This is a genomic window from Pseudonocardia sp. TRM90224 (assembly GCF_021245725.1).
GTDB lineage: Bacteria > Actinomycetota > Actinomycetes > Mycobacteriales > Pseudonocardiaceae > Pseudonocardia.
This window is the reverse complement of the sequence record NZ_JAJGSX010000013.1, coordinates 1-56,632: the sequence shown is the minus strand read 5'-3', so window position 1 is coordinate 56,632 and position 56,632 is coordinate 1. Positions and strand designations below refer to the sequence as shown.

Here is a 56,632-nt window from a genome sequence, read left to right as displayed (position 1 = left end):
CGTGCGGGAGTTGTCGATCAGTTCGCCGACGTGGCGGCGGGTGCCGCGCAGCGGCTCGAGCGTGGGGATGCGGACGAGCGACTCGCGGCCTATGTCGAAGATCACCGAGTCCCACGACGCCGCCGCGACCTCCGCGGGGTAGCGCTCGAGGCAGCGGCCGCGGAAGTAGGCACGGGTGTCCTCCGGGGGCGTGCGCATCGCGGCGACCACGTCGTCCTCGTCGACCATCCGCTTCATCGAGCCGCGCGCCACGAGCCGGTTGTAGAGGCCCTTCGCCATGCGGACGTCGGTGTACTGCAGGTCGACCAGCGCGAGCCGGCCCGAGTTCCACGCCAGCCCGTCGCGCTCGCGGTAGCCCTCCAGCAGCCGCAGCTTCGCCGTCCAGTCGAGCCGGTCGGCGGTCTCCATCGGGTCGCGGGCGAGCGCGTCGAGCACGTCGCCCCAGACCTGCAGGACCTCAGCGGTGTCGTCGTCGACGTCGGCGCCCATCGTGTTCTCGACGTGCTTGCGCGCCTTCTCGAAGTAGGCCTGCTGGACGTCGAGGGCGGTCATGCGGCGCCCGTCGGCGAGGTCGATCGTGAGCTTCAGGGTCGGGTCGTGGCTGATCCGGTGCACCGAGCGGACGGGCTCGGCGAGGCGCAGCTCGTCGAACCGCACGCCCTTCTCGATCATGTCCAGCACCAGCGCGGTGGTGCCCACCTTGAGGAAGGTGGAGTACTCGCTCATGTTGGCGTCGCCGATGATGACGTGCAGCCTGCGGTACTTGTCGGCGTCGGCGTGCGGCTCGTCGCGGGTGTTGATGATGCCGCGCTTGAGCGTCGTCTCCAGCCCGACCTCGACCTCGATGTAGTCGGCGCGCTGCGAGAGCTGGTAGCCCGACTCGTCGCCGGACGCGCCGATCCCGACCCGGCCGGCGCCGCAGACGACCTGGCGCGTGGTGAAGAACGGCGTGAGGCCCGCGACGATCGACGGGAACGTCGTCGAGCGCGCCATCAGGTAGTTCTCGTGGCTGCCGTAGCTGGCACCCTTGCCGTCGACGTTGTTCTTGTAGAGCTGGATGCGTGGGGCGCCGGGCACGCTCGCCGAGCGCATCGCCGCCTCCTCCATCACCCGCTCCCCCGCCTTGTCCCAGATCACGAGGCTGCGCGGGGTGGTGACCTCCGGCGTCGCGAACTCCGGGTGGGCGTGGTCGACGTAGAGCCGGGCGCCGTTGGTGAGGATCACGTTGGCGGCGCCGAGGTCGTCGAGCTCGGAGTCGTTCGGGGCGTGCAGCGTGGGCGCGGACAGGTCGAAGCCCCGGGCGTCGCGCAGCGGCGACTCCACCTCGTAGTCCCAGCGGGCGCGGCGCGAGCGGGGGATCTCCGCCGCAGCGGCGTAGGCGAGCACCACCTGGGTGGAGGTGATCACCGGGTTCGCCGTGGAATCGCCCGGCACCGAGATGCCGTACTCGACCTCGGTGCCCATGATCCGTCGAGTGGTCATGGCCGGGTCTCCTGCACGCTCATGGCACGAGCCTATCCGCGTGTCCCCGGCGGAGGGGCAGGATGGGGGCCGTGCAGCTTCCTGCCAGGCCGGGGGACGAGCCGGTTGCCGTGTTCGACGCCGCCGGTGCGGTGACCGGTGTGGCGCCGCGCGGGGTCGTCTACCGCGAGGGCATCTGGCACGGCGCCACCGGTGTCCTGCTGCGCAGCGGCGACGGCGAGCGCGTCTACGTCCACCGGCGCACGCCGGGCAAGCTGATCTGGCCGAGCCGGTACGACTGCTGGGCGGGTGGGGTCATCGGCCCCGGCGAGCCACCCGACACCGCGGCGGTCCGCGAGCTGTCCGAGGAGCTGGGCGTCGAGGTGCCGCTCACCCCGATCGAGCGCTTCGCGTTCGAGGGCGACGGCGTGCGCTGCCACATGTTCACCTACGAGGCCCGCTGGGACGGGCCGGTGCGCCACCAGCCGGAGGAGATCGCGTGGGGCGGCTGGGTGACGCTCGACGACCTGCGCGGATGGCTCGACGACCCGGAGGGTCACCCGTTCGTCCCCGACGGAAGGGCCGGGATCGAGCGCTGGTTCAGCGCACGTCGAGCGCGATGAACTGGGTGACCTGCGTCTCGCTGAAGTTGTCGTCGCTGACCAGCACGAGCGTCTGCGTGCCGTCGGGCCGGTCCGGGCCCCAGGCCATCCCCTCGATGTTGTCGACGGACGCGACGGGCAGGTCGCCGATGTCGGCGACGAGGTGCTTGCGCACCGGCTTCGCTCCCTCGAGCGTCCCGGTCGCGCTCACGTCGGTAGCGCCGAAGGTGTCGATCTCGTAGAGGCGCACCTTGTTGCCGACACCCGTGACGAACGAGCGCTCCAGCACCAGGAACCGCGACGGGTCGTCCGCGTCGATCGCGAGGATCGCGGTGACCCCGGTGCTGGCGAGCTTGTCGGCGGGCACGGGGTCGGCGAACAGCGGTTCCTGCTGGTAGACGTACTGCGCCCGGACGTCCCCGGCCCGCGACTGCAAGACGATCCGCGAGAGCGCGCCGGCGGTGCGCGTCGGCACCGGGCCGTCCTGCAGCAACGGACCCTCAACGGCCGTCACGACGAGGTCGCCGCCCTCGGCGAACGTGAGGCCCTCGGGCCCGAGATTCTGCCGGATGCCGTGCTCCTGCGCGCTCGGCTTCTGCTCGGGGGCGAGCGGCAGGTCGCGGACGAACGCGCCGTCGCGCGTCGCGAACCGCACGCCCGGGTCGATCAGGGTCGGGGGCGTGCCGTCGGTCGGGACGATCCGCTCGCCCTCCTGGCTCCAGGCGAGCTCGTGGGTCTGCGGGTCGACGCGGATGTCCTCGGGGTCGGGCGTCGTGCCGTCGCCGCCCTTCAGCGCCGGGTACGTGGAGCCGTCGGCGCGCCGGAACGGGTGCGTGCCGGTCAGCTCCACCCCGCTCAGGTGCCCGGCGGGGCCGTCGAAGCGCAGCGCCGCGGTGTAGAAGCGGGCCGGCTGCAGCGCGGAGCGGTCGTCGCTCACGACGAACCAGGTGTCGCCGTCGCGGTCGAGGCCGGAGAAGCCGCCGACGGTCGTGCCGTTGAACGTCGTCCCCGGCGGGATGCGGTGCTCGCCCAGGAAGCCCACGGTGATGTGGTGCTCGCCCGCGGCCGCGGGCTGGGCGGTCAGCAGGATGAGCCCGAGTGCGGCGGCGGCCGCGAGCCTGGCGCGTGCGTGCATGGGCGCATCCCACCCGGCCGGGGTGACGGCGAGGTGACCGTGCGGTGTCCGCAGTAAGGCGATCATGACTGCGGCGATCAGGCTCCGGCGTTGGTCTCCGCCGGCGTCATGTGGGGCCCAGCTGTGCGAGAGGGCGCCATATGGGACAGCGCCATATGAGCCAGCACTGTGTCGTAGATCTCCCCCAGCGCCGCCACCTGCTCTGCGCTCAGCGCGTCGAACAGCTGCGCGCGCACCTCCTCGACGTGCCCGGGCGCGGCCGCGACCAGCGCGGCCATCCCCTCGTCTGTGAGCTCGGCCAGCGCGCCGCGCCGATCGGACGCGCACGGCTTGCGGCGCACCCAGCCCATCTCCTCCAGGCGGGCCACGGCGTGGCTCAACCTGCTGCGCGAGGAGTGCGCGTTGGTCGCCAGCTCGCTCATCCGCAGCGTCCGGCCGGGCGTCTCGGAGAGGCGAACGAGGATCTCGTAGTAGGCGTGCGGCATACCGGCGCCGGTCTGCAGCTGGCGCTCCAGCCGCTCGAACAGCATCCGGTTCACGGCGAGGAAGCCGCGCCACGTGTGTTGCTCGTCATCGTCGAGCCATCGGGTCATGGACGTGCCCCTAGGAATAGTTGAGCCCTCAACACGTTTGAGGTAGCGTCACTCTCAACAACTGAGAGTTCAAATAACTCCCCCTCACGGAGGCTCACATGACCACGGCGACCAAGATCCCCGGATACGTTGCAGGTACCTGGGACATCGACCCGGTGCACTCCGACGTCTCCTTCACGGTGCGCCACATGATGGTCAGCAAGGTACGCGGCCGGTTCGCCACGTTCACCGGCTCGATCGTCACCGGCGAGGACATCACCGGATCCGAGGTCAGCGCCGAGATCGACGCCACCTCGATCACCACCGGCAACGACCAGCGCGACAACCACATCCGCTCGGCCGACTTCTTCGAGGTCGAGACGCACCCGACGTGGACGTTCCGCTCCTCGGCCGTCCGCGAGGACGGCGGCGACCTCTTCCTCGACGGCGACCTGACCATCAAGGGCGTCACCCGCCCCGTCTCGCTGGAGCTCGAGGTCAACGGCTTCGGCCCGGACGCCTACGGCGGCACCCGCGCCGGCTTCTCCGCCGCGACCTCGATCAACCGCAACGACTACGGCGTCGACATCGCGATGCCGCTCGACGGCGGCGGTGTGGTGGTCGGTGAGAAGATCCAGATCAACCTGGAGATCGAAGGCGTGCTGCGCCAGTCCTGAGCGCCCCTCCCCACGCCTCCGGCGTGGGGTCAGGAAAGCCACTTTCATGCAACCACGTTGCATGAAAGTGGCTGTCAGGTGAATCGCCGCTAGCCCTGGGTCGACGTTGCACACCGTCGACACACCTTGCTCATGGCCGGCCATGTGCAACGCACACCCACGGTATGCAACGTCGACCCCACCCGGTCCCACGACGAGCGGTCGGCCACCTGCCCCGGGATGCAGGTGGAGGGCAGGAAAGCCACTTTCCTGCCCTCACAGGGCCTGAAAGTGGCTTTCCTGCCCTCGCGTGCGCAACGCACACACCCCAACCCCAGCACGTCCCCGCGGATGCGTGCGCAAGGCACTCCCGACCGCCCGGCGGGCCGGGCCGCGCCCAGCACGGATTCACATCCCTCGTGGCGGCCCGGAGGGTCATGGCGGACTTTCCTGACGTCCGGGCCCAGCGGGCTGTCGGTACCCGGCGTTACGGTCGACGCATGTCCTACCGCGAGCTCCCACCGCCGGCGCCGTTGCGCGGGCTGGTCGAGTGCGGTTGGCGGGCGGAGGTCGCCGCGGCGGCATCACCCGTGGTGAAGGACGTCCTTCCCGACGCCTGCATGGATCTCGTGTGGAACGGGCGCGACCTGCTGGTCGCGGGGCCCGACACCGCGCCGCACCCGGTCCTTCGCGAGCCGGGCGTGCGCAGCGCCGGGCTGCGGTTCGCGCCGGGGCGGCTGCCGGCGCTGCTGGGCGTCCCGGCCGCCGAGCTGCGCAACGCGCGGGCCCCGCTCGCCGAGCTGCACCCGCGGCTCGCGGCGGAGGTCGTCGCACGCATCGAGGGCGGCGCAGAGCCGCTCGGGGCGCTGGCCGCGCTCACGCGGGCGCTGCCGGGGTCGTTCCCCGAACCCGCGCTGAAGATCGTGCTCGCCGGCACGGCCGCCGGCCGCTCGGCCGCGGGCATCGCCGACGACCTCGGCTGGACCACCCGCTCCCTGCACCGCCGCTGCCTGGCGGCGTTCGGCTACGGACCCGCCGTGCTGCGCAGGGTGCTGCGCTTCCGCACCGCGCTGCAGCTCCTGCAGGCCGGCGTGCCGGCCGCCGAGGTGGCAGCCGGCGCCGGCTACGCCGACCAGCCGCACCTCTCCCGCGAGGTGCGGCAGCTCGCCGGTGTCGCGCCCGGCCAGCTGGGTGCTCAGCTGGGCAGGGGCGCGAACAGGTCGACGCCGTTGCCGTCGGGATCGAGCAGCGTCGCGTAGCGCTGGCCCCAGGGCGCGTCGAACGGGTCCAGCTCGCTCCGGTAGCCGTCCGCGGTCGCCTCGGCGTGCAGCGCGTCGACGTCGGCCGGCGAGTCGACCGCGAACGCCAGCCCCAGCCGGCCCGCACCCGTCGGCGGCTCCCAGCCGGCGTGGAACGACCGGACCACCGCCTCCGTGTCGAAGAGCAGCCGCATCCCGCTCGGGAACACGACCTCGACGTGCGGCGCGTGCTCCGCACCGGCGGGCACCGGCGCCCCGAGCAGGCGGTAGAAGGCCAGCGCCTTCCCCATGTCCGCCACGATGATCCCTACCGCGTCCAAACGTGCCTCGATAGCCATGCCGGCAACGCTAGGACCGCGGGCGGAGCGTGTCGTGAACGGATCGGACACCCGCTTAGGGTGATCCCCATGCCCGCTCTCCCACCCGACGGACGGCCGCTGATCGGCTCGACGGTCCGGCTCGACCCGCTCGTCCCCGCCGACGCCGAGGCGCTCTTCCCGCTGTTCGCCGACCCGGCCGTCTACGAGCAGGGCTACGTCATGCACGGCCCGCCCGCCGACGTCGAGGAGACGCTCGTGCACCACGTCGAGCGGCTGCGGGCGCCCGGCCGGATCCCGTACACCATCCGGTTGGTGTCCGACGGGACCGTGGTCGGGACGTCGTCGCTCATGGACGTCGACGTGACGAACGAGCGCACCCACATCGGCTCGACCCTCTACGGCTCACGCTGGTGGGGCACCGCGGTGAACCCGGAGTCGAAGCTCCTGCTGCTCGCCCACGCGTTCGACGACTGCGGCATGGGTCGCGTCAAGATCCAGACCGACGCGCTCAACCTCCGCTCGCAGGCCGCCATCGCCAAGCTCGGCGCGCAGCGCGAGGGGGTGCTTCGCCGGCACGTGCGGCGCGCCGACGGCACGTTCCGCGACTCGGTCGTCTTCAGCATCCTGCGTGACGAGTGGCCGGCCGTCCGCGACGGCCTGCGCGCCCGGCTTGCTTCCGACCAGCGCTGACCTGCCGGCACCGGCGGCGAGACGAGCTCAGGGACGGACGACCCCGCCGGCCAGCATCGGCGACAGGATGTGCCGGCGGAGGGTCTCGGAGTCCTCCTCGGCGAAGGTGCGCATCCCGTCGATCGTGAGCATCGCGACGCCGTGCACGGTCGCCCAGCACAGCCGCATCGCGGTGTCCAGCGAGACCCGGAGCCGGCCCGCGGCTTCGAGCCGACCCAGCGTCTCCCCGAGCACGGCCAGCGCCGCCGGACCGACGGTGCTCTGCGGGTCCCGCCCGCGGGAGTCGAACACGACGCGGAACAGCGCCGGCTTCTCCACAGCGAAACGGACATAGGCCAGGCCCTGCTCGAGCAGCAGCCCCACCTCGTCGCCACCATCTGCGCGCACGGCGCGCAGCCGCTCGCCGAGCTCGGCGAATCCGCGTTGGGCCACGGCGTTGAGCAGCTCCCGCCGGTTGGCGAAGTGCCGGTAGGGGGCCGCGACGCTGACACCGGCGCGTCGCGAGGCCGCAGCCAAGCTGAAGCCGTCGACGCCTTCCTCCTCGATGAGCACGAGCGCGGCATCGATCAGCGCTGACTCAAGCGCTCCGTGGTGATACGAGGACTTCGCCATCGCGGCCATCGTTCACCCTCTTCGCCGATCGGGCCAATCCCCATGGGTTCGGCCCTCGCGCAGCGAGGACGATGGCGTAGACCGGGGCCAGCGTGGCCGACGCGGCGGCGAACGTGAGCTTGGCCACCGAGAACCCGGCGTGCAGTGGCGCGAGGACCTCGGGGAATCCGAACGGGTCCGACAGCATCACCAGCGAGACGCTGTTCTCGACGACGTCGCACGCGGGCGCGAGCGCCATCAACGGCGCCATCCGCCGCAGCCGGCGCGATCCGGCCGGGTTCCGGTGGCGCAGCAGCGCGGCTGCGGTCAACACGATCATGGTCAGGCTCGCTGCGAGTCCGACCGACCAGATGACGTCGACCAGCTCCGTGGCGACCATCCGGTCGAGCGTGCCCTGCGCAGCGAGCACTCGGTAGTGGCCGCGGACGGTCTCGGCGTCGAAGCCGAGGTTCGCCTCGGCGAGCGTGACCGGATGCCGCACGCCGGCGAAGGTGCGCTGCACCAGGATCTGCCCCAACACCGCGAGCCCCACCGAACCGGTGAGCAGCGCGAGCAGCTCGACGCGACCGAGCACACGACGCAACCATGTCTGCTGCCACAGTGTCACACCCGTCACGACCAGCAACGGGACCCCGATCGTCGCCAACGCCAACCGCAACGCCTCCGTCCAACCGGCCGGGACATAGATCACCACGGCAAGAGCCGCGCCGAGGAACAGATGCACGATCCTCGCGGTCCTACGCACCACCACACCGCTCACCCCGACAATGTTAGAGGCATTAACATTGTCGGAGCAAGCGCGCCGTACGACCTCTGCTTGACCTTCGGGTAGCCCGAGGGTCCATCGTGTGCCTGTGGACGAGGCACAGTTGAGCATCGGGCACTTCGCCCGGATCTCCGGGCTGTCGGTGCACACGTTGCGGCACTACGACGAGGTGGGCCTGCTGCGCCCGGACACCGTCGACGACGTGTCGCGGTACCGCCGCTACCGGCGCGAGCAGGTCGCGACGGCACGGCTCATCCGGTCCCTGCGCTGTCTCGGCCTCGCGATCGACGACATCGTGGACGTGCTCGCCGCCACCGCGGACGACGCGCGTGCCGTGCTGGAGCGGCACCGCCACCGGCTGGAGATCCAGCGCACCGAGCTGGACGTGCAGCTCGGCAACGTGGCCCGCTACATCGAGAAGGGAGTCTCCGTGGAGAGCGTCGTGCAGGTCGGCTGCAGGCCGGTGCAGATCAAGCTCGCGGTCAAGGACGCGGCGAGCGCCGCGCGCTTCTACCAGGACGCCTTCGGCTGCCGGTACGAGGTGACCCGGCGCGCCGAGGACACCGAGTACCACGGCCTCATCTTCGGCACCTACGGCCGCGACGACTTCTTCCTGATGCACTTCATCGACGATCCCGCCGACATGGACCAGCCGGGCAGCTCGACGTTCGGCCTGCTCGTCGACGACCTCGACGCCGTGCACGCCCGCGCGGTGCAGGCGGGCGGGTCGGAGCTGTTCGAGCCGCACGAGCCCGAGGGCATGCCCCGCTGCTCCGCCGTCCGCGACCCCAGCGGCAACTGGGTGTGGCTCTACCAGGCCTGACCCACCGGTGACACCCAGCCCGCAGGGGCCCCGCCGGGGTGCCAGGAAAGCCACTTTCCTGTCCTGTGGCGCCAGGAAAGCCACTTTCCTGGCAACCCCCGTGACCAACCTGGACTACCCAGGAAGGTGGCACCCCCGGAGGGCCGGAAAGTGGCTTTCCTGCCCTCCACACGCACCCGGGGCAGGTGGCCGACCGTGCGCCCGTCCGCCACATGGAACCGTGGTCGTCACGCAGCCCTGTTGATCAACCACAGGGTTCCATGAGGCGACCCCGGCCAGCCCGTGCGACCGGGTGGGGTCGACGTTGCACACCGTGGGTGTGCGTTGCACATGGCCGGCCATGTGCAACGTGTGTCGACGCTGTGCAACGTCGAACCAGAGGTGGTGCCAGAAAAGTGGCTTTCCTGGCACTCCGCGGCCACGCGTGCCCGGCAGCGCTGTCCTGCAACTCACGTCGCAGGACAGCGGCTCCGGGATCTGCCGGCTACAGGTACTGGCCCGTGTTGGACGCTGTGTCGATCGCCCGGCCCGGCTCGGCGTTCTTGCCGGTGACGAGCGTGCGGATGTAGACGATCCGCTCGCCCTTCTTGCCGGAGATGCGCGCCCAGTCGTCGGGGTTGGTGGTGTTGGGCAGGTCCTCGTTCTCGGCGAACTCGTCGACGATCGCGTCGAGGAGGTGCTGCACGCGCAGGCCCGGCTGGCCCGTCTCGAGCACCGCCTTGATCGCGGTCTTCTTCGACCTGTCGACGATGTTCTGGATCATCGCGCCGGAGTTGAAGTCCTTGAAGTAAAGCGTCTCCTTGTCGCCGTTGGCGTAGGTGACCTCCAGGAACCGGTTCTCCTCCGTCTCGTCGTACATCCGCTCGACGACCCGCTGGATCATCGCGTCGATGCAGGCGCTGCGGTTGCCGGCGAACTCCGCGATGTCGTCGGTGTGGATCGGCAGGGTCGGCGTGAGGTACTTCGAGAAGATGTCCTGCGCCGCCTCGGCGTCGGGACGCTCGATCTTGATCTTCACGTCGAGCCGGCCCGGACGCAGGATCGCCGGGTCGATCATGTCCTCGCGGTTGGAGGCGCCGATGACGATGACGTTCTCCAGGCCCTCGACACCATCGATCTCGGCGAGGAGCTGCGGCACGATCGTGGTCTCGACGTCGGACGAGACGCCCGACCCGCGGGTGCGGAAGATCGAGTCCATCTCGTCGAAGAACACGATGACCGGAGTGCCGGCCGAGGCCTTCTCCCGGGCCCGCTGGAAGATCAACCGGATGTGCCGCTCGGTCTCGCCGACGAACTTGTTGAGCAGCTCCGGGCCCTTGATGTTGAGGAAGAACGCGCGGCCCTCGTCGGGGTTGTCCCCCCGGACCGCGGCGACCTTCTTCGCCAGCGAGTTGGCGACCGCCTTCGCGATGAGCGTCTTGCCGCAGCCGGGCGGGCCGTAGAGCAGCACACCCTTCGGCGGGCGCAGCTCGTACTCCTTGAACAGCTCGGCGTGCAGGAACGGCAGCTCCACGGCATCGCGGATCTGCTCGATCTGCCGGAACAGGCCGCCGATGTCGGAGTAGTCGACATCGGGCACCTCCTCCAGCACGAGGTCCTCGACCTCCGCCTTCGGGACGCGCTCGTAGGCGTAACCGGCCTTGGTGTCGACGAGCAGCGAATCGCCCGGCTTGAGCGGCACGACGTCGGGCTTCTCCGGGCCGGCGATGAGCGGCTCGGCGAGCCACACCACCCGCTCCTCGTCGGCGTGCCCGACGACGAGCGCACGGCCGGCCAGACCGTCCAACGGGTCGGAGAGCACCTCTCGCAAGGCGCAGACCTCGCCGACCCGCTCGTAGTCGCCCGCCTCGACGACCGTGAGCGCCTCGTTGAGGCGCACCGTCTGGCCGCTGTTGAGCTCCGCGATCTCCACCGCCGGCGAGACGGCGACCCGCATGCGCCGACCCGAGGTGAAGACGTCGACGGTCTCGTCGGGGAAGCTCGCCAGGAACACGCCGTAGCCGCTGGGCGGCTGGGCGAGCCGGTCGACCTCCTCGCGGAGCGCGACCAGCTGGCCGCGGGCCTCCTTGAGCGTCTCGGTGAGCTTCTCGTTGCGGGCGGAGAGCTGCGCGAGCCGGCTGGCCGACTCGGCGAGACGCTGCTCCAGTACACGTGCATGCCGCGGCGACTCGGTGAGCTTGCGGCGGAGAAGGGCAACCTCTTCCTCGAGGAAGCGGATCTGCGCTGCGGCCTCCGCGGGGGTCAGCTCCCCGCGATCACCTGGTTCACGCCTGCCGGGACCGTCGTAGGGGTTCACGGCAACCTCCCTCCGTGTTCCGTTTCCATACGGTACCTGGCCGGTCCGACAGTGGCCGTGCGGCGAACCGGTGATCCACCACTCAACCGGACGGCACCTTGACGCTCCACCGAGTTCGGTGCTGCGTCACAGTTGACCACGCGGACGCGATGCGGTGCTGGGCCGGACGACGTCACCGGCTCGTCGGTCGGCGCTGCGGACGTGGCGGAACAACACCCTCTGCTAGGCGTCTCGCGGTCACCAGGAAGGCCGTGTGGCCCTGCATCCGGTGATCCGGCCGCACCGCCAAACCGACCACGTGCCACGGCCTGACCAGGCATTCCCATGCTTGCGGCTCGGTCCAGCACTGCTGCTCGCGCAGATCCTCGACGAGCCGCGACAGCTGTGTCGTCGTCGCGACGTAGCCCACGAAGATCCCGCCCGGGATGAGCGCGGCAGCCACCGTCGCGAGGTGCTCCCACGGCGCGAGCATATCGAGGACGACCCTGTCGACCTGCTCGGCGGCCGGATCGTGAGTATGGAGATCGGCGACTTTCAAGGTCCAGTTGGGTGGCGTGTCGCCGTAGAAAAGTCGGACGTTGCGCTCGGCGTGTTCGGCGTGGTCGTCGCGCACCTCGTAGGACAGGACGCTCCCGGTGGGCCCGACGGCCTGCAGCAGCGAGCACGTCAGCGCCCCCGAACCGGCGCCCGCCTCCAGCACCCGCGCCCCGGGGAAGATGTCACCCCACATCAGGATCTGCGCGGCGTCCTTCGGGTAGATCACCTGCGCCCCGCGCGGCATCGACAGGACGTAGTCGGCCAGCCGCGGGCGCAGCGCGAGGTACGGCGTGCCCGTCGGGGATACGACGAGGCTGCCCTCCGGCTTGCCGATCAGGTCGTCGTGACGCAGCCCGCCGCGGTGGGTGTGGTACTCGGCGCCCGCCTGCAGGGTCACCGTGTAATGGCGGCCCTTGGGGTCGGTCAGCTGTACGCGGTCGCCCGCCCGGAACGGGCCGCCACGGGCACGCATCGAGCTGCTTGCGGGGTCTTTCTGTTCCACCAGCTCTTCCACTGCCTGTTCCGTCACTGCTTGGTCCGTCACTGCTGCACCGGGAGCATCCGCCACTGGCCGTCGACCTTGCGCAGGCCGGCGACGTTGGTCTTCGTCTGCCCTTGGGTGGACGCGGTGAACGTCACGAACGCCTGGTCGCCCTCGACCCTCACCGCGGAGATCTTCGTCGTGCGGGCGATCTCGTCGATGGTCTCGGGGGTGCCGGGCACGGCGAAGATCGCCTGGAACGCCTCGACGCAGGACGTCACCTGGACGCCTCGCGCCTTCAGTGTGTTGATCAGGCCCTCGTTGGTCTCGGGCGCGTTGAGCGTGCACGCCTTCGGGAAGTCCCTGGCCAGCAGCGAGGCGTTGTACTCGGTGACGGTCGTGCGCACGACGTCCTGGTCGCCGGCGGCACCGGTGGCGGACGGGCCGGTCGGGGCCGCCGCGGTGGTCGCCGCCGCGCTCGGGGCCGGCGCGGGAGCGGGCGCCTGCGGTGGCGCTTCTCCCCCGCAGCCGGCGAGCGCGAGCGCGATCCCGGCGGCCAGCGCGCAGGCGAGCACCCGGGGTGCCGCCAGCACGCGGAAGGTCCGTGTCATGGCGAGAACCTACGGGGGCGCCGGGTTCCGTCGGTGCCCACCCCTACGCTCGAAGGTGTGAACGAGGCACGGGTGGCGGAGAAGATCGACGAGCTCGACGAGGAGCCGCGCCGCCGCCGTCCCGCGCTCTCGCCGTCGCGGGCCGGCGACTTCAAGCAGTGCCCGCTGCTCTACCGGTTCCGCGCGATCGACAAGCTGCCCGAACGGCCGGGCCGCGCCCAGATCCGCGGCACCCTGGTGCACGCCGTGCTGGAGCGGCTGTTCGACCTCCCGGCGGCCGAGCGGGTGCCGGCCGCCGCCAAGGCGATGGTCGATCCGACGTGGGCGCAGCTGTGCGAGCAGGATCCCGAGCTGGTCGAGGCGCTGTTCAGCGGCGCCGACGACCCGGAGCTGCCGGCGTGGCTGGAGTCGGCGGGTTCGCTGCTCGAGACGTACTTCGCGCTGGAGGACCCGCGCCGGCTCGAGCCGGAGGCCCGCGAGCTGCTCGTCGAGACGGAGCTGGCCTCGGGCCTGCTGCTGCGCGGCTACATCGACCGGGTCGACGTCGCGCCCACCGGCGAGCTGCGGATCGTCGATTACAAGACCGGGGCCGCGCCGCGGCCGGTCGCGGAGACCAGGGCGCTGTTCCAGATGAAGTTCTACGCGCTCGCGATGCTGCAGCTGCGCGGGGTCGTACCCGCCCAGCTGCGGCTGCTCTACCTCGCAGATTCCGAGTCGCTCACCTACGAGCCGGAGGAGGCGGAGCTGCGCCGCTTCGAGCGCACGCTCGAGGCGATCTGGGCCGCCATCCGCACGGCGGGCGAGACCGGCGACTTCCGGTCCAACCCGAGCCGCATGTGCGAGTTCTGCAGCCACAAGGCGTTCTGCCCGTCGTGGGAAGGCACCCCACCGCCCTACCCGGGATGGCCGCAGGAGCCGACCGGTGACGAGACACCGGTCGACCGCGCCGGCTGAGGGCCAGGATGCGTGCGTTCCGCACGCAAGGGCAGGAAAGCCACTTTCCTGCCCTGTGAGGGCCGGAAAGTGGCTTTCCTGCCCTCCCCCGGCTCTACCGGGGACACCCCGTCAGGAGGCGAAGGAGCCGTCGACGGCGCGGCAGGAGCGGATCTCGGAGATCAGGATGGCGCGGGCGCCGAGCCCGGCGAGGTCGTCCATGACCTTGTTGGCGGTCTGCTTGCGCACCATCGACCGGACGCCGAACCAGCCCTTCTCCGACAGCGGCGCGACGGTGGGCGCCTGCATGCCGGGGGTGATCCGCTTCGCCTCGTCGAGCACGTCCTCGGGGCAGTCGTAGTCGACCATGACGTACTGGCGGGCGTAGACCACACCCTGCAGCCGCGCGGTGAACACCTTCATCTCGGCCTTGATCTCGGCCGGGACGAGCCGGTCGGGACGCTCCTCGCGCTCGATGAGCGTGGCCTGCGACTCGGCGATCGCGTCGCCGAACGGCGCGAGGCTGTGCTGGCGCAGCGTGCGGCCCGACGAGACGACGTCGGCGATGGCGTCGGCGAGCCCGAGCTGCACCGAGATCTCGACGGCGCCGTCGAGCTTGATGATGTCGGCCTTCACGCGGCTGCGCGCGAGGTGCGCGCGGACCAGCCGCGGGTAGGACGTCGCGATCTTCTTGCCCTCGAGGTCCTCGAGCTTCCACTCCCGGCCGTCGATCCCGGCCGCGGGCGCCGCGAAGCGGAACTTCGACGCGCCGAACCCGAGCTCGATCACCCGCTTGACCTGGCTGCCCGACTCGTCCATGAGGTCGGCGCCCGTGATGCCCAGGTGCAGGTCGCCGGAACCGACGTAGGTCGCGATGTCCTTGGGCCGAAGGTAGAAGAACTCGATCTCGTTCTCCTCGTCGAGCATGCTCAGGTCACGGGAGTCGGAACGCTGCCGATAGCCCGCCTCCCGCATCATCGTCGCGGCCGGGTCGGCCAGCGTGCCCTTGTTGGGAAGTGCGATGCGGAGCATGGGAGCTCTCTCCTCGGTCTTTCGGGTGTCTCAGAGGTACTTGTACACGTTGTCGAGCGTGATGCCGCGACCCAGCATGAGCACCTGGACGCGGTAGAGCAGCTGGGAGATCTCCTCGGCGAGTGCGTCGTCGCCCTCGTGCTCGGCCGCCAGCCACACCTCACCGGCCTCTTCGAGCACCTTCTTGCCCTGCGCGTGCACCCCTGCGTCGAGCGCCGCGACGGTGCCGGAGCCCTCCGGCCGCGTGGTGGCGCGTTCGGTCAGCTCCTCGAACAGCTGATCGAAAGTCTTCACGTGCACGTCTCCCTCACCAGCAAGGTGTCTTCCTTCGAGCGTCGCCGCTCGCGTCATCTCTCAGTGTCATATGGCGTGCACGCTGCGGCACAACGACGTGCCGCTGCTGCTGCGCCCGGTGCCTGAGCTGCGCCGGATGGCGTCCCGCGGCGTACGGCACACGGCTGGAGTACGCCGTGAACCGCCGCGAGAGGCCGTCCAGCCGGGACGAAAGGTCCCACACCCGAGCACCGGCAACCCAACCCGTTTCGCACGACGGCGGTGTGGCAATGATCACTCCATGAAGATCATTCCCATGGGATCAAGCCGCCCGCTCCCCCGTAACCAGCCGGTAGGCCTGCCGGATGTCGGTGGGGGTCAGCCCCACGAGCGACTCCCGCAGCACCCGACCGGGCCCGGCCGGCACGGGGATGTCGCACGGCACGACGAGCACGGCGGCGCCGGCCCGCTGCGCCGCGAGCGACCCCGTCGGCGAGTCCTCGACGGCCAAGCACTCCGCCGCGTCGACGCCGAGCAGCGCGGCCGCCCGCAGGTACGGGTCGGCGGCCGGCTTCGGGTGCTCCACCTCGTCGCCGCAGACGGTCACGGCGAAGTGCTCGCGCCCGATCCCGTCGAGCGCCATCTCGGTGAGGAACCGCTCCGTGTTGGTGACCAACGCGTTGCGCCAGCCCGCCGCGCGCACCATCCGCAACGCCTCCAACGCACCCGGCCGCCACTCCAGCCCCTGCGCGAAGAGCCGCTCCGTGCGCTCGTTCATGAAGCGCTCGGCGCCCGCCATCCGGTCGGGGTCGTGCGGCAGCCCCAGATCGTCGAACATGATCGTCAACGTCCTGGACATGTTCGAACCGATCATGTCCTCGCGCGCCGCGACGCTCAGCTCACCACCCAGCCACGCGGCCGTCTCGTGCAGCGAGACCGTCCAGACCTTCTCCGAGTCGACGAGCGTGCCGTCCATGTCCCAAAGCACCGCGGCAGGAGGTGCCGCATCAAGATCAGCGTCGATGTTCGGAACCGACAAGCGTTCCTCAGCCGGCATTGAAGTACTTCGCCTCCGGGTGGTGGGCCACCATCGCGTCGGTGGACTGCTCGGGGTGCAGCTGCAACTCCTCCGACAGCTCGACACCGATGCGGCCCGGCTGCAGCAGGTCGATCAGCTTCGTGCGGTCCTCCAGGTTCGGGCAGGCGCCGTAACCCAGCGAGTAGCGAGCACCGCGGTAGCCGAGCTTGAAGAACTCCTCGACGTCGGCCGGGTCCTCCTCCGCGAGGGTGGCACCGCTCGACCAGGTCAGCTCCTCGCGGATCCGCCGGTGCCAGTACTCCGCGAGCGCCTCGGTCAGCTGCACACCGAGCCCGTGCACCTCGAGGTAGTCGCGGTAGGCGTCCTTCGCGAACAGCTCGTTCGCGTAGTCGGCGATCGGCTGCCCCATCGTGACCAGGTGCAGCGGCAGCACGTCCACCTCGCCGCGCTCCACCGCGACCTTGCGCGGCCGCCAGAAGTCGGCCAGGCACAAGTGCCGGTCGCGACGCTGGCGCGGGAACTCCAGCCGGTAGCGCTCCAGCGCGTCGGGCCGCACGTCGTCCAGCACCACCAGCGCGTCGCCCTCCGACACCGCGGGGAAGTAGCCGTAGACGACGGCGGCGTGCGCGAGGATGCCGTCGGTCGCGAGGCGCTCCAACCAGTACCGCAGCCGCGGCCGGCCCTCGGTCTCCAGCAGCTCCTCGTAGGTCGGGCCGCTGCCACCCTTCGCGCCCCGCAGCCCCCACTGCCCGAGGAACAGCGCCCGCTCGTCGATCATGCCGGAGTACTCCGCCAGCGCCACACCCTTGACCACCCGGGTGCCCCAGAACGGCGGCGTCGGCAGCGGGTTGTCGATCGTGACGTCCGAACGGTCCGGGATCGGCCCCGCGACCTCGGCCTCGGCCGCCTTGCGCTTCGCGGCCACCCGCTGCGAGCGTTCGTGGCGGGCCTTGCGCTCGGCCTTCTTCGCCTCCTCCTCGGGGTCGACCTCCGGTGCCTCGCCGCGGACGCGCGCCATGGTCGCGTCCATCAGCCGCAAGCCCTCGAAGGCGTCACGCGCGTACGCGACCCGGCCCTCGTAGACCTCCGAGAGGTCGTTCTCGACGTAGGAGCGGGTGAGCGCGGCGCCACCGAGCAGGACGGGGACGCGCTGCGCGACCCCGCGGGCGTTCATCTCCTGCAGGTTCTCCTTCATGATCACCGTGGACTTGACCAGCAGCCCGGACATCCCGACGGCGTGCGCGTTGTGCTCCTCCACCGCCGAGAGGATCGTCGAGATGGGCTGCTTGATGCCCAGGTTGACCACCGTGTAGCCGTTGTTGGTCAGGATGATGTCGACGAGGTTCTTGCCGATGTCGTGGACGTCGCCCTTCACCGTGGCCAGCACGATCGTGCCCTTGCCCTCGGTGTCGGCCTTCTCCATATGCGGTTCGAGGTGCGCCACCGCGGTCTTCATCACCTCAGCGCTGGCCAGCACGAACGGCAGCTGCATCTGGCCGGAGCCGAAGAGCTCGCCGACGGTCTTCATGCCCGAGAGCAGCGTGTCGTTGATGATCTCCAGGGCGGGTCGGGACTCCAACGCCTCGTCGAGGTCGGCGCCCAGGCCCTCGCGCTCGCCGTCGATGATCCGCCGCTCCAGCCGCTCGAACAACGGGAGCCCGGCCAGCTCCTCCGCGCGGGTCGCGCGCGCCGACGACGCCGAGACGCCCTCGAAGAGCTCCATGAACTTGTTGAGCGGGTCGTAGCCCTCGCGGCGGCGGTCGTAGACCAGGTCGAGCGCGACCGAGCGCTGCTCGTCGGGGATCTTCGACATCGGGAGGATCTTCGCGGCGCTCACGATCGCGGTGTCGAGCCCCGCGTTCACGCACTCGTGCAGGAACACCGAGTTCAGCACCTGCCGCGCGGCGGCGTTGAGGCCGAACGAGATGTTGGAGACGCCGAGCGTGGTCTGCACGTCGGGGAAGCGGCGCTTCAGCTCGCGGATCGCCTCGATCGTCTCGATCGCGTCGCGACGCACCTCCTCCTGCCCGGTGGTGATCGGGAATGTCAGGGTGTCGACGACGATGTCCTCGATGTGCATGCCGTGGTTGGTGGTGAGGTCGCGGATGAGCCGGTCGGCCACCCGCACCTTCCACTCGGCGGTGCGGGCCTGGCCCTCCTCGTCGATGCAGAGCGCGACGACGGCCGCGCCGTGCTCGCGGACCAGCTCCATCGCCACCTGGAAGCGCGAGCCGGGCCCGTCGCCGTCCTCGTAGTTGACGGAGTTGATGATCGAGCGGCCGCCGAGGCGCTCCAGCCCCGCCTTGATCACCGCGGGCTCGGTGGAGTCGAGCATCACCGGCAGCGTCGAGGCCGTCGCGAGGCGCCCGGCCAGCTCGGCCATGTCGGCGACGCCGTCGCGCCCGACGTAGTCGACGCACAGGTCGATCAGGTGCGCGCCCTCGCGGGTCTGGTCGCGCGCGATCCCGACGCACGCCTCCCAGTCCTGCTCGAGCATCGCGTCGCGGAACTTCTTCGAGCCGTTGGCGTTGGTCCGCTCACCGATCATCAGCACCGACGTGTCCTGCCGGAACGGCACCGACGCGTACAGCGAGGACAGGCCCGGCTCGGGGCGTGGCGTCCGAGTGCGCGGCGGGAGGTCGCGCACCGCCTCGGTGATCGCCGTGATGTGCGCGGGCGTGCTGCCGCAGCAGCCGCCGATGAGCGACATGCCGTAGTCGCGGACGAACACCTTGAGCGCCTCGGCGAGCCCGTCGGGGTCGAGCGGGTACTCCGCGCCGTTCGGCCCGAGCACGGGCAGCCCGGCGTTCGGCATCACCGAGAGCGGGATGCGCGAGTGCTTGGACAGCGTGCGCAGGTGCTCGCTCATCTCGGCGGGGCCGGTCGAGCAGTTGAGGCCGATCAGGTCGATGCCGAGCGGTTCCAGCGCGGTCAGCGCGGCGCCGATCTCGGAACCGAGCAGCATCGTGCCCGTCGTCTCCATCGCGACCTGCGTGATGACCGGGATGCGCCGACCCTCCTCGACCATCGCCCGCTTGACGCCCAGCACGGCGGCCTTGACCTGGAGCAGGTCCTGGCAGGTCTCGATGATGATCGCGTCGGCGCCGCCGGCGAGCAGCCCGCGCCCGCACTCCTGGTAGGCGTCGCGCAGCGAGGCGAAGCTCGCGTGGCCCAGCGTCGGCAGCTTCGTGCCGGGCCCGACCGAGCCGAGCACGTAGCGCGGCCGGTCGCTCGTCGCCATCTCGTCGGCGACCTCGCGCGCCAGCTGCGCGCCCTTGAACGCGAGCTCCTCGATCCGGTCGGCGATGTCGTAGTCGGCGAGGTTGGGCAGGTTCGCCCCGAACGTGTTGGTCTCGACGGCGTCGGCGCCGGCCTCGAAGTAGGCGCGGTGGATGTGGCGCACGACGTCGGGGCGGGTGTCGTTGAGGATCTCGTTGCAGCCTTCGAGGCCGGCGAAGTCGTCGAGGCCCAGGTCGGCGGCTTGCAACATGGTGCCCATAGCACCGTCGGCTATGACGACCCGTTCGGCGAGAGTGTCCATGAACGTGGTGTCGAACGCATGCGGCTGCATAGTGTCCTTTTCCGGTCGGCTGCGGGCGGGATCCCGACCCCACACGGTAGTCGTGCATCGGCCTCGCCCGCCGTGCCGTCGCACTCCGCGGTGCCGCGGGCCGTAGTCTGGTCCGATGACCGATCGCACGCCGGACCCCGGAGCGGAGCACCCTTCACCCCGCCTCGTCGACCCGGTGATGATCGCCGCCTTCGAGGGGTGGAACGACGCGGGCGAGGCCGCCAGCACCGCGCTGGAGCACCTCGAGCTGAGCTGGGACGCCACGCCGCTCGCGTCGATCGACCCCGAGGAGTACTACGACTTCCAGGTCACGCGCCCGCACGTGCGCCTCTCCGACGGCGTGACCCGCCGGATCGAGTGGCAGACCACCCGGCTGTCGGTGGCGACCCTCCCCGGCACCGAGCGCCACGTCGTGCTCGTCAACGGGATCGAGCCCAACCTGCGCTGGCGCAGCTTCTGCCGAGAGCTGCTCGGCCACATCGAGCGGCTGGGCGTGACCAAGGTCATCTCTTTGGGCGCGCTGCTGACCGACACCCCGCACACGCGGCCCACACCGGTCAGCGGGATCGCCTACGACAAGGAATCGGCGAGCGAGCTGCGCGTGGAGCTCTCGACGTACGAAGGCGCCACCGGGATCGTCGGGGTCTTCCAGAACGAGTGCGTCGCGGCGGGCATCCCGGCCGTGTCGTTCTGGGCGTCGGTGCCGCATTACGTCTCGCAGGCGCGCGTGCCCAAGGCCGCCGTCGCGCTGCTGCACCGCATCGAGGAGGTCCTCGACGTCGAGGTGCCGCTCGGCGGGCTGCCCGAGCAGGCCGAGGAGTGGGAGCGCACCGTCTCGGAGATGGCCGAGGCCGACGACGAGGTGCGCGAGTACGTCCGGCAGCTGGAGGAGCAGGCCGCCATCGACGCTGCCGACGCCGACGTGCCGGAGGCCGACGGCGACGCGATCGCCGCCGATTTCGAGCGCTACCTGCGCCGACGTGGCTCGGGCGGCGCAGGCAGCTGAGCACGACGGAAGGCACCCGGGAGCGCTTCGCCCGGCTCGGCGTCTACGCAGGAGCGTTCCTCGGCCCGTTCGGCGGCGGGATCACCGTCGCGATGCTGCCGGAGCTGGGCGTCTCGTTCGCGGTGACGCCCGCGACGGCGTCGCTGAGCATCACCGCCTACCTCTTGCCGTTCGCGGCGGTCCAGCTGGTCTCCGGGACGCTCGGGGAACGCTGGGGGCGGCGGCGCACGGTCATCGCCGGCTACGTGCTGTACGTCGTCGCGTCGGTGGCGTGCGTGCTCGCCCCGACGTTGACGCTGTTCGTCGCCGCACGCGCGGTGCAGGGTGTGGCCAACGCGTTCACCACGCCGCTGCTGCTGGCCGCGCTCGCCGCGGCCACCCGGCCGGAGCGGCTCGGGCGGGCGCTGGGCTGGTTCGGCTCGCTGCAGGCCGCGGGGCAGACCAGCGCGCCGCTGCTCGGCGGGCTCGCCGCCGAGGTGGAGTGGCGGGCGGCGTTCATCGCCGTCGCGCTCGTCGGGGTCGGGCTCGCGGTCGTCGGCATCCCGGCCGGTGCTGCGCCGAGCGGACGGCCGTCGCTGCGCACGGCGATGCGACCGGAGGTGCTGCGCATCGGGGTGGTCTCCGCGCTGGGCGCCGGGTGCCTGACCGGGTTGGCGTTCCTCGTCGCGCTGCGGCTGGAGGAGCAGTTCGACGTCGGCGCCGGCACCCGCGGCCTCGTGCTGACCGGGATGGGCGTCGCCGGGCTGCTCACCGCGCGGATGGTCGGCGGGCGGATCGACACGGTCGGGCCGCGGCGCAGCGTCCTGCTCGGGACGGTCATCGGCGCGCTCGCCGTCGCCGGTGCCGGGCTTGCGCCCGACGTCTGGATGATCGCGGTGATCTGGACGACCGCCGGCGTCGCCACGCAGCTCGTGCTGGTCGGGGTGAACACGCTCGTGCTGCGCTCCCCCGCCGGCAACACGGGCGGCTCGATGTCGGTGGTGCAGGCCGTCCGATTCGGCGGCAGCGCGCTCAGCCCGGTCGCGGTGACCCCGATCTACCACGCCGACCCGTTAGCCGGCTTCCTGATCCCGGCCGCCCTGATGGCCACCCTCATCCCGGTCGCGCTCCCCCGCGACCGGAACTGACCCCGAACTTCCCCACCGTTTTGTGCACTTGCGCGCCTGTGGGGCGCGCAGGTGCACAAAACGGTGGGGAGATTTGGGCGGCCGTCAGGCGAGGGCGGCCAGCACCGCTCTCGCGTAGGCGCGTTCGGCGTCGGTGTCGACGTGGCGGGAGCCGTCGGTCAGCACCACCGCGTGGCCGTCGCCCACGGGTTCCAGCAGCCGGAACCGCTCACCGAGCGCCTCGCGCAGCTGGCTCTCGTGCGGCAGCCAGACCGCGGCGTCCTGCTCGACGCTGTCGAGCGCCCACTCGGTGGTGCCGTTGAAGCGGATCAGCCGCCCGGTCGGCGCCTCGTGGACGTCGATGGTGAGCTCGCTGACGACGAACACCTCGGTGTCCATGCCGCGGTTGGCGATCACGAACCGGTCGCCGGACGCGGGCGTCCAGGTCAGTCCCGCAGCCTTCAGCCGCAGCGCCAGCTCGACCGAGATCACCGCGGCTCCACGGCGTGCTTGCGCAGCTCTGCGACGTCGACCCACTCCAAGGTCCGCGCGTGGGTGGCCTCCAGCACGACGGGCGGCGCGACGCCGGCCTCGTTCGCCTCGACCCACCTGTCGGCGCACAGGCACCAGCGGTCGCCGGGCTGCAGGCCCGCGAAGCCGTACTCCGGCCGCGGCGTCGACAGGTCGTTGCCCGCCGCCGCGCTGAAGGCGAGGAACTGCGCGTCCACCTGCGCGCAAACGGTGTGCACGCCGGTGTCCTCACCGCCCGTGTCGCAGCAGCCGTTGCGGTAGAAGCCGGTCAGCGGGTCGGTGCTGCAGGTCTGCAGCTCGCCGCCCAGCACGTTGCGCGCCATGTGGTCCACCCAACCAGAACGGGTAGTCCGACCGCATGACAGAACGCGCCCTCGATCCCGAGCCGCCCCGCCCGCCCGGCGTCCCCGACCTCGACCTCGACATCCCGCTGCCGGGCGACGATTCCGACAGCAAGGACGCCGAGGGCGACCCGAAGCCGCGGAACGAGGACGTCGAGGAGGACGCGGGCGCGACGGAGCCACCGGACTGACCCCGGGGACTCCCGCCCGTGAGGGCAGGAAAGCCACTTTCCGGCCCTCACAGGGCAGGAAAGTGGCTTTCCTGCCCTCACCCCGACCCTGCGCTCGCGAGGGTCGAAACGCGCTAGAGCGCGATGCCCAGCAGCGCGTCCACCGCGTCCCGGACGAGGGCGGGCGCCGCGGGATCCGTCCCGCGCCGTTCGAGCGCCTCGCTCGCCCAGCCGTCGACGGCGGCGAGCGCCGAAGGCGTGTCGAGGTCGTCGGCCAGGTGCGTGCGCAGACGCGCGACCAGGTCGTCCGCGGCGGGTCCGGCGTCGAGCGCGACGGCCTGCCGCCACCGCGCGAGCCGCGCCTCGGCCTGCGCCAGCAGCTCCGGAGTCCACTGGCGGTCGGTGCGGTAGTGCCCGGCTAGCAGCGCCGCGCGCACGGCGTTCGGGTCGACGCCCTGCGCGCGCAGCTTCGAGACGAACACGAGGTTGCCGCGCGACTTGGACATCTTCTCGCCGTCGAGACCGATCAGGCCGGCGTGCGTGTAGTGCCGCGCGAACGGGTGCTCCCCGGTGAACGCCTCCGCGTGGGCGGCGCCGCACTCGTGGTGCGGGAAGATCAGGTCGGAGCCGCCGCCGTTGAGGTCGATCTGCGAGCCGAGCCGGTTCAGCGCGATCGCCGCGCACTCGACGTGCCACCCGGCGCGCCCGGCGCCGAGGTCGGACTCCCACGACGGCTCGCCCTCGCGGGCCATCCGCCAGAGCAGCGGGTCGAGCGGGTGCCGCTTGCCGGGGCGGTCGGGGTCGCCGCCACGCTCGCGGGACAGCTCGATCATCGTCTGCTCGTCGTAGTTGGACTCGTAGCCGAACCGGCCCGTCACCGAGCTGTCGAAGTAGACGTCGGGGAACTCCGGGTCGTCCACGCGGTACCCGGCGCCGGATGCGAGGAGCTTGCCGACTAGCTCGGAGATCTCCCCCATCGCCTCGACGGCGCCGACGTAGTGCCGTGGCGGGATCACCCGCAGCGCCTCCATGTCCTCGCGGAAGAGCGCCGTCTCACGCATGCCGAGCACAACCCAGTCGTCGTGGTCGCGCTCGGCGCGCTCCAGCAGCGGGTCGTCGATGTCGGTGACGTTCTGCACGTAGAAGACCTCGTGCCCGAGGTCCCGCCACACCCGGTTGACCAGGTCGAACGCCAGGTAGGTCGCAGCGTGGCCGAGGTGGGTCGCGTCGTAGGGCGTGATGCCGCAGACGTACATCGTGGCCTCGGGACCGGGCGCGGTGGGGCGGATCCGTCCGGTCGCCGTGTCGTACAAGCGCAGCGCGGGGCCGCTGCCGGCGAGGCGTGGAACGTCGACGGATGCCCATGTTTGCATGACGAACAACTTACGCGTCGGGCGCCGGACCGACCCACCACTCGGTTGCGAGCTTCGCCTCGATGTCGCGCAGATGCCGGCGCGAGCAGGTGACGCAGAGCCAGGTCACACGCCCGTCCGGCGCGATTTCACGGGTCCAGGCGAGCGCCGCCGGGTCCGTTTTGTCGTGTGGCTCACCACACCGGTCGCACCGCTCCACGTCCACAGTGTCGCCCGCCACGGGACGGGCCGAGAACCACCCTTGACGGCCACCCCCCGCTCTGCGAGTTTTAGACCAAACATCTAGTCCGGAGGTGTGCATGGCGGTGATCGGTCTCGACATCGGGGGCTCGACCACCCGGGCGGCTCGCGCCGAGGACGGCGTCGTCGTCGCGGAGGCCGAGTCGGGCAGCGCGAACATCGCCGCCGTCGAGGTCGGGGAAGCCGGGCGGCGCATCGCCGAGGCGATCTCCGCGGTCGGCACGGACGGGGTGGTCGCCGTCTGCGCCGGCGCGGCGGGCGCCGACGCCGACGACTCGGTGCGGACCATGCACGACCTGGTGGCGGCCTGCGTCCCCGGTGCGGCCGTCGGCATCGTGCACGACGCACGGCTCGTGCTCGCCGCGGCCGGCCTCGACGTCGGCGTGGCGGTGATCAGCGGGACCGGTTCGGTCGCGTGGGGTGCATCCGCCGATGGGCAGGACGCGCGCGCGGGCGGCTGGGGCCACCTCCTCGGCGACGAGGGCAGCGCGTTCCAGGTCGCGCTCGACGCCGTCCGGCACGGCCTGCACCGGATGAACCGCGGTGAGCCCGTCGACGCCCTCACGTCCGCGATGCTCGACGCCTGCGGCCTGACCAGGCCCGAGAGCCTCATCGACCACGTGTACGCCCGGACCGAGCGCAGCGCAGGCGGAGCGAGCATCAGCACCGACAAGCGCTACTGGGCGCGGCACGCCGGTGTCGTCGCGGCGCTGGCCGAGCGCGGCGACCCGGCCGCGGGCGCGGTGCTCGACACGGCGGCCGACGCGCTCGTCGCGCTCGCCTCGACCGTGCTGACCCGGCTGGCGATCCCGGGGCCCCTCGTGCTCGGCGGCGGGTTCGTCCTGCACCAGCCCGCGCTCGCGCAGCGCGTGCGCGACCGGCTGCCCACGACCGAGATCCGCCTGCTCGACACGGCACCGGTGTTCGGCGCCGTGCGTCTCGCCCAGCAACTCGAAACGTCCCAACTGGAGACGGCAATGGCGCCGGCCCAGCCCGACCCCGCTTGGGAGCGCGCATGATCAGCACCACGGACCGTCCCGCCGACCAGTCGCTCCCGCCGGGCAGCCTGATGGCGGCCGAGATCGCCGAGCAGCCGGCCGCGTGGCGGCGCCTGCTCACCGACGGTGCGGCCGCGGGCCTCGAGGCCGCCGCGGCGCTGATCAGGGAGCGCGCGCCGCGGATGGTGCTGTTCGCCGCGCGCGGCACGAGCGATCACGCCGCGCTTTACGCGAAGTACCTCGTGGAGATCGAGCACGGGCTGGCCGCCGGGCTCGTCTCGCCTTCGACCATGACCGCCTACGACGCCCGTCCCGACCTGCGGGACGTGCTGATGATCGGCGTGAGCCAGTCGGGCGGCTCACCGGACCTGGTCCGGTCGCTCGACGTCGCCAGGGCCGGCGGGGCGCTGACCGTGGCCGTCACCAACAACCCCGGCTCCCCGCTCGCGGCCGCGGCGCACGTACACGTCGACGTGCTGGCCGGGCCCGAGCGCGCGGTCGCGGCGACCAAGTCGTACACGTCGCAGCTGCTCGCGCTGCACCTGCTGTGGGACCGGGTGCGCGGCGGCAACGGCGGCATGGCCGCAGCGCTGCCCGACCTGGGCGATTCGCTGCTGGCGCGCGACCACGAGGTCGCCGCGCTCGCCGGCCGCTACCGGTTCGCGCAGCGGATGCTCACGACCGGGCGGGGCTACTCGTACCCGACGGCGCGCGAGGCGGCGCTGAAGCTCATGGAGACCGCGTACGTCTCTGCGCAGGCGTTCTCCGGCGCCGACCTCATGCACGGCCCGCTCGCGCTGGTGGAGCCGCAGGTCCCGGTGTTCGCGGTGGTCGCGGAGGGCATCGGCGGCACCGCGATGGAGCCGGTGCTCGCCGGGCTCGCCGAGCGCAGCGCCGACGTGTGCTGCGTCGGGCGGCCCGACGCCGTCGCCGGTGCGGCGGTCGGGTTCACGCTGCCCTCTGGCACGCCCGAGCAGCTCTCCCCGCTGCTGGAGATCATCCCGTTCCAGATGCTCGCGCGGCACGTCGCCGTCGACCGCGGCGGCGACCCGGACGCGCCTCGCGGCCTGCGCAAGGTCACGGAGACCCTCTGATGGCACTCTTCACGGCCGCCACGGTCGTGATCGGTGCCGGCCCCGACGAGATCGGCGTCGGCCCCGGCTGGGTCGACGTCGAGGGCGACCGGATCGTCGGCGCGGCGCTCGGCACCCCGCCGCGGATGTCTGATCATGACCTGGGCGACGCCGTGCTCGTGCCGGGGTTCGTCGACCAGCACGTCCACGGTGGCGCCGGGGCCGCGTTCACCGGCGGCGACCAGGAGGAGGCGATGCGCGCGGTGCGGTTCCACCGCGCGCACGGCACGACCACGATGGTCGGCAGCCTCGTTGCGGCCTCCCCCGCCGACCTGCGCCGCGACGTCGACGCGCTCGGCGATCTCGTCGCCGACGGGGAGCTGGTCGGGGTGCACCTGGAGGGCCCGTGGCTGGCGGCGGCGCGCTGCGGCGCGCACGATCCCCTCCAGCTGCGCGACCCGGACCCGGCCGAGCTGGACGCCCTGCTGCGGACGGGCCGGATCGCGATGATCACGCTCGCCCCCGAGCGCGACGGCGGGCTCGACGCGGTGCGGCGCATCGCGGCCGCCGGGGCCGTCGCCGCGCTCGGCCACACCGACGCCAGCTACGCGCTCACCCGCGAGGCCATCGCGGCCGGGGCGCGCGTCGGGACGCATCTGTTCAACGCGATGGCGCCGGTGCACCACCGGGAGCCCGGCCCGGCGATCGCGCTGATGGAGGACGAGCGCGTGACCGTCGAGCTGGTGACCGACGGGGTGCACGTCCATCCGGCGCTCTGGTCGCACGTGGTCGCGAGCGCCGGGCAGGGCCGGGTCGCGGCCGTCACCGACGCGATGGCCGCGGCCGGGATGCCCGACGGCGAGTACCGGCTGGGCGCGCTGAAGGTGGCCGTCGTCGACCGGCTCGCGCGGCTCGACACCGGGACCATCGCAGGCAGCACGGCGACCACCGACGAGCTGTTCGGCAACGTCGTGCGGCACTCCGGACTGCCGCGCGAGGCCGCACTGGTACGTGCCGTCGCCATGACGGCCACGGCACCGGCGCGCGCGCTCGGGCTCGCAGACGTCGGCGCCATCGCCACCGGCCGGCGGGCCGACCTCGTGGTGCTCGATCCCGACCTGCGCGTCCGTGACGTCTACCGGGCCGGCGTCCGCGTCGCGACCCAGGAGCCGTCCACGCTGACGGGTTGACCGTCGACAACGACGTTTTGGCTGTTGTTAGCGCTAACAAACGACCAGAACGTCGTTGTCGACGCGTACCACGCTGGGAGTAGGCGCGGTGTCGACCGCAGTACGACGTGCCGGGTACGCCCGCGGCGACACCATTTCCCGCATGACAGCAACACGACCGGCACCCGCCCGCGTGCCCGCCGCGTCCGTCGGGTGGCGCATGCGACCGCTGACCCGCAAGGTGATGCTGATCGTGCACATCGTCTCGGCGGGCGCGTGGCTGGGCATCGATTTGATGGTCGGCGTGCTCGTCTTCACCGGGCGGCTCGCGCCCGACCCCGTCGTCGCCGGGCTCGGCTACCAGGCGCTCGGCCTGTTCCTGCTGTGGCCGCTGCTCGTGGCCGCGCTCGCGACGCTGGTCAGCGGCATCGTGATGGGGCTGGGCACGAAGTACGGGCTCCTGCGGCACTGGTGGGTCGTCACGAAGCTGGCGATCACCCTCGTGCTGGCCACGCTGATCGTCATCGCGTTGGCGCCCGGCCTCGGCGCGGCCATCGAGCACGGCCGACAGCTGGCCGCCGGCGTGCCGGCCGAGCAGATCACGGCCGGCGTCGACGACCTGATCTACCCGGCACTGGTGGCGCCCAGCGCGCTGCTGATCACCTACCTGCTCTCGGTGATCAAGCCGTGGGGTCGGATCCGCAGGGTCTAGTGCGGTGGCCACGAACGTTGCCGGGTTGATCGCGTGATCCAGGCGGCGCCTCGCAAGGCGCCGCCCGCAGCTCAGACCGGGCGTCTTTGCAAGGGCGGCAACGCCGCGAGGCGTCGTCTGGGCGCGCGAGCGACCCGGTGGACGTTTGTGGCCGCCGCACTAGCGGCGGGTGCGGAGGTAGTCCGCGACCACCTCCGCGCCCAGCCCGTCGAGCGTCGGCGCGACGACCCGCCCACCGCAGCGACGCGCGATGCCGTCGACGAACGCGGCGAGCCGCGGGTCGTCGCCGAGCACGAAGAACGTGAAGTTGGCCCGCAGCCCGGTGATCCGGTCGAGCTCGCCCACCGTGGCCTGCAGCGTCTCGCGGCTCGGCGGGTAGTCGAACACCGCGTTGCCGTCGCTCTCCAGGTGCGCGGTCGGCTCGCCGTCGGTCACGACGAGCACCACCGGTTGCGCGTCGGGGTTGCGGCGCAGGTGCCGGCCGGCGAGCAGCAGCGCGTGGTGCAGATTGGTGCCCTGCTCCCACGCCCCCTCCAGGCCGACCAGCTCGCCCAGCTCGACCGTGCGGGCATGCCGCCCGAACGTGATCAGCTTCAGGTCGTCGCCCCGGAACCGCGTGGAGATCAGCTGGTGCAGCGCGAGCGCGGTGCGCTTCATCGGCACCCACCGCCCGTCCTGCACCATCGACCACGACGTGTCGACGCACAGCGCCACGGCGGCGCGGGTGCGCTGCTCGGTCTCGACGATCTCCACGTCGGTGACGTCGAGCCGCCGCTCGTCGCCGCCCGCCCTGCGCAGCTGCGCGTTCAGCATGGTCCGCGGGACGTTCCAGGCCTCCGTGTCGCCGAACGCCCACGGCCTCGTCGCCCCCGTCGCCTCGCCGGACGCGCCGGAGCGATGGGTCTCGCGCTCGCCGCGGCGGGCGCCGATCCGGTCGACGACGTCGCGCAGCGCCGACTCGCCGAGGCGCCGCAGCGCCTTCGGGGAGAGCTGCAACGAGCCGTCGGGGGCCCGTTCGAAGAGGCCCTGGCGTTGCAGCTCGCGTTCGAGCTCGGCGAGCGCGCGGGCGTCGACGCGGGCCTCCTCGCCGAGGTGCTCGGCGATCGCGTCCAGGTCGATGTCCTCCATGCGGGCGCCCGGGTAGCTCTGCGCCAGCTGCTCGGCCAGCGCGTCGAGCTGCCCGAGCTGCTCCATCGCGCGGGTCGCCTCGCCCATGCCGAGCGGGTTGTCGCCGCGGAAGCGGCCTTGCCCCTCCCAGTCCTCGCCGGGACGCAGGCCCTGCAGCTGCGCGTCGAGCTGGGCGAGCGACTGCGCGAGGCGCGGGTCGCCGAACGCCTGCTGCGCGAGCTCCATCAGCTCCGCGCGCTGCTCGGCGCTCATCGAGTTGAGCATGCGCTGCGCAGCCGCGGCCCGAGCCGCGAGCAGGTCGATCAACTCCCCGGTGTTCTGCGGGTCCTCCGGGAAGAACTCGCCGTGCTTCTGCATGAACTCGCCGAACTGCTGCTGCGTGTCCTGCCCCGCGGCGTGGGCGGCCAGCAGCCCGTTCAGGTCGTCGAGCATCTCCCTGATCCGCTCGACGTCCTCGGGCGTCGCACCCTCCATGGCCTGCTTCATGCCCTGGAAGCGCTGGTCGAGCAGCTCGCGCCCGAGCAGCTCGCGGATCTCCTCGTACGCCTCGCGGGCGTCGGCGGAGCGCCACTGGTACTGGTCGAGCTCGCGGACCGCCCCGCCGGTGTCGGACGGCAGCGCGTCGAGCTGCATCTCGCGGAAGCGGGCGTCGTCGCCGTCGTCGCGGGCGAGGCTCTCGCGCTCCGCGTCGAGGGCACGCTGCAGGAGCTCGCGGACCTCCTGCAGCGTGCCGTCGAGCCGGTTCTCCCGCTGCAGGCGGCTGCGCCGCTCCCAAACCTGCCTGGTCAGCTCGTCCAGACCCCTGCGGTTCTCCGTCCCCCGGCGCAGCAGCTCCTGCAGCGCCGAACGCGGGGAAGCGCCCTCCATGACGTCACGGCCGATCTCGTCCATCGCGGCCCGCAGGTCGAACGGAGGGGCGAGCGGGTCGGGGCCGTCGACGTAGGGACCGTACTGCACATGTCGATCTCGCCGTGGCACGGATTCCACGCTACGCCCGGATCGCGGCCGGCCGCACGGACCGAGCGGACGAGGCCCCGGGGGAGGGCAGGAAAGCCACTTTCCTGCCCTGTGAGGGCCGGAAAGTGGCTTTGCTGCCCTCGCGTACATGCCCCGCCGGGGTCGTCACACCATGGCGGGCTCCGGCTCGGGGGTGGGTTCCGGCCCCGTCGCGATCTTGAGCGCCTTGACGAGCGAGCGGTACAGCTCGTCGCGCCCCAGCAGCTCGCCGTGGGTGCCCATCGCGCGGATCGCGCCGCCCTCCAGCACGACGATGCGGTCGGCGTCGACCACCGTCGAGAGCCGGTGCGCGATCGTCACCACCGCTCCCCTGCTCGCCACGCGGTGGATCGCCTCCTGCACGGCGGCCTCGGTGAGGCCGTCGAGCTGCGCGGTGGCCTCGTCGAGCAGCAGGATCTCCGGCTCCGACACGAGCGCCCTGGCCAGTGCGATGCGCTGGCGCTCGCCGCCGGAGATCTGGGCGCTCGCGAGCGGGGTGTCGAGCCCCCGCTCCAGCTCCCGGGCCCGGTCGGCCAGCCGCACGGCGTCGAGCGCGGCCCAGAGCTGCTCCTCGGTGGCGTCCGGGTGGGTGTAGGTGAGGTTCTCCCGCAGCGTCCCCACCACCAGCGGGGTGTCCTGCTCGACGTAGACGATCCGCCTGCGGATCTCCGCGAGCGGCCGCGACGCCAGCGGCGTCCCGTCGAGCAGCAGGGTGCCCTCCGACGGGGAGTGGAACCCGAGCATCAGCGAGAACATCGTCGTCTTGCCCGCACCGGACGGCCCGACGATCGCGGTGTGCCCGACAGCGGGGATGTCGAGCCGGATCCCGTCGACGGCGGCGGGACCGTCGGCGTGGTAGCGCGCGGTGACGTCGCGGAACGACAGGACCCCCGCCACCGGCTCCGGCTCGCCGGCGGTGACCGCCGGCGCCGAGCGCTCGACCTCCAGCCGCTGCACCTCACGGATGCGCGCGGCCGCGGCGACGCCCGACTGCAGCGACGTCATCGTGGTCGAGAGCTCCGTGACCGGCCCCATCAGCTGGAACGCGTAGAGCAGGAACGCGACCAGGCCGGAGACGGCCAGCACGCCGGCACCGACCCGCCACGCCCCGACCGCGAGGATCAGCAGGATCGCGAGCTGGATGCCGCCGCCAGCGACGGTCCACGCGACCGACTCGATCCGGACCGCACGGAAGCTCGCCCGGCGCGAGCCGTCGGCCTCGGTGATGATCCGGGCGCTCTCCCGCTCCTCGGCGCGGCTCGACTTGACCGTCTTGATCGCGCGCAGCGCCCCCTCCAGCGCTCCGCCCATCCGGCCGACGGCGTCCTGCGCGCTCTGGTTCGCCGTCGCGATGCCCGGCATGAGCAGCGCGAACGCGATGACGACCAGCAAGATCGCGCCCATCGTCGTCGCGAAGAGCACGACGTCGAGCATCGCCATCAGCGCCAGCGCGCCGACGAGCCCGACCAGGCCGTTGACCAGCTGGACGATGTTGCCGGCCGCCTCGCGCAGCAACACCGTGTCGGACGTGACCCGGGTGACCAGCTCACCAGCCGGTCGCGTGCCGAGCTCCCCCAGCCGCACCCGGAAGAGCCTGCGCACCATCGTGCTGCGCGCGTCGAACACGATCGTCTCGGCCAGCCGGCCCATGACGATCCACTGCACCATGCCGACGGCCGAGCCGACCACGAGCAGCACGACCAGCAGCAGGACGACCGGCCCGATCGGCGCCGCGACGGCCAACCCGTCGAGCAGCTGCTTCGTGACCAGCGGCGTCACCAGCGTCGCGCCCGTCGTGACCAGCCCCAGCACCAGCCCGAGCGCCAGCACCCACCGGTGCGGCCGCACGAACGACCACATGACTTTGATGTTCTGCCAACGGGACCCCTCACTACCCATGCGGGCCATCCTAGCACCGTAATAGGACAGCTCTGTCTTATTTTTCGTCAGCAGTGCGCTGTTATAGTGCGCAGCATGTCCATCGAGGCCGAGTCAGGGACGCGGGCGCGCACCCGGCGCGCCATCCTCGACGCCGCCGTCACCGTGCTCTCGGAGCGGCGCACCGCGTCGATGTCGGAGATCGCCGACGCCGCGAACGTGGCCCGCAGCACGCTGCACCGCTACTTCGCCGACCGCGCCGAGCTGATCGAGGCGCTCGTCGACAACGCCATCGCCCGCGGGAGCGCCGCCGTGCAGGAAGCCGCGCTCGACAAGGGCCCGGCGACGGACGCGATCCGCAGGCTCGCCCTCGCCTACTTCGACCTCGGGCCGTTGATGACGTTCCTCTGGCAGGAGCTCTCGCTCGACCAGGAGGACCATCCGTTCTGGCAGAAGATGGAGGCGCAGGGCGACCCGATGACCGAGGTCGTCGAACGTGGACTCGCCGACGGCAGCTTCGACCCGGCCTTCGAGGCCGAGTGGATCCGCCACATGTTCTGGGCGGTCGTCTTCAGCACCTGGGAGTTGGTCAGCGACGGCCGGATGGCGCGCCAGCCCGCCATCAGCGCGATGCTCCGGACGATCGAGAAGGCGCTCGCGACGGAGGCCGCGGGCGCCTGAGGGGGCGGCGGGGAGCCACGGCGCGGATGTGCCAGGAAGGTCCGCCATGGCCCTCCGGGCTGCCAAGAGGGATGAGAATCCGTGCTGGGTGCGGCGCTCGGGTGTGCGGCAGCGGTGGGGCCGGGACGCGACGCCGAGGATGCCGGGAAAGTGGCTTTCCCGGCGTGTGGGGCCGGGAACGTGGCTTTCCCGGCAACGTGTGCGTCCCGCACCCATCCGGCGTGCACCCCGGGCGCGATGGGCCAGCAGGGAAGGTCAGGAAACCTTTCCTGGCAACACATGCAGGACGCACGCGTTGCCAGGGGTCAGCTGTAGCTGACCGTGTTGTCGTCCGACTCGTCCTTGGCGAGGCGGCGGGTGAGGAACAGCAGCTCGAGCGCCAGCTCGGCGGCGCTCGCCATCGGGCCGGGCTCCTCGGTGCCGCTCGCACCGAGCCGGCGGGCGACCTCGGTGAGCGCCTCGACGGCCGGGAGGGCCGCGACCACCTCGATCGCCGGCACCCGCTCGCCGGTGCGGACCGGGGTCTGCGCGACCGCCTCCGCGAGCGGGGTCAGGTCGATGCCGCGCAGCCTGGCGCGCGCGGTGCCGGCCGTCGCCCGGCGCAGGAGGTGCGTCAGGTGCTCCTCCTCGCGGCCCTCCTCGCCGGAGGCGAACTCCAGCTTGCCGCGCAGCACCGACGGCACCGACTCGAGGTCGATCGGGCGGGCCACGGCGCGCTCCTCGCCCGTGATCGCCGCGCGCCGCAGCGCGGCCGCGGCGACCGTCTCGGCCGCGGCGACGGCGAACCGGGCCGAGACGCCGGAGCCCTGGTCGACCGCGCTCGACTCGCGCAGCGACCGCGTGAACCGGGCGACGATCTCCAGCAGGTGCCGCGGCACCGCCGCGACCAGCTCGGCCTCCTGCTCTACCAGCGCGATCTCGTCGGCCAGCTCGAGCGGGTAGTGCGTGCGGACCTCGGCGCCGAACCGGTCCTTGAGCGGGGTGATGATCCGCCCGCGGTTGGTGTAGTCCTCCGGGTTGGCGCTGGCGACCAGCAGGACGTCGAGCGGGAGGCGCAGCGTGTAGCCGCGCACCTGGATGTCGCGCTCCTCCATCACGTTGAGCAGCGCGACCTGGATGCGCTCGGCGAGGTCGGGCAGCTCGTTGATCGCGACGATCCCGCGGTGGGCGCGTGGCACGAGCCCGAAGTGGATCGTCTCGGGGTCGCCGAGCGAGCGGCCCTCCGCGACCTTGACCGGGTCGACGTCGCCGATGAGGTCGGCGACGGCGGTGTCGGGGGTGGCGAGCTTCTCGGTGTAGCGCTCGTCGCGGTGGCGCCAGGCGACCGGCAGGTCGTCGCCCAGCTCGGCGGCGCGGCGGCGCGACGCGGGTGTGATCGGTGCGTAGGGGTGTTCGCCCAGTTCGGAGCCGTCGATGACGGGCGTCCACTCGTCGAGGAGGCCGGACAGAGCGCGCAGGAGGCGCGTCTTGCCCTGGCCGCGCTCGCCGAGCAGCACGACGTCGTGTCCGGCGATGAGGGCGCGCTCCAGCTGCGGGAGCACGGTCTGCCCGAAGCCGACGATGCCGGGCCACGGGTCGCGCCCCTCGCGGAGCGCGGTGATCAGGTTGGCGCGGATCTCGTCCTTCACACCACGAAGCTCGTGGCCGGACTCGCGCAGCGCGCCGAGGGTACGGGGAAGATCTTGGGGCACGGATTCCACGCTACGCCCGGCCCGGCGGGATGTCCGAACGTCGGGGAAACTTCGGTGCCGTCAAGCAACAAAAGCCGCGAGCATGGTGTTGTAAGTCCCGTGGAATCCCCAACGCGCTCGGCCGTGCTGCTCGGCCTCCTGTTCGGTTTGGCGGGCACCAGCACGTCCGCGGTGACCGTCGCGCTGCCGGAGCTGACCGCCGACCTCGGCATCTCCGTCGCGACGGGCGTGTGGATCATCAGCGGGTACACGGTGGCGCTCGCGGTCGCGACACCGACGCACGGGCGGATCGCCGACATGGTCGGCATCCGGCTCCCGCTCTGCCTCGGCATCGCGGCGATGTCGCTGGGTGCGCTCGCCGCGGCGCTCGCACCGAACTTCGCGGTGCTGATGATCGCGAGGATCGTGCAGGGCGCGGGCGCCGCTGCCGTGCCCGTGCTCGCGACGGCGCTGATCAGCGCGCGGTGGAGCGGCGACCAGCAAGGCGCCGCGCTCGGCCGCATCGCGGGGACCTCCGCGACCCTCAGCGCGCTGGGCCCGCTGCTGGGCGGCGCGCTGGAGGCGTTCGGCGGATGGCGGTGGGCGCTCGCGCTGCCGGTGATCGGGCTGCTCGCGATCCCGCCGCTCTGGCGGGCGGCACCCGGTGGCGGGACGGGCGAGCGGATCGACAAGCTCGGCGCGACGCTGGTCGCCGTTGCCGCGTCCGGGCTCGTGCTGCTGATCCAGTCGCCGTCGGCGGGACAGGTCGCGGCCGTGCTGGGCGCCGTCCTGCTCGTCGTGGGGGTGCCGGCGGTCGTGCTGCGGGTGCGCAAGCGGCCCGACGGCTTCCTGCCCCGCGCCGTCATCACCAACGCGGTGGTCCTGCGCAGCGCGTTCGCGGCGGCCGCGGTGCCGGCGAGCTGGTTCGCGCTGCTGCTCGGGGTGCCGCTCGCGGCCGCGTCGTGGGGGTGGACGCCGCTCGCGACGGGGGTGCTGCTGCTCCCGGCCGCCGTCGTCGGCTTCCTCTCCCCGCCGGTCGCGAGGTGGCTCCTGCACCGCCTCGGCGCGCACCGCGCTTTGACGCTGGCCTGCCCGACAGCGATCGTCGCGCTCCTCGTCTCCGCTGCAGGTGGGGCGTTCGACTCGCCGGTGCTGCTCGCGATCGGCGTCGCGCTGGTGACGGTCGCGTTCGGCGTCGGGCACCCGGCGATGATCTCCTCGGTCGGCGCCGCCGTCGGCGGCGAGCAGCGCGGGGTCGCGCTCGGCATCGCGACGCTCGTCTTCCTGACCGGCGCGAGCGTCGGCGCGGCGCTGGTCGGCGGGCTCGCCGACGTGATCGGGGTGCCGGGCGCGCTCATCGCGCTGATCGCGCTCCCGGTGGCCGGGGTGACGACGCTGCTGCTCCGCCGCCGCGAGCCGGCCACCACGTAGCTCCCACCGGCTCCGCCGGTGGGCAGGAAAGCCACTTTCCTGCCCCCACAGGGCCGGAAAGTGGCTTTCCTGCCCTCCCCGGGTGCGGTTCCGGGAGGTGACTCCCCCACCGCCCGTGGGGCTTGCCCCACCCAGGCTCGGGGGCGCACCGGCTGATCAACGGGCCGCCGTCCGGCGAGGCTCGTGGCATGACGATCGACACCGCTACACGGGCAGGGAGCGACTTCTCCGTGCTGTCGCGCCGCATCGCGGCCGCGGGGCTGCTGGAGCGCAAGCCCGCCTACTACGTCGGCCGGTTCGCGCTGGTCGGGGCCGCCGCGGCGGCGACGGTCACGGCGTTCGTCCTGCTCGGCAGCTCGCCGTGGCAGCTGCTGGTTGCGCTCGTGGCGGCCGCGTTGTACGGGCAGGTCGCGCTGCTCGCGCACGACGTCGCGCACCGGCAGGTGTTCCGCACGCGGGCCCCGTCGGCGGTGGTCGGGCGGCTGCTGGGCAACCTCGGAATCGGCATGTCGTACGGCTGGTGGATGGACAAGCACACCCGCCACCACGCCAACCCCAACCACGAGGGCCTCGACCCCGACGTCGAGCCGGGCGCGCTCGCGTTCACGCAGGAGCAGACCAGCCGCAGCACCGGCGCGTTCCGGTTCATCCAGCGCCACCAACGGGTGCTGTTCTTCCCGCTGCTGACGCTCGCCGGCATCGACCTGCGCCGCGCCAGCCTGCAAGGGCTCCTCGGCGCCGGCGGGGCCCGGATCGAACGCCGCGGCCTGGAGCTCGCGCTGATCGCCGCGCATGTCGTCGGCTACCTGGCGGCGCTCTTCCTCGTGCTGCCGCCGGCGCTGGCGGTGGCGTTCTTCCTCGTGCACCAGTGCGCGTTCGGCGTCTACCTCGGCTCGATCTTCGCGCCGAACCACAAGGGAATGGAGATGCCGCAGGAGAAGCTCGACTTCCTGCGCAAGCAGGTCGTCACCTCCCGCAACGTGCACGGCGGGCCGGGCACCGACCGGGTGCTGCACGTCGCGATGGGCGGGCTCAACCACCAGATCGAGCACCACCTCTTCCCCAGCATGCCGACGCCGAACCTGCGTGCGGCACGTGTGGTCGTGCGCGACTACTGCGCCGAGATCGGCGTGCCCTACCACTCGACGGGCCTCGTGGCGTCGTGGCGGGAGACCCTGCGCCACCTCGACCACGCGAGCGAACCGCTGCGCTGACGTCCGATTCGTTCACGACCTGAGCGCGCCGTTCGGGAAAGGTGACCGGCATGGACATCGATCTGGACGCAGCGACGCGCTTCATGGCGACCCACGCCCGCCAGCTCGACCGCAGGCGGTACGCGCACCTGATCATCGGCGACGACGCGGCGGGGGTCGTCGCCGCGGTCAACGCCTATCGCAATGCCGACGGCGGCTACGGCTGGGGACTCGAACCCGACCTGCGCAGCTCGTCGAGCCAGCCGGGGGCCGCGCTGCACGCGTTCGAGGCCCTCGCCGACGCCGGCGTGGCCACCCCGGAGGGGCCGGCGCTGTGCGACTGGCTGGCGACGGTCGCCCTCCCGGACGGCGGCGGCCCGTTCGCACTGCCGATCGACGACCCGGCCGGGTGCGCGCCGTTCTGGGCGGACGCCGACCACACGACGTCGTCGCTGCAGATCACGGCGGCGGTCGTCGCGAACGCGCACCGGCTCGCCCGGCACGACCCCGCCGTGGCGGCGCACCCCTGGCTGGCGGCGGCGACCAGGTACTGCCTGGACGCCATCCGGGCCCTCGACGACTCGCCGCACGCCATCGAGCTGATGTTCGCGCTGCACCTGCTGGACGTACTGCACCCGACGCACCCGGAGGCCGTCGACCTCGTGGCGCAGCTGGGCAAGCACATCCCCGACGACGGGGTGCTGCCGGTCGCGGGCGGGAAGCCGGACGAGGCGCTGCGCCCGCTCGACGTCGCGCCGCTGCCCGACGGCCCGGTGCGCGCGCTGTTCAGCGCCGACGTGATCGCCGCCGACCTCGACCGGCTCGCATCGCAGCAGGAGGACGACGGCGGCTGGACCGTCGACTTCGCCAGCTACTCCCCCGCCGCGGCGGCGGAGTGGCGCGGCTACGCGACCGTCGCGGCGGTCACGACCCTGCGCGCCAACAAGCGCCTCGGCGCCTAACCCGCCCCCGAATCGTGGGCCCCAGGTCCTGCGGGGGAGGGCAGGAAAGCCACTTTCCTGCCCTGTGAGGGCCGGAAAGTGGCTTTGCTGCCCTCGCGTGGGGAACGCACACATGACCCGGCCGCCATAGCGGGATTGCGCTGAGGGGGCGTGCGCCGGCCCGGTCCGGCGGTTGGTGCCGGATTGTCGGGGCCGTTCGCTACCTTCCGACCATGATCGACGGTTCACCCGATGGGGTGGCGTGGGAGCGGGCGAGCCTGGTGCGGGTGGCGCCGCCGGTGCGGCCGCGGAAGCTGGCGAAGGTCCCTTTCCTCGAGCTCGCCGACGGCCGCCTGCAAGGCGTCGTCTCGAGCGGCTCGGACATCGAACGGGTCTACGTCTCCTCCTTCGCGGCGGGGACGCACGCCTTCACCTGCAGCACCAACAACAACCGCCCGTGCGGCGGCGTGTCGGCCCAGCACGCGTGCAAGCACCTGCAGCTGCTCGTCGCCGAGGCCACGCTGCAGTACGGGACGCAGCGGGTGGCCCGCTACCTGCGGGTCGAGGCGCCGGAGGGCGCCGAGCTGATCACGTGCCTGCGCGGGCACCACGAGCCCGCCCCGGCTGCTGCCGTGTTCAGCCGGTTCCTGCGCCACCTCGCCTACCTCGAGGTGCCCGACAGCACCGCGCCCGTCCCGGAGCTGGCCTGGTTCCCCGCAACGGCGGTGGGCTGATGCTCGCGCAGCAGCTCACGGCGATGCAGGGCGCGCCGGCCGGGATCGACGACGCCGCCGAGCTGGCGGCCGGGTTCGACGACGCGCTGGTCGACGGCCTGGCCCGGCTCGGCGAGGAGCACGCGGCGGCCGTAACCGCGCTGGCCGCGGCGTTCGCCGGGTCCCCGCTCGGCGAACGGGTCGCGGCGGCCGCGGCGGCGGTCACCGCGGGCTCGCCGTCCGACGCCGATCTGGTTGCGCTCGCCGGCGCCCGGACGGCGCTCTTCGGCTCGGTACACGATGCCCTGCTGGGCACGCTCGATTCCGCGCTCGGCCGCGACCGGACGTCGTGGCCGGCGGAGCTCTCGCCCGCGCCGGGCCGGCCCGGCGCGGCGTTGGCCTGGCTGCGCGAGCTCGCCATCAGCGGTTGGCGCGGAGTCGACGACGGGCTGCTCTCGACCGCGGAGCCGGTGATCGAGGCGCTGCTCACCGCGCCGGGTCGGCGCCGGCTCGCGGTGCTGCTCGACGGGTTCGCGGGTGAGCTGCGCGCCGGCAGCCCGCTGGCCACCATGGCGCGCCTGCCGACACGGCGCTGGGCCGACCTCTGGTGCCGGGCCGTGCTGCTCGACGCGGCGGGCACGGTTGGCACGCCCGAGCCGGTGTCGGGCCGCCTGCTGGTGCTCGGCGTCGACGTCGCCGAGCACGCGACGGCGGTGCAGGTCCAGGTGCACGGCGTGCTCGAACCGTCCGACGGCGGGCAGGCGGTGCTCGTGCGGGCCGCGGTGACCGCGGCGAAGGTCGAGACGATCACCGGACCAGCGGTGTGGGCGTTGCTGCGCCGCCACCCGGTGCTGCTCGGGGTGCTCGCGGGCCGGGCGTCCGTCGAGGTCAGCGGCATGCCGATGCTGCCGGGCGGCGAGCTGCTCTGGGACGACGGGTGTGTGGCGGTCGGCGAGGCCGCCGACCCGTTCGTCACCGCCCGGCTGCACCTCGCGGGCGCGCGGGGAGCCGCGGTCGCGCCGATCGACCGCCACCCGGTCGCGATCGCCGAGCCGGTGGTGCTCGAGGGCTACCGGGCCGTCGAGGGCGGTTTCGACCTCGGCGGCGCGACGATCGCCGTCGACACCTCGCGGCTGCCCTCGTGCGGTCCGCTGACCCCGGCGCTCGTCAAGGGCTCGACGGCCTGCATCGGCCTCCTCCGGCACAGCGCCGACGGCTGGCAGCTGCAGCCGCTCGCGGTGCAGGCGAAGGTCAAGCGGGCGCTGACGGTGCTGAGCACGGCCGACTGGGCGTTGGGCCCGACCGACCCTGCGGTCCAGAAAGCGCAGGCCAAGGCGGGCGACGCGGTCGGCGTGCTGCAGGAGCGCGCAGGACGGCTGCTGCGCAAATGAGCGCCGGGGAGATGAGCGCTGCGCAAATGAGCGAATCCAACCACCGTCAGGTCCTCTACTGGCGCCTGCTCGCGCGGCTGTTCGACCCGCAGGAGCACCCTGCGCTGGAGAGCGCCAGCATGGCGGTCACGGAGGCGGCCGGCCTGCCGGGCGCCCTGCTGGACCCGTCGGTCTCGGTCGACACCGTCGTGCAGCGGTTCCCGGAGCTCGCAGGTGAGTTCGAGGAGCTGCTCTCTCCCGGCCGCGAGCACGCCGAGGGCGGCGAGGTGCGCAGAGCTGCGCTGGCGTCGAAGCTGCTGCTCAACGTGTTCTCGACCGGCGCCGGCGCGGTGACGGCCGGTCAGCTCGGCACGTGGCAGGCCGATGCGCGATGGCTGGAGCGCGCACTCGGGCCGGACGGTCGTGGCGAGCACGGGCAAACCGTGGCGGCGATCGAGGCCGACCTGGTGAGCCGCATGCAGCTGCGCGAGGTGCTGGCCGATCCGGTGCTGGCGAAGCAGCTGACGCCGAGCATGTCGTTGATCGAGCAGCTGCTGCGCGACAAGTCGAACCTGTCGGGCGTGGCCCTCGCCAACGCGAAGGCGCTGATCCGGCGGTTCGTCGACGACGTCGCCGAGGTGCTGCGCACGCAGGTCGCGAAGGCGCGCGTGGGCGCCGTCGACCGCTCGGTACCGCCCAAGCGGGTGTTCCGCAACCTCGACGTCGACCGGACGATCTGGAAGAACCTCACCAACTGGGATCCCGAGCAGCAGCGACTGCTCGTCGACACCCTGTACTACCGGCGCACCGCGAAGCGCACCACGCCGGCGCGGCTGATCGTCGTGGTCGACCAGTCCGGCTCGATGGTCGACTCCATGGTCAACTGCACGATCCTGGCGTCGATCTTCGCCGGGCTGCCGAACGTCGACGTGCACCTGATCGCGTACGACACCCGCGCGCTCGACCTCACGCCGTGGGTACACGACCCGTTCGAGGTGCTGCTGCGCACCAAACTCGGCGGCGGCAACGACGGTCCGGTCGCCATGGAGATGGCCCGGCCGAAGATCACCGACCCGCGCGACACCGCGATGGTGTGGATCTCCGACTTCTACGAGTTCGACCGGTCGCAGCCGCTCTTCGACGGCATCGAGGCCGTCCACCGTTCCGGGGTGCGGTTCATCCCGGTCGGCTCCGTGACCAGCTCGGGGAGCCAGATCGTGAACCCGTGGTTCCGGACCAAGCTCAAGCAGCTCGGCACGCCGGTGATCTCCGGCCACATCCGCAAGCTCGTCCACGAGCTCAAGAACTTCCTCGACTAGGAGACCGCTCAGCGATGGCAGAAGACAAGACGGACGAGACGCTGCGCGCGCCCGCCGAGGTGAAGTACGCGGAGGAGCTCGAGTGGCTGGAGTCGGTCGACACCGACCCGAAGCCGTTCTCGTGGCGGCTCAGCCCGCGCATGGTGCGGCTGTTCGTGCTGGGCTCGCAGCGGTCCGACGGGCTCGACCGGGAGATCCCGCAGAAGTGGTTCGGCGACCGCAGCTTCGTCGAACGCAGCATCGTCACGCTGGCGTCCGACCGCGGGCTGCTGCTGATCGGCGACCCAGGCACGGGCAAGAGCTGGCTCGCGGAGCTGCTCTCCGCGGCGATCAGCCGCAACTCGACGCTGGTCGTGCAGGGCACCGCCGGCACCACCGAGGACCACATCAAGTACTCCTGGAACATCTCGATGGTGATCGCGAAGGGCCAGTCGCGGAAGTCGATGATCCCCTCGCCGATCATGACGGCGATGGAGCGCGGCGTGATCGGGCGGGTCGAGGAGCTCACCCGCTCCACCAGCGACGTCCAGGACGCGCTGATCTCGATCCTCTCGGAGAAGTACGTCTCGATCCCCGAGCTGGAGACCGACAACATCGTCTTCGCCAAGCCCGGCTTCTCGATCATCGCGACGGCGAACAGCCGCGACCGCGGTGTGAACGACCTGTCCTCGGCGCTGAAGCGGCGCTTCAACTTCGTCCGCATCCCGGTGGTCACCAACCGGACGAGCGAGGCCGAGATCGTGCGGTTCCGCACCACCGAGCTGCTGCGCCGCCACCGGATCGAGCTGGAGGTGCCGCCGTCGCTGCTCGACATCCTGCTGCAGAGCTTCGCCGACCTCCGCGCCGCCGCGGCCGCCGCCAACAGCGACGACGAGAAGCTCGAGTCGGCGCTGTCGACCGCTGAGCAGATCGGTGTGCTGGAGGACGCCGTGCTGCACAGCACGTTCTTCGGCGACCGCACGCTGCGGGCCGAGACGCTCGGCAGCGCGCTGGTCGGGTCGCTCGCCCGGCGCACGCCGGAGGACCTCGCGATCCTCAACAAGTACTGGCACGGCGTGATCGAGCCGCGCAGCAGGAAGGAAGCGGGGGAATGGCCGGGCTTCCTCGAAGGCGGCCGGAACGCGATCTCCACCCTCTCGTGAACAGCCCTCTGATTCGGGAGCGGTCGAGCACCTTCGACGCGTTGCGCGAGCAGCTGCTCGACGCTGCGGCCGTCTTCGCCGGCGGCGACGGGTTGCCCGCGATGCTCGCCGGCATGGTCGACGACGTCGACCGCGCGCTCGGCGAGCCGCTGGAGATCTTCCCGGTGTGCCACCACTCCCCCGCGTCGGCGCTGGCGATGACTCGGCGGCTGCAGGAGAAGCAGCCCCAGGTGATCTACCTGGAGCTCTGCGAGGACATGCGCCCGCTGCTCGACGAGCTGCGCAACTGCCGGCTCCCGGTGGCGTTGCAGGCCTTCGCCTCGCAGCTCGACGGCTTCCCCGAGGGCGCCGGCCCGCTGAGCGTCATCGCGCCGATCACCGAGGCGTCGGCCGAGTACCAGGCGATCGCCTACGCGCTCGACACGCCCGGGGTCGAGCTGGTGCTGGTCGACCGACCGTGCGACCACGTGTTCAGCGGTGAACGACACGACGAGCCCACGAGCGATCCGGCCGAGGAACCCGAGAAGCTCCACGGTGACGCCGTCGGCGTCGAGATCGGCGAGCTGCGCCCGCGCTTCGCGGAGCTCGAGGAGCACCTGCTGCACCACGGCAAGGTCCGGCACTGGTCGGAGTGGTGGGACCAGTACGTCGAGCAACCGCTCAGCGGGGCCGACCACGACACGTACCGGCAGGTCATGGCGTTGATTGGGAGCCTGTTCCGTCGTTTGCGGCAGGACGGCGACCGGCTCGCGGGCGACGAGGAGCGCGAGCGGCACATGTGGACGCGCATCCGGGAGCACCTCGCCACGAGCGGGGTCGATCCCGGGCGGTGCATCCACGTCTGCGGAGCGTTCCATGCGGTGAGCCGCGTGGAGGAGTTCGGCCTCGCCGGCACCGACGCGTACGCCATCGCCCCGCGCACGGCGACGGCATGGCTGTACGGGCTGATCCCGTCGAGCCACTCCGCGATCGAGGCGCAGTTCGGGCTCGCGCCCGGTTCGGTGTCGATCGCCGCCGCGGGCTGGGCGAAGGCGACCGGACGCGGCGGGGTCCGGCCCTACCAGCTCGAAGGTCAGAAGGGCACCCGCAAGTCGTCGCGGAAGCCCGCGGGGGTCCGCCCCGCTACCGGCACGGCACCGGTGACGGATCGGCTCACCGGCTTCCTCGGCCGGCCGCCGGAGCTGGACGACGTCGACGAGGACGAGCTCCGCGGCTGGTGCATCGACATCGTCCGGCTCGCCCGCCGCAACGGCTACCTCGCCAGCACCGCAGACGCGATCGCGGTGTTCGAGACGTCGATCCTGCTGGCCCGCATGCGCAACCGGGCGCGGCCGACGCCGTACGACTTCCAGGACGCGGCGGTCACCTGCATCGAGAAGGACACCGTCCCGGGCAGGCGCGACGTCGCCCAGCTGTGCACGATCATGCTGGGCGGCGACCGGGTCGGGCAGGTCGGTTACGAGTCGCTGCCGCCGCTGGCCCGCGACGTGCAGGACCGCCTCACGCCGCTGGGCATCGACCTCGAGAAGCGCACCCAGCAGCGGGTGCTGCTCGACCTGCGGGCGCATCCCGAGCTGCAACCCTGCTCCGACCTGCTGTGGCGGCTGCGCCACCTGCTGCCCGAGGGCGTGGTGCGGCCGATCATGGGGACGCGCGGGCTCGGCGAGCGGGCGATCCAGGAGAGCTGGGACGTCGCGCTCGGCCGCCACCAGCGCGCGATCATCGAGCTCGGCTACGAGGGAGTGACCGTCGAGCACGTGCTGGAGCAGCGGCTGCGGCGGGTCGTGACCGACCCGCGGGCCACCGCGGGCAGCGCGCTCGCGGCCGTCGAGGACGCCGTGCGCCTGCTCGGCGGCCACCGGTTCGCCGACGAGCTGGGGCACCGCGCCGTCGAGCTGCTCACCACCGAGCGGAGCGTCGACGACGCGCCAGAGGTGCTGCGCCGGATGCGGCGACTGCTCGCGTACTACCGGACGAACCGGCCCGGGCTGCCGGCGTGGTGCGAGCAGTTCGTCACCACCGGGTACGCGCACTACTGCACGCTGCTGCCCACGGCGTGCGTCGCCGAGGAGAGCGGGGTGCGCGAGGTCGGCGCGATGCTCGGCTTCCTGTTCACGCTCGAAGGCCTCGCGCTCTCGCTCGGCTGCGACCGCGCCCAGCTGGAGCTGTCGGTCGCGCAGTCGCACCCCGAGGAGCCGGCGAAGATCGCGTTGCTGTGGGCGGCGCGCCTGCAGCTGGGCATGCTGACCCGCGACGAGCTGCGCGCACGCTGCGCCGACCTGCTGGCCAACCCGCTGGTCGTGCCGGCATTCCCGCTGTACCTGAGCGGGTTCGTCCAGGCGCTCGATCCGGTGCCGGCGCTCGCGCCGTTCGTCGTGGAGGTGCTCTCGACGGCGTTCGCGCGGCTGCCCGACAGCGTCCTGCTGCCATGGCTGCCCACGCTGCTCACCACGCTGCGGACGCACGCCGCGGAGCTCGTACCGGTGCTGGTCAGGGAGGCAGCACGGACGTTCCCCGCGGACCTGGCCGCGCTCGACGCGTGGGTGCCGCCGTGGGAGCGGCCGGCCGCCGCTGTCCCGACTGCGACGGTCCCGGCGGCCGCGCCCGTCACTGGCCCGGTCGGCGAGCTCCTGGCGCGGCACCGGGAACCGACCGACGCCGTCGCGGCGCTGCTCGGCATCGACGGCATGTGGGCCAGCAGCCACTCCGCGACCGCCGGCCCTGCGGCGAACGCGGTGCCCGAGCTGCTGGCTGCGCACCCGGCAACCACCGCGGCCGTCGCGGCACTGCTCGACCCAGGGTGACCACCAACTTCCCCACCGTTTTGGGCACTTGCGCGCCGTTTCGGCGCGCATCCACCCAAAACGGTGGGGAAGTTCGGGGTCGTGCGCCTTAGGGGGCGAGCAGCAGCAGGGTCGGGAGTGCGACGAGGGCCACGGCCGCGGCGCGGACCAGCACCTTCAGCCCGAGGGGCAGTGGCGGGGGCGGCTCGACGATCCGGTGCAGGCGCCGGTCGAGCGCGGCGGTGAACGAACTCAGCGCGGCCGCGGGCGCCGCACCGCCCATGGAACGCAGGGCGCCGGTCAGCTCGGCAGGCGCGACCCTGGCCGCGGCGACGTCGTCGGCCCGCATCTCGATCAGCGCGGCCACCGCGACCTGCGCGCACACCATGCCCTGCACGAACGGCGCGGTCGTGCCCCAGGCGACGAACGGGAGCACCACGAGGTCGTGCCGTTCGCGCAGGTGGGCCCGCTCGTGCGCGAGCACCGCGCGGACGGCCGGCGGGTCGAGCGCGTCGAGCACGCCGGCGGAGAGCACGAGCCGCGAGCGCATCCCCGGCAGGCAGTACGCCACCGGCACGGGGTGGTCGAGCACCCGCGCGCCGGGGGCCGCCGGCCACGGGGTGGCGAGCAGGTCGAGCAGGTCTCGGTGGCGGCGCCGGGCCCGCAAGGTGCGGAACGTGACCGCGGCCAGCACCCCGACCAGCCAGCCGGCCAGCAGCACTGCGGCGATCAGCGCCAGTGCGTGCGTCACCCCGAGCAGGCGGAGGTCGAACGGGTCCGCGAGCAGGGCCCGGACCGCGCTGGGCAGGGTCGGACCGAGCGGAGCGAGCCCGTAGACGATCCCGGCTCCGAGCAGCGCGAGACCGCCGGCAAGACCGACGGCCTGCCACACGAGCAGTGCTCCGACGGGGTCACGACTCGGCCAGCGGGCCGCCGCGAGACCTCTGCTCACCGGCTCGGCCAGCAGCACACCGAGCACGAGCAGACCGAGTGCGGTCAGCTCCATGGCAGCCGATCCTAGGCGGCGTCGTCGCGGCCGGTCCGCTCAGTCCAGCAGGTCACGCAGTTTGTCGCGCTCGTCCGGCGGTATGGAACCGAGGAAACGGGCGAGCGCGGCGCCGCGGTCGGGGGCGGCGTCGAGCGCGTCGCGCATCAGCTCGGCGACGTGGTCCTCACGGCTCGCGACCGAGCGGTAGCGGTGGGCCCTGCCCTCGCGCTCGCGGGTCACGAGGCCCTTGCGTTCAAGTCGTCCCAGCACCGTGAGGACGGTCGTCGTGGCGAGCTCACGACCTGCGAGTGCGTCCTGCACGTCGCGGGCGGTGAGTGGCTCGTCGGCCGTCCACAGGGTCTCCATCACTGCACGTTCCAGCTCACCCAGTGTTGCCACGATCCCATTCTACATGGAGTAGAACCCTTGGATCCAGTTCCGCGTGACGACTACATCACCTGAACTTCGTCGCCGACCTGGAGGTAGTTGAACCAGGCGACGGCGTCGTCGTGCGTCAGCTTCACGCACCCCTTGGAGTAGGTGTCCTGGCGGCCCTCGTGGAACGCCACTCCGCCGTCGGCGAAGAACACCGAGTACGGCATCTGCACCAACGACTCGCGGCTCGTGTACTCCTGCGCCTTCCACTGCACCGTGAAGGTGCCGAGCGGGGTCGGGTTCGCCTCATCGCCCTGCATGACCCTGACCGGGCCGCGCAGCACCTCACCGCGCTCGCCGAAGAGCCAGGCCAGGTCCTTGTCGAGGTCGACGCACGCGCGTGCGGTCGACGTGCACGGCGTGCCCTCCACCGGCACGCCCACAACCGGCCCGCCCTCACCGGCGGGCTCGGGCTCCTCGGCCGTGCCGATCCCGCTCATGACCACCCCGGCGATCGCGACCACAGCCGCCGCAACCGCCACCGTGCGCGCCGCGCGTGCACGAACCCCCATCGCCCGCTCCTTCGCCGTTCCCGCGACGCTCAACGAGGCGACCGACAAGGAGTTACGAGCTGTGATCAGGCAATCACACGAGGTTGCTATCGACCGGTGAAGACCGGGTCTCGGCGTTCGGTCCGGGCCGTCCGGCCTTCGACGAGGTCGGCGCTCGCCCAGCACGCCTCGAAGGCCGCGAGCAGCTCGGGATCGACGACGTGTCCAGTCCGGTCGGCGGCCATCTTGCTGTAGCGCAGGGTCAGCGGCGCGAACCCGGCGATCTCGGCGGCGAGCGCGAGCGCGGCGTCCCGATGGCCGATCCGGTCGGCGAGCCCACGCGCGAGCGCGAGGTCGGCGCCGATCCGGTCGCAGGCCAGCAGCAGCGCGCGGGCCGTGGCGCCGCCGGCCAGCTGGGCGATCCGCTCGACCGTCCACGGGTCGACGGCCAGCCCGATCCGCGCCGTCGGCACCGCGAACACCGCCTCGGGCGAGACGACACGCAGGTCGCACGCGATCGCCAGCTGCGTCCCGGCGCCGATCGCCGGCCCGTTGACGGCGGCCATCACCGGCACCGGCGCGGCAACCAGCGCGTCGAGCGCCGTCCGCAGGGCGTCGCGGAAGCCGTCGGAGTAGACCTCGTCGAGGTCGGCGCCGGAGCAGAAGCTCGTGCCGGCGCCCGTGACGACAACCGCACCCACGCCCGCCGCCAGCACCTCCTCGACCGCCGCAGCGAGGTCGCGGCAGTGCGCGACGTCGAGCGCGTTGCGCCGCTCGGGCCGCGCCAACTCGATGACGCCGACCCGCTCGGCGACGGACACGGTGATCACAAGCGACTCCTCAAGGCAAATGTCCCCACCGTTTTGCCAACCTGCACACCCAAAAGGGCGTGCAGGTTGGCAAAACGGTGGGGAAGTTCGGGGTTCATGTGCCCCAGGGGGACGTGGTGGGGCCGGCGCCGATGCGGTCGCACGCCTCGCGGGCCATCGGGGTGATCACCCCTGCGCCCTCGGCCCGCGCGCGCTCGACGATCAGCGCGAGCGCGTCGGCCTGCTGCGACGTCAGGCCCATGTGCTGGTAGTCGAAGCCCTGGTCGGGGGCACCGCGCAGCTGCTCCCCGGCCCAGTACTCCAGCTGGCCGATGCACACCGTCACCGGGTCGGGCGGCGGCGGGAACTGGGGAGCCGGCGGCGCAGCCGGCGCCGGTCCGGCGCATGCCACGACGAGGAACGCCCCTGCTGCGGCCACAGCGAGTCGTCCTGCGCGGCTCGGCGAGGCAGGTGTCACCGGGCGAGTCTCGCACGGGCATACGCTGCGTCTGCACAACTCGACCTTGGGCGCGGAGGAGAGACACGGTGTCGGAACCCGGACTGCGGATGGGCACCCCCGCTGGGCGGTGGGTGCTGTTCACGACCGTGCTCGGCTCGGGCCTCGTGATGATCGACGGCACGGTCGTCAACGTCGCGCTCGACCGGATCGGCGCCGAGTTCGGCGCCGGGTTCGCCGGGCTGCAGTGGACCGTCAACGCCTACACGCTCACCCTCGCCGCGCTGATCCTGCTGGGCGGCTCGCTCGGCGACCACATCGGCCGCCGGCGGGTGTTCCTGATCGGCGTCGTGTGGTTCGCGCTGGCCTCGCTCATGTGCGGGCTCGCCCCGGACGTCGGCTGGCTGATCGCCGCCCGCGCGCTGCAGGGCGTCGGCGGCGCGCTGCTCACGCCGGGCAGCCTCGCGCTGATCTCGGCGTCGTTCCACGGGCCCGACCGGGCCGCGGCGATCGGCGCGTGGTCGGGCCTGGGCGGCATCGCCGGCGCGATCGGCCCGTTCCTCGGCGGCTGGCTCGTCGAGTGGAGCTGGCGGGCGGTATTCCTGATCAACCTGCCGATCGCGGCGCTGATCGTCGTCGTCGCGCTGAAGCACGTGCCGGAGAGTCGCGACACCGAGTCGGCGAGCGGGCTGGACGTCGCCGGGACGGTGCTGGCGACGATCGGCCTCGGCGGGCTCACCTACGGCCTCACCGGGCTCGGGGCGCACGGGCCGTCGCTCGACGCCGTGGTGACGCTCGTGGTCGGCGTCGCGGCGCTGGCGGTGTTCGTGCTGGTGGAGCGCCGGTCGTCGCACCCGCTGGTGCCGCCTGCGCTGTTCACCGACCGCGTCTTCACCGCGGCGAACATCGCGACACTCCTGATCTACGGCGCGATGGGTGTCGTGTTCCTGCTGCTGGTGTTGCAGCTGCAGACGGTCTCCGGGTTCAGCCCGCTCGCCGCCGGCACCTCACTGCTGCCGATCACCGTGATCATGCTGCTGTTCTCGGCGCGGGCCGGCGCGCTCGCCGCACGGATCGGGCCGCGGATCCCGATGACGGTCGGCCCGCTGGTCAGCGCCGCGGGCCTGCTGCTGTTCCTGCGGGTCGGGCCCGACGCGACGTGGCTCGCGCACGTCCTGCCCGGCGTCCTCGTGTTCGGTGCGGGGCTCGCACTCACCGTCGCGCCGCTCACCGCGACCGTCCTCGACGCCGCGCCCGACCGCTTCGCCGGCTCGGCGTCCGGCGTGAACAACGCCGTGGCGCGGGCAGCGGGCCTGCTCGCGGTTGCGGTCATCCCGGGGCTCGCCGGCATCTCGGGCGCCGATTACACCGACCCCGCCGCGTTCACCAACGGCTTCCGCATGGCTCTGATGATCGGCGCGGGCCTGCTCGTCGCCGCGGCGATCGTCTCGTTCGCGCTGGTCCGCCGCCCGGCGGTGACGACGCCGGACCGCGACCGCGTCAAGATCGAGGAGTGCCTGCACTGCGGCGTCAACGGCCCGCAGGTGCACCCGGCGGACGCGCGACCCTGACCCCTTCAGCTCGCCGCCGGGCCCACCCGAAGGTCGCGACTTGCGTGCGTCCCGCACGTTTGGGCAGGAAAGCCACTTTCCGGCCCTCACAGGGCAGGAAAGTGGCTTTCCTGCCCTCCCCAGCCGGCGGGCGCGTCTGGCTCTAGCCCGCCGCCGCCCGCCGCACCGGCGCGCCGACGGCGAGGTCGGCCAGCACCCGGCCGAGCGCCGGGACGAACGAGAAGCCGTGGGTGGACGACCCGACCCCGACCACCACGGGTCCGGAGCGTTGCGTGAGGAACGGCCCGTCGACCGCAGTGGTGTACGCGCTGCTCACCGGCGTCGGGTGGGTCGGGTCGGCGCCGGGCAACCAGTCCTGCACGTAGCGCTGCAGCTCGACGAGATCAGCGCCGTCCGGCCCGTCGACGCCCGCTCGCACCCCCTCCGGCGCGGCCAACCCGGCGATCGGCGCCGCGCCCTCGCGGTGGTGCACGAACGCGGGCCACTGGACGGGACAGCCCCCGCACGGCGTCGCACCTAGCACCGGGAACACCGCGAGCTCGTCGCGCACCACCTGCAGCTGCGGCAGGTCGACGGTGCCGCCGACCAGCTCCGCGGTCCACGCGCCCGCCGCGATCACGACCTTGCGGGCGCGCACGACGTCCTGGTCGGTGACCACGTCGACCGCGTCGGGGCCCTGCACGACGATGTCGGTGACCCGGGTCCGGTGGCGGACCAGCGCCCCCTCGCCCACGGCCGCCGCGGTGAGCGCGGCGACGGCGTGGTCGGCGTTGATGCGGCCCGTGCGGTCGGGTTGGTGCAGCACCCGGCCCTGGAACCGCATGCCCGGCCAGCGCTCCTCCGCGTCGCGCGCGGTGAGCCACTCGTGCCGCAACCCGCGGGCGGCGAGCGCACCGGCCCGCGCCGCGACGACGTCGGGATCGCCGTGATCGACCCCGCCGGTGAGGTGCAGCAGGTCGGCACCGGTCGCGGACTCCAGGTCGCGCCAGAGCGCGAACGACTCGTCCGCCAGCGCTGCCACGGCCGGGTCGGCGCTACCCGGACGGTACGTGCGGGCCTTCCCGTGGGACGCACCGCGGGTGTGGCCCGGCGCGAACCGCTCCACCAGCAGCACCTCCACCCCGCGGGCGGCCAGCTGCCACGCGGCGGCGGCGCCCACCGCGCCACCGCCGACCACAACGACATCGGTCATCCACCGCGGACGCTGCGCGAGCGGCAACCGCCGCGAGACAGGACGGCGACGGTGTACAGGGCGCTGCAGGCGGGCCATCGGATCCTCCGGTCGGGGACTCGCTCGATCACCGCGGACGCGGGTCGGGTGCTCGCGTGCGCGAGCCGGAGCGGGTCAGCGACAGAGGGCGGTGCAGGTGCGGCAGAGGTCGACGTGCCGGCGCTTGGACGTGGTGGTCCGCAGCATCCCGGTGGCCTCCACGTCGTCGACGCTACGTGGCCACCGGGATGGGTTGTCAATACCGGATCAGCCCGCACCGGGTTTCAGTCGAAGATCTCCGGCTCGGCCTTGCTGATGCGCTCCCAGATCGGCTGGAACTGGAACCACCCGGCGAACTCGTAGCCGACCTGGCCGCGGGTCAGCTCAGCCTCCTCGTGCGAGATCTGCCGCGGCGGCCGCCCGATGCCAGCGGCCGCGGCGTACGCGGTGAGCTGGCACTGCGCCGTGCGTTCCAGCGTGAGGAACCACCAGGCCGCGCTGTCGACGCTGCCGCCTACCGTCAGCATGCCGTGGTTGCGCAGGATCACCGCCCTGTGCGGGCCGAGCGCCACCCCGATCCGGCGCCCCTCCTCGCGGTCGAGCACCACCCCGGTGAACGTGTCGTGCACCCCGAAGTCCTGGTAGAACGCGCAGGAGTCCTGCGTGAGCGGCTCGATCCCGACCTCGAGCGACGAGAGCGTCTTACCGGCGGGGCCGTGGGCATGCGCGGCGGCCACGACGTCGGGCCGAGCGGCGTGCACGGCGCAGTGGATCGCGACCGCCGCCCCGTTGACGGCGCGGTCGCCCTCGACGACCTGCCCGTCCTCGTCGACGCGCACCAGGTCGCTGCTGCGGATCATGCTGAAGTGCATCCCGAAGGGGTTCACCCAGAACGTCTCGGGCGCCTCCGGGTCGCGCACGGTGATGTGCCCGGCAACACCCTCGTCCAGACCCGCCTTGCTGAACATCCGGAACGCAGCGGCGAGCTTCGCCTTCCGGTGCGCCCGCTCCTGCGCCGGGCTCTCGAAGACCGGCGGGCTCGCCATGTACAGCTGCTTGCCGTCGGCGTCCGTCAGCGCGGCCGAGGTCGGAGTGGCAGCAGGGGTGTCCTGGATCGGGGTGGCTGTCACGCGTGACTCCTCTGTCGGGTGACCGGCTCTCGGACGTCTCAGTGTGCACTTTCGCCGGCGTGTGATCGAGGATCGTGGGGATGGCCGCACACGGGTGGACGCGCTGGCTGGACCCGTAGCCGAACTTCCCCACCGTTTTGGGCACTTGCGCGCCGTGGGAGCGCGCATCCACCCAAAACGATGGGGAAGTTGGGCCACCACGGCTCGACGACCGGTAGAAGGTCCCCACCGTTTTGCCTATCTGCACGCCGTTTCGGGTGTGCAGGTTGGCAAAACGGTGGGGAAGTTCCCCATCGTTTTGGGTAGTTGCGCGCCGTGCGGGCGCGCATCCACCCAAAACGGTGGGGAAGTTGTCGGTCAGCGGCGGTCGCGGGCGGCGGCGAGCCGGGCTCGGACCTGCTTGCGGACGGCCGCGCCGCCGTCGTCGCTCGTCCCGGAGCCGGCGTCAGCGCCGTCGAGGATCCCGAGCGCGTCGTCGATGGCGGCGCGCAGCACCTCGCACTCGGTACCGCGGTCGGCGAGCTTCGTGTGCATGGTCCACAGGTCGACGAACACCGCGACCTTGGAGCGCAGCACCCACGGGTCGAACGGCTTGGTGATGTAGTCGACCGCGCCGGCCTGGTAGCCGCGGAAGGCGAGGTGCGGGTCGTAGTCGACGGCGGTGAGGAACAGGATCGGGATGTGCCGGGTGCGTTCCCGCTGCTTGACGTGCCCGGCGGTCTCGAAGCCGTCCATGCCGGGCATGTGCGCGTCGAGCAGGATCACCGCGTAGTCCTCGACGAGCAGCCGCTTGAGGGCATCCTCGCCGCTGGTCACCGACACGATCTCGATCGGGAGACCCTCCAGGATCGCCTGCAGCGCGAGCAGGTTCTCCCTCCGGTCGTCGACGGCGAGCACGCGCGCCGTCGCCCGGCCTGCTGTCGAACGCCCGTCCGCCATAGGTCCTTCCGAAGTAAGTGCTGCCGTGGTCGGTGTTGCGGTCATGCGCGGCCCGACGACCGCGACAATGGGCCGCTGCCGTTGGCGCCGACCGCCCGCGCCGGCACGACCCACGACGCCATGAGGGTCAGCAGCTCGTCCAGGTCGACGGGTTTGGTGATGTAGTCGGTCGCCCCGGCGGCCAGGCTCGACTCCCGGTCACCGGGCATCGCCTTGGCCGTCAGGAACACCACCGGCAGGTCCTTGCCCTGCGGGAGGGCCCTGATCCGCCGGGTCGTCTCGTTGCCGTCGAGGTCGGGCATCATCGCGTCCATCAGCACGATGTCGATCTCCGGATGCTGGGTGAGCATCCGGATCCCGTCGGTGCCGTTGTCCGCGTAGAGCACGGTGAGCCCGTGCAGCTCCAGCGCGCTGGTCAGCGCGAACACGTTGCGCACGTCGTCGTCGACGATCAGGACGGTGGCTCCGGAGAGCTCCGGCGTCGCCTTCACCCCCGCGGGCCCGCCCGGCGCCGCGCGCAGGATCGGGTTGTTCCCCCGGGTGGGACGGATGGGCTCGGGGGCGGGCGGTTCCGGCTCGCGCGGCGGCAAAATGCGACCTGCCGGCGCGTTCGCGGCCGAGAGCTCGTCGGGCAGCAGCAGGGTGAACACCGAGCCCTCCCCCACCACGGACTGAACCTCGATCTTGCCGCCGAGCATCCGCGCGAGGTTCTTCGAGATCGAGAGGCCCAGCCCGGTGCCGCCGTACTTGCGGCTCGTCGTGCCGTCGGCCTGCTGGAACGCCTCGAAGATCATCTCCAGCTTGCCGGCGGGGATCCCGATCCCGGTGTCGCGCACCGCGAACGACACGACGGACTCGGCGGAGTCGAGCGCCGGCACGCCGTGCAGCGTCCCGGCCGGCACCTTCGAGAGCGTCATCGTGACGCCGCCGGTGTCGGTGAACTTCATCGCGTTGGCCAGCAGGTTGCGCAGGATCTGCTGCAGCCGCTGCACGTCGGTCGTGATCACCGGCGGCAGGTCGTCGGACGCCTCCACCCGCAGCTCCAGGCCCTTGACCTCGGCCTGCGGCCCGAATGCCTGCTCGATGTCGACGCGGACCTCGGTGAGGTCGACCGGTGTGACATCGACGTCGACGCGGCCCGCCTCGATCTTGGAGAGGTCGAGGATGTCGTCGATCAGGCGCAGCAGGTCGGAGCCGGCGCCGTGGATCGTGCTGGCGAACTCGATCTGCTTGGACGAGAGGTTCTCGTCGGGGTTGTCCGCGAGCAGCCGTGAGAGCAGCAGCAACGAGTTGAGCGGGGTGCGCAGCTCGTGGCTCATGTTGGCCAGGAACTCCGACTTGTACTGGTTGGCCAGCGCGAGCTGCTGCGCCTTCTCCTCGACGCCGCGCCGCGCCGCGTCGATCTCCATGTTCTTGATCTCGACGTTGCGGTTCTGCTCGGAGAGCTGCTCGGCCTTCTCCTCCAGCTCGGCGTTGGTTCGCTGCAGCTCGGCCGACTGGTCCTGCATCTCCGTCGCGAGCGCCTGCGACTGGGCCAGCAGCACCTCTGTGCGCCGGTTCGCCTGAATCGTCGTGATCGCGATACCGATCGTCGCGACCAGCCGCTCCAGGAACGTCAGGTGCAGCGACGAGAAGGGCGACACCGACGCGAACTCGATCACGCCGAGACACTCGCCCTCGAACTGCACCGGCAGCACGACCAGCGCGCGCGGGTCGACGGCGCCGACGCCCGACTGCAACGGGAGGTATCCCGGCGGCAGGTTCTCGACCAGCATCATCTGCCTGCTCGCGGCGGCCTGCCCGACCAGGCCCTCACCCAGCCCGAACGAACGCGGCGGCTCGCCGATGCTCGCCGCGTAGGCGCCGCACATCACCCAGCGCTGGTTCGCCGCACTCGCCACACCTGTCACGTGGTCGTCCGAGTCGCCCAGGAAGAACGCGCCGACCTGCGCGTTCACCAGTGGCGCGACCTCGATCATGATCATTCGGCAGACCTCGCCGAGATCACGCTGACCCTGCAGCAGCTCACCCATGCGGGCGAGGTTGGAGTCGAGCCAGTTCTGCTTCGCGTTCTCGGCGGTGGTCTCGCGGAGGTTCACGATCATCTGGTTGATCGTGTCCTTCAGGTCGGCGATCTCGCCGCGCGCCTCGACCGTGATCCGCTGGGTGAGGTCGCCGGACGCCACCGCCGTGGACACCGCCGAGATCGCGCGCAGCTGCGTGGTGAGGGTGGACGCCAGCTGGTTGACGCTCTCGGTGAGGTCGCGCCAGGTGCCGGAGGCGCCGCGGACCTGCGCGAGCACGGCGAGCCGGCCCTCGGTGCCGACCTCACGCGCCACCCGCGTGACCTCTTCGGCGAACGACGAGAGCTGGTCGACCATCGTGTTCACCGTCGACTTGAGCTCCAGGATCTCGCCCCGAGCATCAACGGTGATCTTCTGCGACAGATCGCCCTTCGCCACAGCGGTCGTGACCTGGGCGAAGTTGCGGACCTGCCCGGTCAGGTTGCCGGCCAGCTGGTTCACGTTCTCCGTGAGATCGCGCCACGTCCCGGCGACGCCCTTCACCTCCGCCTGGCCACCCAGCTTGCCCTCGATGCCGACCTCGCGCGCCACGCGCGTGACCTCGTCGGCGAACGACGAGAGCTGGTCGACCATCGTGTTCACCGTCGACTTGAGCTCCAGGATCTCGCCCCGAGCATCAACGGTGATCTTCTGCGACAGGTCGCCCTTCGCCACAGCGGTCGTGACCTGGGCGATGTTGCGGACCTGGTCGGTCAGGTTGCCGGCCAGCTGGTTCACGTTCTCCGTGAGGTCGCGCCAGGTGCCCGCGACGCCCTTCACCTGGGCCTGGCCGCCCAGCTTGCCTTCCGTGCCGACCTCGCGCGCGACGCGCGTGACCTCGTCGGCGAACGACGAGAGCTGGTCGACCATCGTGTTCACCGTCGACTTGAGCTCCAGGATCTCGCC

At 72.1% G+C, this 56,632-nt stretch carries 52 protein-coding genes (1 of these 52 cut by a window edge); 23 read left to right on the top strand and 29 right to left on the bottom strand.

The genetic code is table 11. The features are described 5' to 3' along the window. A protein-coding gene (dop, locus tag LL648_RS20140; RefSeq protein ID WP_232664166.1) for a depupylase/deamidase Dop crosses the window boundary here: on the bottom strand, window positions 1-1,482 show its 5' portion. It extends 36 nt beyond the left edge of the window; the window shows 1,482 of its 1,518 coding nt (coding positions 1-1,482); the start codon lies at window positions 1,480-1,482; its stop codon lies beyond the left edge, outside the window. A 71-nt stretch (window positions 1,483-1,553) separates the two neighbouring features. On the opposite strand from dop, the gene LL648_RS20135 reads away from it, so the two are divergent. Further along, window positions 1,554-2,084, top strand: a complete 531-nt coding sequence (locus LL648_RS20135; RefSeq protein ID WP_232664165.1) for an NUDIX domain-containing protein — start codon at window positions 1,554-1,556, stop codon at window positions 2,082-2,084. On the opposite strand, the gene LL648_RS20130 is transcribed toward LL648_RS20135, so the two are convergent. Then, window positions 2,062-3,198, bottom strand: coding sequence for an esterase-like activity of phytase family protein (locus LL648_RS20130; protein ID WP_232664164.1), 1,137 nt, complete (start codon window positions 3,196-3,198; stop codon window positions 2,062-2,064). The two genes, LL648_RS20135 and LL648_RS20130, sit on opposite strands and share 23 nt — an antisense overlap. A 77-nt stretch (window positions 3,199-3,275) precedes the next feature. Continuing rightward, window positions 3,276-3,791, bottom strand: coding sequence for a MarR family winged helix-turn-helix transcriptional regulator (locus LL648_RS20125; RefSeq protein ID WP_232664163.1), 516 nt, complete (start codon window positions 3,789-3,791; stop codon window positions 3,276-3,278). A 98-nt stretch (window positions 3,792-3,889) separates the two neighbouring features. Here LL648_RS20125 and LL648_RS20120 point away from each other — a divergent pair, with 98 nt between their 5' ends. Further along, window positions 3,890-4,447, top strand: a complete 558-nt coding sequence (locus tag LL648_RS20120) for a YceI family protein (protein WP_232664162.1) — start codon at window positions 3,890-3,892, stop codon at window positions 4,445-4,447. Window positions 4,448-4,926: 479 nt separating this feature from the next. Continuing rightward, window positions 4,927-5,685 carry an AraC family transcriptional regulator gene (locus LL648_RS20115; RefSeq protein WP_232664161.1) on the top strand — a complete coding sequence of 253 codons (759 nt, stop codon included), beginning with the start codon at window positions 4,927-4,929 and terminating at the stop codon, window positions 5,683-5,685. Here the strand turns inward: LL648_RS20115 and LL648_RS20110 are convergent. After that, window positions 5,622-6,023 carry a VOC family protein gene (locus LL648_RS20110; protein ID WP_232664160.1) on the bottom strand — a complete coding sequence of 134 codons (402 nt, stop codon included), beginning with the start codon at window positions 6,021-6,023 and terminating at the stop codon, window positions 5,622-5,624. The genes LL648_RS20115 and LL648_RS20110 overlap by 64 nt on opposite strands. Before the next feature lie 69 nt (window positions 6,024-6,092). On the opposite strand from LL648_RS20110, the gene LL648_RS20105 reads away from it, so the two are divergent. Continuing rightward, window positions 6,093-6,695 (top strand): GNAT family N-acetyltransferase, encoded by a 603-nt coding sequence (locus LL648_RS20105; RefSeq protein ID WP_232664159.1) that lies wholly within the window; start codon window positions 6,093-6,095, stop codon window positions 6,693-6,695. Between the two features lie 27 nt (window positions 6,696-6,722). Here LL648_RS20105 and LL648_RS20100 read toward each other — a convergent pair whose 3' ends face one another. Both LL648_RS20100 and LL648_RS20095 read right to left on the bottom strand, forming a co-directional pair. Further along, the gene (locus tag LL648_RS20100; RefSeq protein WP_232664158.1) at window positions 6,723-7,307 is read right to left on the bottom strand and encodes a TetR/AcrR family transcriptional regulator; all 585 of its coding nucleotides are present in this window, start codon (window positions 7,305-7,307) and stop codon (window positions 6,723-6,725) included. Further along, on the bottom strand, window positions 7,273-8,067 hold the full coding sequence (locus tag LL648_RS20095) for a hypothetical protein (RefSeq protein ID WP_232664157.1): 795 nt from the start codon (window positions 8,065-8,067) through the stop codon (window positions 7,273-7,275). The genes LL648_RS20100 and LL648_RS20095 overlap by 35 nt, the downstream gene beginning before the upstream one ends. Before the next feature lie 94 nt (window positions 8,068-8,161). On the opposite strand from LL648_RS20095, the gene LL648_RS20090 reads away from it, so the two are divergent. After that, window positions 8,162-8,896, top strand: coding sequence for a MerR family transcriptional regulator (locus tag LL648_RS20090; RefSeq protein WP_232664156.1), 735 nt, complete (start codon window positions 8,162-8,164; stop codon window positions 8,894-8,896). Window positions 8,897-9,380: 484 nt separating this feature from the next. On the opposite strand, the gene arc is transcribed toward LL648_RS20090, so the two are convergent. The 3 genes from arc to LL648_RS20075 all read right to left on the bottom strand — a co-directional run bounded on the left by arc (window position 9,381) and on the right by LL648_RS20075 (window position 12,821). Further along, window positions 9,381-11,192, bottom strand: coding sequence for a proteasome ATPase (gene arc / locus LL648_RS20085; RefSeq protein WP_374112081.1), 1,812 nt, complete (start codon window positions 11,190-11,192; stop codon window positions 9,381-9,383). Window positions 11,193-11,364: 172 nt separating this feature from the next. Beyond that, complete coding sequence (locus LL648_RS20080) at window positions 11,365-12,201, bottom strand: tRNA (adenine-N1)-methyltransferase (RefSeq protein ID WP_232664155.1); 837 nt, start codon at window positions 12,199-12,201, stop codon at window positions 11,365-11,367. Between the two features lie 68 nt (window positions 12,202-12,269). After that, window positions 12,270-12,821, bottom strand: a complete 552-nt coding sequence (locus tag LL648_RS20075) for a hypothetical protein (RefSeq protein WP_232664154.1) — start codon at window positions 12,819-12,821, stop codon at window positions 12,270-12,272. Window positions 12,822-12,878: 57 nt separating this feature from the next. Between LL648_RS20075 and LL648_RS20070 the strand changes: the two genes are divergently transcribed. Then, window positions 12,879-13,775 carry a RecB family exonuclease gene (locus tag LL648_RS20070; protein WP_232664153.1) on the top strand — a complete coding sequence of 299 codons (897 nt, stop codon included), beginning with the start codon at window positions 12,879-12,881 and terminating at the stop codon, window positions 13,773-13,775. Window positions 13,776-13,886: 111 nt separating this feature from the next. On the opposite strand, the gene hisG is transcribed toward LL648_RS20070, so the two are convergent. The 4 genes from hisG to metH form a co-directional block, all read right to left on the bottom strand. Then, window positions 13,887-14,786, bottom strand: coding sequence for an ATP phosphoribosyltransferase (gene hisG / locus LL648_RS20065; RefSeq protein WP_232664152.1), 900 nt, complete (start codon window positions 14,784-14,786; stop codon window positions 13,887-13,889). A 30-nt stretch (window positions 14,787-14,816) separates the two neighbouring features. After that, window positions 14,817-15,080: a phosphoribosyl-ATP diphosphatase gene (locus tag LL648_RS20060; RefSeq protein ID WP_232664151.1), complete on the bottom strand. Its 264-nt coding sequence runs from the start codon at window positions 15,078-15,080 to the stop codon at window positions 14,817-14,819. Window positions 15,081-15,381: 301 nt separating this feature from the next. Further along, window positions 15,382-16,116 (bottom strand): HAD family hydrolase, encoded by a 735-nt coding sequence (locus tag LL648_RS20055; RefSeq protein WP_255685993.1) that lies wholly within the window; start codon window positions 16,114-16,116, stop codon window positions 15,382-15,384. Beyond that, a complete protein-coding gene (gene metH / locus LL648_RS20050; RefSeq protein ID WP_232664149.1) occupies window positions 16,106-19,669 on the bottom strand; it encodes a methionine synthase in 3,564 nt (1,187 codons plus the stop codon). Before metH ends, LL648_RS20055 begins: the two co-directional genes overlap by 11 nt. 115 nt (window positions 19,670-19,784) lie before the next feature. Here metH and LL648_RS20045 point away from each other — a divergent pair, with 115 nt between their 5' ends. Further along, entirely contained in the window at window positions 19,785-20,675 is an 891-nt protein-coding gene (locus LL648_RS20045) for a PAC2 family protein (protein WP_232664148.1), read from the top strand. Further along, window positions 20,672-21,802, top strand: a complete 1,131-nt coding sequence (locus tag LL648_RS20040; protein WP_255685999.1) for an MFS transporter — start codon at window positions 20,672-20,674, stop codon at window positions 21,800-21,802. The genes LL648_RS20045 and LL648_RS20040 overlap by 4 nt, the downstream gene beginning before the upstream one ends. An 84-nt stretch (window positions 21,803-21,886) precedes the next feature. Here LL648_RS20040 and LL648_RS20035 read toward each other — a convergent pair whose 3' ends face one another. Together LL648_RS20035 and LL648_RS20030 are read right to left on the bottom strand one after the other, a co-directional pair. After that, window positions 21,887-22,273: a hypothetical protein gene (locus LL648_RS20035; RefSeq protein ID WP_232664146.1), complete on the bottom strand. Its 387-nt coding sequence runs from the start codon at window positions 22,271-22,273 to the stop codon at window positions 21,887-21,889. Then, entirely contained in the window at window positions 22,270-22,635 is a 366-nt protein-coding gene (locus tag LL648_RS20030; RefSeq protein ID WP_232664145.1) for a DUF2237 family protein, read from the bottom strand. Before LL648_RS20030 ends, LL648_RS20035 begins: the two co-directional genes overlap by 4 nt. A 35-nt stretch (window positions 22,636-22,670) precedes the next feature. On the opposite strand from LL648_RS20030, the gene LL648_RS20025 reads away from it, so the two are divergent. Further along, on the top strand, window positions 22,671-22,844 hold the full coding sequence (locus tag LL648_RS20025) for a hypothetical protein (RefSeq protein WP_232664144.1): 174 nt from the start codon (window positions 22,671-22,673) through the stop codon (window positions 22,842-22,844). A gap of 113 nt (window positions 22,845-22,957) precedes the next feature. Here the strand turns inward: LL648_RS20025 and mshC are convergent, their stop codons facing one another. Then, a complete protein-coding gene (mshC, locus tag LL648_RS20020) occupies window positions 22,958-24,196 on the bottom strand; it encodes a cysteine--1-D-myo-inosityl 2-amino-2-deoxy-alpha-D-glucopyranoside ligase (RefSeq protein ID WP_232664143.1) in 1,239 nt (412 codons plus the stop codon). Window positions 24,197-24,495: 299 nt separating this feature from the next. Here mshC and LL648_RS20015 point away from each other — a divergent pair, with 299 nt between their 5' ends. The 4 genes from LL648_RS20015 to LL648_RS20000 all read left to right on the top strand — a co-directional run bounded on the left by LL648_RS20015 (window position 24,496) and on the right by LL648_RS20000 (window position 28,388). Then, window positions 24,496-25,455: an N-acetylglucosamine kinase gene (locus LL648_RS20015; protein WP_232664142.1), complete on the top strand. Its 960-nt coding sequence runs from the start codon at window positions 24,496-24,498 to the stop codon at window positions 25,453-25,455. Next, window positions 25,452-26,528 (top strand): SIS domain-containing protein, encoded by a 1,077-nt coding sequence (locus tag LL648_RS20010; RefSeq protein ID WP_232664141.1) that lies wholly within the window; start codon window positions 25,452-25,454, stop codon window positions 26,526-26,528. Before LL648_RS20015 ends, LL648_RS20010 begins: the two co-directional genes overlap by 4 nt. Further along, window positions 26,528-27,697, top strand: a complete 1,170-nt coding sequence (locus LL648_RS20005; RefSeq protein WP_232664140.1) for an N-acetylglucosamine-6-phosphate deacetylase — start codon at window positions 26,528-26,530, stop codon at window positions 27,695-27,697. Before LL648_RS20010 ends, LL648_RS20005 begins: the two co-directional genes overlap by 1 nt. Before the next feature lie 142 nt (window positions 27,698-27,839). Then, complete coding sequence (locus LL648_RS20000) at window positions 27,840-28,388, top strand: hypothetical protein (RefSeq protein WP_232664139.1); 549 nt, start codon at window positions 27,840-27,842, stop codon at window positions 28,386-28,388. Between the two features lie 159 nt (window positions 28,389-28,547). Here the strand turns inward: LL648_RS20000 and LL648_RS19995 are convergent, their stop codons facing one another. Both LL648_RS19995 and LL648_RS19990 read right to left on the bottom strand, forming a co-directional pair. Further along, window positions 28,548-30,503, bottom strand: a complete 1,956-nt coding sequence (locus LL648_RS19995) for a vWA domain-containing protein (protein ID WP_232664138.1) — start codon at window positions 30,501-30,503, stop codon at window positions 28,548-28,550. Window positions 30,504-30,638: 135 nt separating this feature from the next. Next, window positions 30,639-32,372 (bottom strand): ABC transporter ATP-binding protein, encoded by a 1,734-nt coding sequence (locus tag LL648_RS19990; protein ID WP_232664137.1) that lies wholly within the window; start codon window positions 32,370-32,372, stop codon window positions 30,639-30,641. 114 nt (window positions 32,373-32,486) lie between these two features. Here LL648_RS19990 and LL648_RS19985 point away from each other — a divergent pair, with 114 nt between their 5' ends. Beyond that, on the top strand, window positions 32,487-33,071 hold the full coding sequence (locus LL648_RS19985; RefSeq protein ID WP_232664136.1) for a TetR/AcrR family transcriptional regulator: 585 nt from the start codon (window positions 32,487-32,489) through the stop codon (window positions 33,069-33,071). A gap of 305 nt (window positions 33,072-33,376) precedes the next feature. Here the strand turns inward: LL648_RS19985 and LL648_RS19980 are convergent, their stop codons facing one another. Beyond that, a complete protein-coding gene (locus LL648_RS19980; RefSeq protein ID WP_374112080.1) occupies window positions 33,377-34,762 on the bottom strand; it encodes an ATP-binding protein in 1,386 nt (461 codons plus the stop codon). A gap of 99 nt (window positions 34,763-34,861) precedes the next feature. Here LL648_RS19980 and LL648_RS19975 point away from each other — a divergent pair, with 99 nt between their 5' ends. The 8 genes from LL648_RS19975 (at window position 34,862) to LL648_RS19940 (ending at window position 45,654) form a co-directional block, all read left to right on the top strand. Continuing rightward, window positions 34,862-36,172, top strand: a complete 1,311-nt coding sequence (locus LL648_RS19975) for an MFS transporter (RefSeq protein WP_232664134.1) — start codon at window positions 34,862-34,864, stop codon at window positions 36,170-36,172. 188 nt (window positions 36,173-36,360) lie between these two features. Then, window positions 36,361-37,386 carry a fatty acid desaturase family protein gene (locus tag LL648_RS19970; RefSeq protein ID WP_232664133.1) on the top strand — a complete coding sequence of 342 codons (1,026 nt, stop codon included), beginning with the start codon at window positions 36,361-36,363 and terminating at the stop codon, window positions 37,384-37,386. Window positions 37,387-37,436: 50 nt separating this feature from the next. Continuing rightward, complete coding sequence (locus tag LL648_RS19965; protein WP_232664132.1) at window positions 37,437-38,327, top strand: hypothetical protein; 891 nt, start codon at window positions 37,437-37,439, stop codon at window positions 38,325-38,327. 212 nt (window positions 38,328-38,539) lie between these two features. Next, complete coding sequence (locus LL648_RS19960) at window positions 38,540-39,040, top strand: hypothetical protein (RefSeq protein ID WP_232664131.1); 501 nt, start codon at window positions 38,540-38,542, stop codon at window positions 39,038-39,040. Continuing rightward, complete coding sequence (locus tag LL648_RS19955; protein WP_232664130.1) at window positions 39,040-40,410, top strand: hypothetical protein; 1,371 nt, start codon at window positions 39,040-39,042, stop codon at window positions 40,408-40,410. Before LL648_RS19960 ends, LL648_RS19955 begins: the two co-directional genes overlap by 1 nt. Window positions 40,411-40,436: 26 nt before the next feature. Beyond that, complete coding sequence (locus LL648_RS19950) at window positions 40,437-41,708, top strand: VWA domain-containing protein (RefSeq protein ID WP_232664129.1); 1,272 nt, start codon at window positions 40,437-40,439, stop codon at window positions 41,706-41,708. Between the two features lie 14 nt (window positions 41,709-41,722). After that, window positions 41,723-42,850 (top strand): ATP-binding protein, encoded by a 1,128-nt coding sequence (locus LL648_RS19945; RefSeq protein WP_232664128.1) that lies wholly within the window; start codon window positions 41,723-41,725, stop codon window positions 42,848-42,850. Further along, window positions 42,847-45,654 (top strand): DUF5682 family protein, encoded by a 2,808-nt coding sequence (locus tag LL648_RS19940; protein ID WP_232664127.1) that lies wholly within the window; start codon window positions 42,847-42,849, stop codon window positions 45,652-45,654. Before LL648_RS19945 ends, LL648_RS19940 begins: the two co-directional genes overlap by 4 nt. Before the next feature lie 88 nt (window positions 45,655-45,742). Here LL648_RS19940 and LL648_RS19935 read toward each other — a convergent pair whose 3' ends face one another. From LL648_RS19935 to LL648_RS19915, 5 genes are all read right to left on the bottom strand, one after another. After that, window positions 45,743-46,639 carry a M56 family metallopeptidase gene (locus LL648_RS19935; RefSeq protein WP_232664126.1) on the bottom strand — a complete coding sequence of 299 codons (897 nt, stop codon included), beginning with the start codon at window positions 46,637-46,639 and terminating at the stop codon, window positions 45,743-45,745. A gap of 39 nt (window positions 46,640-46,678) precedes the next feature. Next, complete coding sequence (locus LL648_RS19930) at window positions 46,679-47,020, bottom strand: BlaI/MecI/CopY family transcriptional regulator (protein WP_232664125.1); 342 nt, start codon at window positions 47,018-47,020, stop codon at window positions 46,679-46,681. 50 nt (window positions 47,021-47,070) lie between these two features. After that, window positions 47,071-47,568: a L,D-transpeptidase gene (locus LL648_RS19925; RefSeq protein WP_232664124.1), complete on the bottom strand. Its 498-nt coding sequence runs from the start codon at window positions 47,566-47,568 to the stop codon at window positions 47,071-47,073. Window positions 47,569-47,654: 86 nt separating this feature from the next. After that, entirely contained in the window at window positions 47,655-48,377 is a 723-nt protein-coding gene (locus LL648_RS19920) for an enoyl-CoA hydratase (RefSeq protein ID WP_232664123.1), read from the bottom strand. A gap of 94 nt (window positions 48,378-48,471) precedes the next feature. Further along, a complete protein-coding gene (locus tag LL648_RS19915; protein WP_232664122.1) occupies window positions 48,472-48,795 on the bottom strand; it encodes a hypothetical protein in 324 nt (107 codons plus the stop codon). Between the two features lie 128 nt (window positions 48,796-48,923). On the opposite strand from LL648_RS19915, the gene LL648_RS19910 reads away from it, so the two are divergent. Beyond that, window positions 48,924-50,384, top strand: coding sequence for an MFS transporter (locus tag LL648_RS19910; RefSeq protein WP_232664179.1), 1,461 nt, complete (start codon window positions 48,924-48,926; stop codon window positions 50,382-50,384). 142 nt (window positions 50,385-50,526) lie between these two features. Here the strand turns inward: LL648_RS19910 and LL648_RS19905 are convergent, their stop codons facing one another. The 5 genes from LL648_RS19905 to LL648_RS19890 all read right to left on the bottom strand — a co-directional run. Then, a complete protein-coding gene (locus LL648_RS19905; RefSeq protein WP_232664121.1) occupies window positions 50,527-51,576 on the bottom strand; it encodes an FAD-dependent oxidoreductase in 1,050 nt (349 codons plus the stop codon). Window positions 51,577-51,729: 153 nt separating this feature from the next. Further along, entirely contained in the window at window positions 51,730-51,801 is a 72-nt protein-coding gene (locus LL648_RS45780) for a putative leader peptide (RefSeq protein WP_374112082.1), read from the bottom strand. A 77-nt stretch (window positions 51,802-51,878) separates the two neighbouring features. Further along, the gene (locus LL648_RS19900; protein WP_232664120.1) at window positions 51,879-52,724 is read right to left on the bottom strand and encodes a class II aldolase/adducin family protein; all 846 of its coding nucleotides are present in this window, start codon (window positions 52,722-52,724) and stop codon (window positions 51,879-51,881) included. A 357-nt stretch (window positions 52,725-53,081) separates the two neighbouring features. Continuing rightward, window positions 53,082-53,663, bottom strand: coding sequence for a response regulator (locus tag LL648_RS19895; RefSeq protein WP_232664119.1), 582 nt, complete (start codon window positions 53,661-53,663; stop codon window positions 53,082-53,084). 41 nt (window positions 53,664-53,704) lie between these two features. Then, on the bottom strand, window positions 53,705-56,632 hold a 2,928-nt coding region (locus LL648_RS19890), incomplete at its 5' end, for a HAMP domain-containing protein (RefSeq protein ID WP_232664118.1).

Bases quoted from the DNA above. Each gene is read 5' to 3' on its own strand.
- LL648_RS20130 (WP_232664164.1), bottom strand. From the start codon at position 3,198: ATGCACGCACGCGCCAGGCTCGCGGCCGCCGCCGCACTCGGGCTCATC.
- LL648_RS20125 (WP_232664163.1), bottom strand. From the start codon at position 3,791: ATGACCCGATGGCTCGACGATGACGAGCAACACACGTGGCGCGGCTTC.
- LL648_RS20120 (WP_232664162.1), top strand. From the start codon at position 3,890: ATGACCACGGCGACCAAGATCCCCGGATACGTTGCAGGTACCTGGGAC.
- LL648_RS20115 (WP_232664161.1), top strand. From the start codon at position 4,927: ATGTCCTACCGCGAGCTCCCACCGCCGGCGCCGTTGCGCGGGCTGGTC.
- LL648_RS20110 (WP_232664160.1), bottom strand. From the start codon at position 6,023: ATGGCTATCGAGGCACGTTTGGACGCGGTAGGGATCATCGTGGCGGAC.
- LL648_RS20105 (WP_232664159.1), top strand. From the start codon at position 6,093: ATGCCCGCTCTCCCACCCGACGGACGGCCGCTGATCGGCTCGACGGTC.
- LL648_RS20100 (WP_232664158.1), bottom strand. From the start codon at position 7,307: ATGGCGAAGTCCTCGTATCACCACGGAGCGCTTGAGTCAGCGCTGATC.
- LL648_RS20080 (WP_232664155.1), bottom strand. From the start codon at position 12,201: ATGCGTGCCCGTGGCGGCCCGTTCCGGGCGGGCGACCGCGTACAGCTG.
- LL648_RS20075 (WP_232664154.1), bottom strand. From the start codon at position 12,821: ATGACACGGACCTTCCGCGTGCTGGCGGCACCCCGGGTGCTCGCCTGC.
- hisG (WP_232664152.1), bottom strand. From the start codon at position 14,786: ATGCTCCGCATCGCACTTCCCAACAAGGGCACGCTGGCCGACCCGGCC.
- LL648_RS20055 (WP_255685993.1), bottom strand. From the start codon at position 16,116: ATGCCGGCTGAGGAACGCTTGTCGGTTCCGAACATCGACGCTGATCTT.
- metH (WP_232664149.1), bottom strand. From the start codon at position 19,669: ATGCAGCCGCATGCGTTCGACACCACGTTCATGGACACTCTCGCCGAA.
- LL648_RS20045 (WP_232664148.1), top strand. From the start codon at position 19,785: ATGACCGATCGCACGCCGGACCCCGGAGCGGAGCACCCTTCACCCCGC.
- LL648_RS20030 (WP_232664145.1), bottom strand. From the start codon at position 22,635: ATGGCGCGCAACGTGCTGGGCGGCGAGCTGCAGACCTGCAGCACCGAC.
- LL648_RS20025 (WP_232664144.1), top strand. From the start codon at position 22,671: ATGACAGAACGCGCCCTCGATCCCGAGCCGCCCCGCCCGCCCGGCGTC.
- mshC (WP_232664143.1), bottom strand. From the start codon at position 24,196: ATGCAAACATGGGCATCCGTCGACGTTCCACGCCTCGCCGGCAGCGGC.
- LL648_RS20015 (WP_232664142.1), top strand. From the start codon at position 24,496: ATGGCGGTGATCGGTCTCGACATCGGGGGCTCGACCACCCGGGCGGCT.
- LL648_RS20010 (WP_232664141.1), top strand. From the start codon at position 25,452: ATGATCAGCACCACGGACCGTCCCGCCGACCAGTCGCTCCCGCCGGGC.
- LL648_RS20005 (WP_232664140.1), top strand. From the start codon at position 26,528: ATGGCACTCTTCACGGCCGCCACGGTCGTGATCGGTGCCGGCCCCGAC.
- LL648_RS20000 (WP_232664139.1), top strand. From the start codon at position 27,840: ATGACAGCAACACGACCGGCACCCGCCCGCGTGCCCGCCGCGTCCGTC.
- LL648_RS19990 (WP_232664137.1), bottom strand. From the start codon at position 32,372: ATGTGGTCGTTCGTGCGGCCGCACCGGTGGGTGCTGGCGCTCGGGCTG.
- LL648_RS19985 (WP_232664136.1), top strand. From the start codon at position 32,487: ATGTCCATCGAGGCCGAGTCAGGGACGCGGGCGCGCACCCGGCGCGCC.
- LL648_RS19970 (WP_232664133.1), top strand. From the start codon at position 36,361: ATGACGATCGACACCGCTACACGGGCAGGGAGCGACTTCTCCGTGCTG.
- LL648_RS19965 (WP_232664132.1), top strand. From the start codon at position 37,437: ATGGACATCGATCTGGACGCAGCGACGCGCTTCATGGCGACCCACGCC.
- LL648_RS19960 (WP_232664131.1), top strand. From the start codon at position 38,540: ATGATCGACGGTTCACCCGATGGGGTGGCGTGGGAGCGGGCGAGCCTG.
- LL648_RS19955 (WP_232664130.1), top strand. From the start codon at position 39,040: ATGCTCGCGCAGCAGCTCACGGCGATGCAGGGCGCGCCGGCCGGGATC.
- LL648_RS19950 (WP_232664129.1), top strand. From the start codon at position 40,437: ATGAGCGAATCCAACCACCGTCAGGTCCTCTACTGGCGCCTGCTCGCG.
- LL648_RS19945 (WP_232664128.1), top strand. From the start codon at position 41,723: ATGGCAGAAGACAAGACGGACGAGACGCTGCGCGCGCCCGCCGAGGTG.
- LL648_RS19935 (WP_232664126.1), bottom strand. From the start codon at position 46,639: ATGGAGCTGACCGCACTCGGTCTGCTCGTGCTCGGTGTGCTGCTGGCC.
- LL648_RS19925 (WP_232664124.1), bottom strand. From the start codon at position 47,568: ATGGGGGTTCGTGCACGCGCGGCGCGCACGGTGGCGGTTGCGGCGGCT.
- LL648_RS19910 (WP_232664179.1), top strand. From the start codon at position 48,924: ATGGGCACCCCCGCTGGGCGGTGGGTGCTGTTCACGACCGTGCTCGGC.
- LL648_RS19905 (WP_232664121.1), bottom strand. From the start codon at position 51,576: ATGACCGATGTCGTTGTGGTCGGCGGTGGCGCGGTGGGCGCCGCCGCC.
- LL648_RS19895 (WP_232664119.1), bottom strand. From the start codon at position 53,663: ATGGCGGACGGGCGTTCGACAGCAGGCCGGGCGACGGCGCGCGTGCTC.